Origin of the sequence: Pseudomonas sp. R15(2017) (assembly GCF_002112685.1) — a bacterium.
Classification (GTDB): Bacteria; Pseudomonadota; Gammaproteobacteria; order Pseudomonadales; family Pseudomonadaceae; genus Aquipseudomonas; species Aquipseudomonas glycinae.
Window position 1 is genome coordinate 1 of the sequence record NZ_NEII01000020.1, and the last position, 57,671, is coordinate 57,671.

Below are 57,671 nucleotides of genomic sequence, written 5' to 3' on the forward strand. Positions count from 1 at the left end.
TAAGCTTTGCCGGGTGGCATTCGCCCTCATGAAAAATCAGAGCGAATACCAACCCAATTTAAGGTTGCAGGGTTCCCCTGCAACATAGAATCTCCCACATTTGATCTTCACTCCTCCAGCGGCAACACAGTGACGCGAACTTCCGGGTCGTGATTGCCACCACCCAGAATCACCCCGCGCAACGGCGAGACATCGGAGAAATCCCGGCCCCAGGCCAGGGTGATGTGCTCCAGCGCCGGCTGCACGTTATTCGTCGGATCGAAATCCACCCAGCCCAGCACCGGGCAAAACACCGAAACCCAGGCATGGGACGCATCGGCGCCGATCAACCGTGGCTGCCCCGGTGGCGGTTGGGTCAGCAGGTAACCGCTGATGTAACGCGCCGCCAGCCCGCGTGAGCGCACACAGGCAAGCATCAGATGCGCAAAGTCCTGACAGACCCCGCGCCGTCGCTCCAGCACTTCCACCAATGGCGTCGCGACTTGCGTCGCTTCGGCGTCGAAGGTGAATTCGCTGAAGATCTTCTGCATCAAGGCCTGCACACCCAGCATCAACGGTCTGCCGGCCGGGAAACAGCTCTCCGAGAACTCGACGAAGCTGCGCTTGAGATGCACGTAAGGCGACTGGAATCGATAGCGACAGGCTTCCAGCAAAGAGGCGGACAGCGGTTGACTGCTGTAAGTCAGCGCGTTGCGCGTCAACTCCCAGGCCGGTGACTGCTGGAAATCCACCACGGGTCGCGCCAGCACTTCCACCGTCAGCCGTGCGTTGACCTGCAATTCATCGTGCGGCCGTTCGAAGGCGAGGCGAGTCAGCGGATTGCCGAACACATCCTGCTCGTCACGGCGGGTGGTCGGCTCCGGACTGATCAGCAGTTGTTGCTCGGTGCAACGCTGCCACTCGCATTCGCGCGGCCACAGGTGCGCCAGTTGCTGGGCCAGGGACACCGGGCTGTCGTAGCGATAGCACGTGTCGTGAAGGATCTGGTAATGGGCGCTCATCAGACGGACACCGTGCGCTGGCTGACATCATCGACATGGGCGAAATGGCGCAGGGCCAGACGATCCGACACCTGACTGCTGGCGTCGGCGATCTCCTGCAGCAGATCCGCCAGACCGTCGAGGGCCGCGCGCACGCTGGGTTCGCCGAACAGCGGATTCTCCAGACAGCTCAGATCGAAACGCGCCAGACGCTCGACCAGCGTCGGCAATCCTGCCTCCCTCGGCACTCCGAAGTCATCATTCAAACGCTTGAGGGTGCGAGTCACCAGTTTCAACTGGAACAGCACCGCATGGGGGTTCTGCTCATCCAGCAGCAACAGGTCGAGCACCGGAATCAACTGCGCCACCGCCAGATAACGCGAGCGATAGGTGATGCTGCTGTTGCCCAGCTCCAATAACCACTCAAGCCCGGCCTGATCGAACGCCCCGGCGCCGCGCAGAAAACCCGCAAGGCTGCTGCTGAGAAATTGCAGGCGCTCGATTCGCCGGCCGATCATCAGGAAGCGCCAGCCTTCGTCGCGGGTCATGTCGTCGAGGGCAAACCCGGACAGCGCCGCCAGCGACATCACCAGCCGGTTTAGAAAATCCAGCAGCTCGCCGAAGTCTGGCTCGTCGGTATCCAGTTCCGTCGCCTCGCGCTGCAACTCCACCAACGCCTGCCAGTTCTCCCGCGAGAGCTTGCCGCGCACCTGCGAGGCTGCCCACTGCAAGCGTTGCAGGTTGGAGCGCAGGCTGAACGACCAGTCCTCGCCGAGCAATGCCGCGAGCAAGCGTTCCGGCAGTTCACCTTCGTCCGGCAGCAGCATCAGTCGCTCGCCCAGATCCACAGCGGCCTGCAAGGCTTGTGGGTCATCGCCGTCGACGTAGCGCGCGAGCATGATCCGCAACAGCCGTGCGCTGTCGTCGCAACGCTCGCAGTAACGGCCGAACCAGAACAGGTTTTCCACCACCCGCGACGGCAGATACGGATCGCGTCGCACCAGGTCGGGCACGCCGATATTGCGCTGGGCTTTCCACTGCTCACCGCTCGGCGGCCGATCCCCCAGCACCCAGGTGTCCTTGCTCGCACCACCGCGCTGCATCGACACCACTTCGGCATCGGCTTCGGCCGCGACCCGGGTCAGGCCACCGGGCAACACCCGATAACCGTCGTGACTGGCCACCGCGTACATGCGCATGCCGATCGCCCGGGGTTGCAGTTGCCCGTCCTCGGGCTGCCAGATCGGCGCCTGAGACAGCTGCGCGAGTTCTTGCGCGACATACGCATAAGGCCGTGCCTGCATGCGCGCGGCGAGACTTTCACGCTGTTTTTCGCTCAGATCCCGACCAAATACCGGTGTAAAGCTTTGCGACGGGAACGCCGGTTTGATCAGCAGCTCCGGCAATTTTTCCAGGGCCTGGGCCAGCACCGGCGCTTCGCCGCACCACCACGTGGCGATGGACGGCAGGATCAGCTCTTCGCCGAACAGGTACTGATTGATCTTTGGCAGGAACCCCAGCAGCCCCGGCGACTCCAGTACGCCACTGCCCAGCGCATTGGCCACCAGCACCCGGCCCTGACGCACCGCCTCCAGCAGTCCGGGAACGCCCAGCGCCGAATCCGTACGCAATTCCAGCGGATCGCAGAAGTCATCGTCGAGCCGGCGCATGATCGCGTGCACCCGGCGCAGGCCACTGAGGGTTTTCAGGTAGACCGTGGCATCACGCACCGTCAGGTCACCGCCCTCCACCAGCGGATAACCAAGCTGGCGTGCGAGATAAAGGTGCTCGAAATAGCTCTCGTTGAAACGCCCCGGGGTGAGCAGCACCACCAGCGGCGCGTCATCGTCGCACGGGGCCTGACGGGCCAGAGTTTCCTGCAGGGTGCGGAAGAAGCCGGCCAGATGCTGCACTTTCAGATCCCGATACAACTCGGGGAAGGCGCGGGACACGATGGTGCGATTTTCCAGCGCATACCCGGCACCCGATGGTGCCTGAGTGCGATCCGCCGTCACCCACCAGCGCCCGTCCGGCGTGCGCGCCAGATCCACGGCATACAGATGCAGAAAGGCCCCGTCCGGTGGCGCAATGCCCTGACAGGGCCAGAGAAAATTGTTGTGGCCGAACACCAGCTCCGCCGGCAACAAGCCTTCGCGGATCAACTGCTGCGGGCCATACAGGTCCGCCAGCACCGCATTGAGCAGCCGCGCGCGCTGGGCGATTCCGGCAGACAACTGTTGCCACTCGTCAGCGGCGATCACGTGGGGCAGCAGATCCAGCTCCCACGGACGATCAGCGCCTTTGGGGTCAGCATAGACGTTGTAGGTAACGCCGTTTTCCTGAATCTGCCGGGTCAGCAACGCCTGACGCTGCACCAGTTGCGCCGGGGTGCTGCGCTGCAATTGGTCGACCAGTCGCCGCCAGTGCGGGCGCACCGCCCCGCTGTCGTCGAGCAGTTCGTGATAGGTGCCCGCCGTCAGCGGGTAGCGGTCAAGCAGGTCAGGCATGGAAAGCTCGGCAGCCGGCAAGGAACGGTCAGACTAACGCAGGCACATGACGCCCGGATATACGAAAAATCCGGGCGTCGCGTACGACTTAGAAACGTCGTAAATCGAGTGTCATCGGCAGCTCGTCGGAGATTGTCAGGTTCGGTATCGGAAGCTTCCCCGGCGTATGTCCGATGCGGAAGAAACGCGCCATGCGCCGGCTCTCCGCTTCGTTGGCATTGACCGGCAGCGTTTCGTAATTGCGCCCGCCCGGATGAGCGACGTGGTACTGGCAACCGCCCAGCGAGCGCTGCATCCAGGTATCGAGCAAGTCGAATACCAGTGGCGCATGCACCGGGATCGTCGGTTGCAGGCAATTGGCCGGGTGCCACGCGCGGAAACGCACACCCGCGACAAACTCGCCAACCCGTCCGGTCGGTTGCAGCGGCACCGGGATGCCATTGCAGGTCAGCAGATAGCGCTGCGGCGGCAGCCCCGTGAGTTTGACCTGCAAGCGCTCCAGCGATGAGTCGACGTAGCGCACCGTACCGCCCGCTGCGCCCTCCTCGCCCAGCACATGCCAGGGTTCGAGAGCCTGGCGCAATTCCAGCTCGATGCCGTTGACGGCGTAATCGCCGACTTTGGGAAAGCGGAATTCCAGATGAGCCGCAAACCATTCGGCACGCAGGGGGTAACCGGCACTGTTGAGCTCGACGATGACGTCGGCGAAGTCCTGCTCGATGAAGTGCGGCAGCATGAAGCGGTCGTGCAGCTCCGTACCCCAGCGCGCCAGTTTCGGCGGCGCATAGGGCTCGCGCCAGAACCGCGCCACCAGCGCTCGCAACAACAGCTGCTGCGCCAGGCTCATGCGCGCATGGGGTGGCATCTCGAAACCACGCAACTCCAGCAACCCGAGGCGCCCGGTGGCGCCATCCGGTGAATACAGCTTGTCGATGCAGAACTCGGCGCGATGGGTGTTGCCGGTAACGTCGATCAGCAGATTGCGCAACAGCCGATCCACCAGCCATGGGGCACACTCTTCTCCCGGCGCCGGCATCTGCGCGAAAGCGATTTCCAGCTCATACAGCGCATCGTTGCGCGCTTCATCGACTCGCGGCGCCTGAGAGGTCGGGCCGATGAACAGCCCGGAAAACAGGTAGGACAGCGACGGATGGTTGTGCCAATAACTGATCAGGCTGCGCAGCAGATCCGGACGGCGCAAGAACGGCGAGTCCGCCGGCGTCGCGCCACCGAGCACGAAATGGTTGCCGCCGCCGGTGCCGGTGTGCCGCCCGTCGACCATGAATTTCTCGGTGGACAGTCGGGTCTGGCGCGCTTCTTCGTACAGAAATTCGGTGCGCTCGACCAACTCGTCCCACGTCGCCGACGGCTGCACGTTGACCTCTATGACGCCGGGATCCGGGGTGATGCGAAAGTTGCTCAGGCGCGGATCGCTCGGCGGCTCATAGCCCTCCAGCAATACCGGACAATGCAGCTCCTCGGCGGTGGCTTCGATGGCCGCGACCAGTTCCAGATAGTCCTCGACCCGCTCCAGCGGCGGCATGAACAGGTACAACCGGCCTTCCCGGGCCTCGGCGCAGAAGGCGGTGCGGGTCAGCCAGTCGGCGGACTCGTCGATTTTCGGCACACGATCGTACGCCGGAGCCGGCTCACCGTGTTGGTTGAGCTGCGCTGTTTCGGGCAGCTCGGGGAAATCCTGATTCGGGTCGTTCGGATGAATGAACGGGTACTCCGCCGCCTTCACCCAGGGCTGTGAACCCAACGGCAGGCGATAGCCCAGCGGTGAATCCCCCGGCACCAACCGGCAATGCTCATCGCGCAGGTACCAGCGCCCGCTCTGCCACTGATCGCCCTTGGCGGTGCGCGCCAGCGGCAGCACCTGGCCGATGATCTTGTCCAACCCCTGACTGAACACCTTGCGCAGTCGCGCACGTTCCAGCGGCTCCTCCAGACGCGAGTCTTCGGCGCTGACGTTGCTCGGCAAGGCGCCCTCGCGCCAGAGGTAATAGAAGTTGTCTTCGTAGGCCGGGAACACGAAGCGTGTCGGCAGTTTCAGGCGTTCGGCGACACTCGCCAGAAAGCGTCCGGCCAGTTCACCTGTGGCGCCGTAATCCTGCTGTTCATCGGCAATCAACGCGTTGTTTTGCCAGACCGGCACACCGTCGCGGCGCCAGTAGCAGTTCAGCGACCAGCGCGGCAGTTGCTCGCCGGGATACCATTTGCCCTGACCGAAATGCACCAGCCCTTTGGGCGCGTAATGCTTGCGCAGGCGCTGGAACAGTTCGGCGGAGAGCCGACGCTTGTCCGGGCCCAGCGCGGCGGTGTTCCACTCGGCGCCATCCGGGTCGTCGATGGACACGAAGGTCGGTTCGCCGCCCATGGTCAGGCGCACATCGCCTTCCAGCAGGTCGGCATCGATCTGCCGGCCCAGCGCCTGGATCGCCAGCCATTGCTCATCGGTGTAGGGCTTGGTGACCCGGGGTGCTTCCCAGATCCGCTCCACGGACATTTCGTGGCTGAACTCACACTCGCAAGGTTCCACCAGACCGCTGATCGGCGCCGCCGAGGACGGATCGGGACTGCAGGCCAGCGGGATATGCCCCTCTCCGGCGAACAGTCCGGAGGTCGCATCAAGGCCGATCCAGCCGGCGCCGGGCAGATACACCTCGCACCACGCGTGCAGGTCGGTGAAGTCCACTTCGGTGCCGGACGGGCCGTCGAGGCTTTTCACATCGGCGGTCAGTTGAATCAGATAACCGGAGACGAAACGCGCCGCCAGCCCGAGGTTGCGCAGCAGTTGCACCAGCAGCCACGCCGAATCCCGGCAGGAGCCGGAGGCGTGTTCGAGGGTATGCTCCGGGGTTTGCACACCCGGTTCCATGCGGATCAGGTAATTGATGTCTTCGCTCAGGCGCTGATTGAGCGCCACCAGGAAATCCACGGCCGGCAACGGCGTGCGGTCGATGGCATCCAGATAGGCCTTGAATTTAGGCGTCAGCGGCAGGGTTTCGAGGTACGGCGCCAGCTCCTTGCGTTCATCGGCGGCGTAGGCGAAGGGGATTTTCTCGGCGTAGGGCTCGAGGAAGAAGTCGAACGGGTTGAACACCGCCATTTCGGCCAGCAGATCGACCTCGATCCGCAGTTCGGCGGTTTTCTCGGGGAACACCAGCCGTGCGAGGTAGTTGCCCTGGGGGTCCTGCTGCCAGTTGATGAAGTGCTGCTCGGGCGAGACTTTCAGTGAATAGGACAGAATCCGCGTGCGGCTGTGGGCAGCCGGGCGCAAACGCACGATCTGCGGGCCGAGTTCGACAGCGCGGTCGTAGCGGTAATGCGTGACGTGATGCAATGCGACATGAATCGACACGGCGTGCCTCCTGCGAGCCCAAGCGTATTCGAAAGCGCGCAAGACTTATGCCATGCAGAGGCTTGGGCGCTTTCCCGGAATGCTCAGGGCAGTACAGCACCAAAATCGGGCGATGCGGTGAAATGCTTTGGCACAGTTGCACGCAAATGTTGCGAAAGCGGCCGGATACTTGATCGTTCCCACGCTCCCGCGTGGGAATGCAGCCCGTGACGCTCTGCGTCACTGGACGCGGAGCGTCCCTGGAGGCATTCCCACGCAGAGCGTGGGAACGATCAGCAAAACGCCAACCCGAAGGTTGGCGTTCTGTTTTGGCTCAAGTGCGTTTCAGCGCGGTACGACCGGCTTGCGTGCCGGTTTCGGCCCTTTGCCTTTCGCCGCTTCCTTGCGTTCCTTGGCGGCCTGCTGGTTGCGGGCGAACGCCGCGGCCTTGGCCTGTTCACGCTTGTCCCATGGATTGCCGCCGTCGCTGGCGCGCGGTGGCAGACCGGTGTGCTGGGTGAGGATCTTGGTGGTCTTCTCTTTCGCGACCTTGTGGCTGCCGGCCGGCGTCGAGTTCTTGCGACGGGCACTCTGGTAGCTGTCGGTGGCCGGCTGGTGCAGCGGGATCAACTGATGCTTGCCCGGCCCGATCAGGTCGGCGCGGCCCATGCGGGTCAGCGCTTCACGCAGCATCGGCCAGCCTTTCGGGTCGTGATAACGCAGGAAGGCCTTGTGCAGACGACGCTGCTCCTCGCTCTTGACGATGGTCACGCCGTCGCTCTTGTAGGTGACCTTGCGCAGCGGGTTCTTGCCCGAGTGGTACATCGCGGTGGCGGTGGCCATCGGCGACGGATAGAACGCCTGCACCTGATCGGCACGGAAGCCGTTGCCCTTGAGCCACAGGGCCAGGTTCATCATGTCTTCGTCGGTGGTGCCCGGGTGCGCGGCGATGAAGTACGGAATCAGGTACTGCTCTTTCCCGGCTTCCTTGGTGTACTTCTCGAACATGCGCTTGAAGCGATCGTAGGTGCCGATCCCCGGTTTCATCATCTGGTTGAGCGGACCTTCCTCGGTGTGTTCCGGGGCGATCTTCAGGTAACCGCCGACGTGGTGGGTCACCAGCTCCTTGACGTACTCCGGCGACTCGACCGCAAGGTCGTAACGCAGGCCGGAGGCGATCAGGATCTTCTTCACACCCGGCAACGCACGGGCGCTGCGGTACAGCTGAATCAGCGACGAGTGGTCGGTGTTCAGGTTCGGGCAGATGCCCGGGAACACGCAGGACGGCTTGCGGCACGCGGATTCGATTTCCGGGCTCTTGCAGGCGATGCGGTACATGTTCGCGGTCGGGCCGCCGAGGTCGGAGATGACGCCGGTGAAACCCGGCACCTTGTCGCGGATTTCTTCGATTTCGCGAATGATCGACTCTTCGGAACGGTTCTGGATGATCCGGCCTTCGTGCTCGGTGATCGAGCAGAAGGTGCAGCCACCGAAGCAGCCACGCATGATGTTCACCGAGAAGCGGATCATGTCGTAGGCCGGGATTTTTTCCTTGCCGTACGCAGGGTGCGGAACACGTGCGTAAGGCATGCCGAACACGTAGTCCATTTCTTCGGTGGTCATCGGAATCGGCGGCGGGTTGAACCAGACGTCTACCTCGCCATGCTTCTGCACCAGCGCACGGGCGTTGCCCGGGTTGGTTTCCAGGTGGAGCACGCGGTTGGCGTGGGCGTACAGGACCGGGTCGTTACGCACCTTTTCCATCGACGGCAGGCGGATCACGGTCTTGTCGCGGGTCATTTTCGGGCTGGCCAGGATCTGTACGACCTTGGCTTCTTCCGGATCGTCAACCGGGCCCTTCTCCTGCTCGATCGCGCAGGCCTGAGTGTCCTGGGTGTTGACGTACGGGTTGATGATCTTGTCGATCTTGCCCGGACGGTCGATGCGCGTGGAATCGACTTCGTACCAGCCCGCAGGGGTGTCACGACGGATGAACGCGGTGCCGCGCACATCCGTGATGTCTTCTATCTTGTGACCGTAGGACAGACGCTGGGCGACTTCGACAATCGCCCGCTCGGCGTTGCCGTACAGCAGGATGTCGGCGCTGGCGTCGATCAGGATCGAGTTGCGTACGCGATCCTGCCAGTAGTCATAGTGGGCGATGCGGCGCAGGGAGGCTTCGATGCCGCCGAGCACGATCGGCACGTGCTTGTAGGCTTCCTTGCAGCGCTGGCTGTAAACCAGGCTCGCGCGATCCGGACGTTTGCCGGCCATGCCGCCCGGGGTATAGGCGTCGTCGGAACGGATTTTCTTGTCCGCGGTGTAGCGGTTGATCATCGAGTCCATGTTGCCGGCCGCGACACCGAAGAACAGGTTCGGCTCGCCGAGCTTCATGAAGTCGTCTTTGGACTGCCAGTTAGGCTGCGCGATGATCCCGACGCGGAAGCCTTGCGACTCCAGCAGCCGGCCGATGATCGCCATGCCGAAGGACGGGTGATCGACGTAGGCATCACCCGTGACAATGATGATGTCGCAGGAATCCCAGCCAAGCTGATCCATCTCCTCCCTGCTCATCGGCAGGAACGGCGCTGGCCCGAAACATTCGGCCCAATATTTTGGATAGTCAAATAACGGCTTGGCTGCTTGCATGTCGATAACCGGTGTTGGCTTTCATTGAATTTCGCGGGCGCGGAATATAGCACAAATTTTGACCAATTCCGACGACTGTGGTCGGTTTCTCGTCGCACCGCCCGCCGCCACACTCTCTGTTCAACAAACGGGTTCACTTATTCAAGGATGAATACGCATGCCTGCAAAACCACCCTCCATAGGCGCCACGACCGTCGAAGTGCACAATCCGCCTTCGAGACCTGTGACCGGACATTTTCCGGAGCACTCCACTTCGCCTCCGGTTCCTGCGGACACCCGCCTGTTCACGCCGCGTCCCGCACACGCCAGCCTCCCGGCAATCGACGGCCCGGACACGATCTCTCCCGCACCGTCCGTGACATTCGTCGAAAGCCTCTCAAACCCGACGGCTTCACCGAGAAGACTCAGGCTCGAAACCTATGGCATTCCTTCCGGTGTCCGACTGCCGGAGGCCGACACACAGGGTTTCAGAACCTTCAAGGGGCGACTGTTCGTCGAAGCGTACGATGGCAGCATTGTGCAAGTTGGCCTGGACCCTGACAGCCGCATCTACCGCATCAGACTCAGCAATGAGTTGAACCCCTCGGGCCCTGTTCTCTTGCAGGATCCCCAGAGCAAACGCTGGTTTCCACTGGATGAGTTCCAAGCCGGGGCCCTTGCACTGACTTCCAGTCGACTGGAGGCATTCCGGACAGGCCTGGATTTCTCTGGCATCGCGCCGGACAGCGAGGGGCTGCACAACTTCGAAGGCAAGCGCTACGTGGTCATTGAAAGCCGCGCCTATCAGGTGATGCGCGACGTTGACGCCTCCTCTCCCGCGCACACCGTCTGGCGTATCGTCGCGTCGAAGGATCCGGTCGCCTCCGACAGCGAAAACACCTACCGCGCCAGTCGGGCCGGCTCCACCCTGGCCATCACTCGCACTGCCGAAGGTTTTTGGGTTCCCAGTCTGCATGGGCTCAAGGGAGGCATGCGTCGCAGTGCAATCGCTCAGCACAGCAAAACCTATCTGCTCCAACGGCATGAGCCCATCAGGAATGCCTTCGATGCCCTGACCGCTTCCAACACGCGCTATGGCGAACTCTGGCGCCGTGCCCAACCCTTGCCTGAGGGCAGTGACGCCGAAAAGGCCGCGCTGATCGAGATTGAAGTGCATGTGATCAAGCACACAAGAATGCAGGCCGATTACGTCAAGTCACTCATCGACAACCGGGACTGGCTGATATTGCTCAAGGCAGGCGGGCTCTATAAAGCCGAGCTTCATGCTCAGCAGATCAACAGAGTCGACTACTTCAACAAACTGCTTGCAGTCATGGACCGCAGAGCTCTGCCAACCCTGCATGCAATCACCGTCGAGTCGCTCAAGCGCAACCTCGTCCACCTCGACAAAAAGCTGAAGATCATGGACGAGCGTCAGGCCGTGATGGATCAGATTCAGAAGGCTGACCGCAGCGCCCTGGCGGTTCTGGAGGAGATGAATCGCAAAGTGCCCACGGTGGATCAGATCCAATCCAGCCAATACAACATTTGCCTGCGCCTGATCTCCGACGATCCGCAGAACCCGCAGGATCATGGCATGCGCAGTGCCATGGCCATGCACTTGCTCAAGCAGGATCTGAACGAAGTGTTCGGGTACTCCGAACCTCTTGCATTGCAATTGACGATCGAAAACATCAAAAGCGACAAAGCAGGCCTGGAGGCATTGCTCGCGTCGACAACGCCGGCCAAGGCAGAGTACGTCAGGAAGGCACTGACCCTGCTCGATGCCTTTGAATCGAAAATCGAAACCCGGCTGAACGATATCTTTGACCGGATTGACAACAACCAAGAACTGCCCGGCTACGATCAGGAAATCGATTTCGACTTCCTCCCTGGACAAGTTACCGGAGCCGCCGGAGACGCGGCGCCGCGAAAGTTGTTCCGAACCCGTCAACATGGCACTTACCGTGTGCTGGTCGGCGTGCCGGACACCGCTGCCGACGGCCGCATCACCCTCAGCGTTCCCGACCTGTTCAAACCGAACGATCCCCCTCAACGCTACGAAATGAAAGAAGGTGAGTGGCAGCCCGTACGTTCCGCCCCGGCCCCGACCTCCAGACCTCAGCTGGTCAGCGAAGCGCTGGCGCGCCTTGGTAACGTGGAGGCGTACCTGGCCCAGGCTCGATTGATGGAAAGCCGAAAGGACAACCCGACCACCATTGTCGAATATCTGGGTGCCGAGACGGATCGACTCGCAGGTCTGGCGAAACGCCTCGAGCTCCTCGGGCAAACGGCAGCAGGCGCTGAAACCTCCGACTTGATCAGCCGACTGAAAGCTGCCGCCGACTCAATGGGCGCCAAAGGCCAGGATATTTTGATACGGATGTACAAGAACAAGGATGTGCTGGACGTCCCGCGCCTGAACTTCCTGCTTGAGCATGCTCAACTCAAGGTGGTCAAAACGGTGGAGCGCAAGCAACTGGGCAAGGGTAAAGACAAGTCATTCCTGGACGTTTACTCGATCATCGACCGCTCGGATAACACGCCCTTGTGGGAGGCCCACTTTCACTACGACAGGAAGGACCGCGCTGCGCTGGATTACACCGTCAAGGGCGCACACCTGAAAACCCTTGAACAGCGCAGGCTCGGCAGCTCGTTTCAACAGCGCGAAGAACAGGCTGGTCGGCCCCACCAACGGATATGGCGGGAGTTCATCAGCCCCAGGGTTGCCCAGAAACTGTTTGATCAGCTGGCGTGATCAATTGCGTTACTCGTCGTCGTCGAAGTTGTAACTGCCCGGCGCGAGGTTTTCAAAACGTGTGTATTTGCCGATGAAGGCCAGGCGAATGAAGCCGATCGGACCGTTCCGCTGTTTGCCGATGATGATTTCGGCGATGCCCTTGTGCTCGGTTTCCGGGTGATACACCTCATCCCGGTACACGAACATGATCACGTCGGCGTCCTGCTCGATCGCTCCGGATTCCCGCAAGTCGGAGTTCACCGGGCGCTTGTTGGGACGCTGTTCCAGGGAGCGGTTGAGCTGCGACAGGGCGACTACCGGGCAGTTGAATTCCTTGGCCAGGGCTTTCAGGGATCGGGAGATCTCGGAAATCTCGTTGGTCCGGTTGTCACCGCTGGAACCCGGGATCTGCATCAGTTGCAGGTAGTCGATCATGATCAGGCCGATGTCGCCGTGCTCGCGCACCAGCCGCCGGGTCCGGGCACGCATCTCCGACGGACTGATGCCGGCGGTGTCATCGATGAACAGCTTGCGGTCGTTGAGCAGATTGACCGCCGAGGTCAGACGCGGCCAGTCGTCGTCTTCCAACTGGCCGGAACGTACCTTGGTCTGGTCGATACGGCCGAGGGACGACAGCATACGCATGATCAGCGATTCGCCTGGCATCTCGAGGGAGTACACCAGCACCACCTTGTCGCTGCGCAACACGGCGTTTTCCACCAGGTTCATCGCGAAGGTGGTCTTACCCATCGACGGACGGCCGGCGACGATGATCAGGTCGGCCGGTTGCAGGCCGCTGGTCTTCTCGTCGAGGTCGGTGTAGCCGGTGGACAGGCCGGTGATCGAGTCGGCAGTGTTGAACAGGGTGTCGATGCGGTCGATGGCCTTGGTCAGCAGGTCATTCACACCCACCGGGCCGCCGGTTTTTGGCCGGGCCTCGGCAATCGCGAAGATCTGCCGCTCGGCTTCGTCGAGGATTTCCTCGGCGGTGCGGCCTTCGGGATTGAAGGCGCTGTCGGCAATTTCGGTGCTGATACCGATCAACTGACGCAACGTCGCGCGCTGGCGGACGATCTGCGCATAGGCCTTGATGTTGGCGACGGACGGCGTGTTTTTCGCCAGCTCACCCAGGTAACCGAGGCCGCCGACCTGCGAAGTCTGACCTTCCTTGTCCAGTTGCTCGGCAAGGGTCACGACGTCGATCGGCAGGTTCTGATCGGCCAGTTTGGCGATCGCACGGAAAATCAGACGGTGGTCATGTCGGTAGAAATCGCCGTCGGAGACTTGATCGAGCACGCGTTCCCAGGCGTTGTTGTCCAGCATCAGACCACCGAGCACGGCCTGTTCGGCCTCGATGGAATGCGGCGGCACCTTCAGCGCGGCGGTTTGCAGATCGTATTGCTCGGGAGCGGAGATTTCGTTCATGGCCACTTTTTAATCAGGAAAAGCAGGGAGTGCAGAAAGACAAAGGGCACGACCTGTAAACAGGATCGTGCCCGATGTTAACCGTCTGCCGGACAAGCCGCCAGTCGATCAGGGTGTTGCTTAAGCTGCTACCACGACAACGCGTACGGTGGCTTCAACTTCGGCGTGCAGGTGCACGGCCACGTCGAATTCACCCACGTTGCGGATGGTGCCGTTCGGCAGACGAACTTCGCTTTTCGCCACTTCAACGCCGGAGGCGGTCAGTGCGTCAGCAATGTCGTGAGTACCGATCGAACCGAACAGCTTGCCTTCGTCGCCAGCGGTGGCAGTGATGGTCACTTCCAGCTCGGCCAGTTGGGCAGCACGGCTTTCAGCCGAAGCTTTACGGTCTGCGGCGGCTTTTTCCAGCTCAGCGCGACGCTCTTCGAACGCAGCCAGGTTGGCAGCGGTCGCAGCGGTGGCTTTGCCGAAAGGCAGCAGGTAGTTACGGCCGTAACCGGCCTTAACGTTTACTTTGTCGCCCAGGTTGCCCAGGTTGGCGATTTTTTCCAGAAGGATCAGTTGCATGTGGAAATCCTCTTAACTTTTAACCTTCACCGTTCGCGTTATCGGTGTCTTTCGACACCCGACCGCGAAAATCAATCAGGCTGTCGACAATGGCCAGAACCACGAGCAACGGATAGATCAGCTGCATGAACAGCAACAGCGTTACGTACAACCCCACCAGCCAGAAACCGGCCAGTCGCCTTTGCGCCACCAGCCCGTGAATCAGGGCCAGCCCGGCGAACACCAGCGGTACACTGCACAACGGCGTCAACATGGCCATCTGTGCACCGAGATTCGGGCCCAGAAGCATCAACGCCAGCAGTAACATCGCCGGCCCCAGCGGGATCCGGATGGCGCGAAACTCGCGACCAAAACCACCCGGGTTGTACAACAACGCCTGCCAGTAACGCCCGACAATCAGGCTCAGCACGCTGACGATCTGCAACAAGGCCGCAATCAGGCCGGTGAGGACCGGTGCGATCAGCGACGCAAAACGCGCCTGCTCGTCTACCGACAATTGTTGGTAGGCATCACCGAGAAGCGCGGGCATGACCTTTATCAAGGCCTGCGCCAGCATCTCGATCTGGGGCGCGAACGCCGCCCCGAGCACCACTGAAAACACCAGCCCCATGGCTACGCTGACCAGCAGCGTACGGACCCAGGATTCGCTTGCGCGCAACACCAACGCAAGCCCCGAAGCCCCCAGCAGCACCAGAAGTGCCCGTGGGTCATCGGCATACAACCACCAGATCAATGCCGGCAGCAGTCCCAGTGACACGACGCCCAGGGCGTCGGCCAATCCGCGCCGCAGAAGCACCAGGCTCCCGGCGGCAGCACCCAACCAATACAACAACGGCAATGTTGCACACCCGGCCACTACGAGAGTGGCCTGCATACGGCCGCGCATGATGAACTCAGCTAAGGCACGCATGCATTCAATCCTTTGCTACTTGTCGACTGCCCGGTCTCAGCGGCCGTGGCTGTCGGTGTAGGCCAGCAGGGCCAGGAAGCGGGCGCGCTTGATAGCGGTGGCCAGCTGACGCTGATAACGAGCTTTGGTACCGGTGATGCGGCTTGGAACGATTTTGCCGGTCTCGGATACGTAGGCTTTCAGAGTGTTGAGATCTTTGTAATCGATCTCCTTCACGTCTTCAGCGGTGAAGCGGCAGAATTTACGACGACGGAAGAAACGTGCCATTTGATAGGCTCCTTAAAAGGTCCGTGGATTACTCGTCAGCGTTATCGCTGTTGTCGCTGTCGCTATCGCTGTCATCGCCATCGGCGCTGCCATCGTGCTCAGGACGTTCGCGACGCTCACGGCGCTCACTGCGGTTTTCTTCAGCCTTGAGCATCTCGGACTGGCCGGTAACGGCTTCGTCGCGACGGATGACCAGGTTACGGATCACAGCATCGTTGTAGCGGAAGTTGTCTTCCAGCTCGGCCAGGGCCTTGCCGGTGCACTCAACGTTCAGCATCACGTAGTGAGCCTTGTGAACATTGTTGATTGCGTAGGCCAGTTGACGACGGCCCCAGTCTTCCAGACGGTGGATTTTGCCGCCGTCTTCTTCGATCAGCTTGGTGTAACGCTCAACCATGCCGCCGACTTGCTCGCTCTGGTCAGGGTGGACCAGAAAGATGATTTCGTAATGACGCATGAATGCTCCTTACGGGTTGTAGCCTGCCGCTCAAAAACGGTCAGACAAGGAGTGAATGACACTTATGGACTTGCTGGCGCGGGGCACATGGATGCCTGCCGCCACAGCAAGGGGCGCAATTGTAGAGAAGGGACTGAAGAGGCGCAAGGCAATTGGTGATTATTTGAACAGTCACACTTTCTGCCACACCACAAAGCACTGTGGGAGCGGGCTTGCTCGCGATAGCGGCTTAACATCCAACAATGATGCTGAATGTAACTCCGCTTCGCGAGCAGGCTCGCTCCCACATTTTGGACTGCGTAAGGCTTAAGCCTTCTTGGCAGCCGCCTTGGACTTGGCACCACGCTGGCGCTGGGCCTCGAACAGGCAAACACCCGTTGCAACCGACACGTTGAGACTGCTGACGCTACCGGCCATCGGCAAATGCACCAGGTAATCGCAATGCTCGCGGGTCAGGCGACGCATGCCTTTGCCTTCGGCGCCCATAATCAGAATGGTCGGGCCGGTCAGGTCCTGGTCATAGATGCTGACCTCGGCCTCGCCTGCCGTGCCGACAATCCACAACCCGCGCTGCTGAAGTTTTTCCAGGGTTCGCGCAAGGTTGGTGACGGCCACCAGCGGAATGACTTCCGCCGCGCCGCAAGCCACTTTACGCACCACAGGGGTCAGGGTGGCCGACTTGTCTTTTGGCACGATGACCGCCAGCGCACCGGCAGCATCCGCCGAACGCAGGCAGGCGCCGAGGTTGTGCGGATCGGTCACGCCGTCGAGCACCAACAGCAACGGCGCGCCTTCGGTGCGATCAAGCAGCTCGTCGAGCATCGCTTCGCCCCAGACCTGGCTCGGACTGACGTCCGCCACCACGCCCTGGTGCACGCCTTCGACCCAGGCGTCCATTTCGCGGCGCTCGGCCTGACCGATCTGGACCCGGTTTTCGTTGGCCAGTTCGATTAGCGTCTGCACGCGCGGATCATTGCGGCTTTCGGCCAGCCAGATCTGCTTGACGCGTTTTGGGTGGTGACGCAGCAACGCTTCTACCGCGTGAACGCCGTAGATTTTTTCCAACTGACTCATGACTTCGCCTTCGGTTTACGCGCCCCGCCGCTTTTGGCTGGAGCGGAACCCGCTTTTGGCGGGCCTTTGCGGTGTTTGCTCGGTTTGGCTGGCTTGCCGCCGGAGGCCTTGTCAGGCGCCGACCGTCCGGTCTTTCCCCCGGACGCCGCTTTACCACCGTTTTTGGCGTCGGCCAGCAAGGCCTTCTTCATTTCACGGCTTTTGCGCAGCTCGGCGTTTTTCGCCACGGCATCGCTTGGACGATAGGCCTCGACAGCCTTTTCCTTGGCCGGACGACGGCTGGCGGTTTTTGCCGGAGCCTTTTCTTCCACAACCTTGGCTGCAGGAGCGGTCGTCTCGGTGCCACGCTTCTTGCGGCCGATCGGCGCGCTGATGGTTTTTTCAGCCATCTCGAAGTCGATCTTGCGCTCGTCGAGATCGACGCGCATGACCCGCACTTCAACGGTATCGCCAAGACGGAAGCTGCGACCGGTGCGCTCGCCCGCCAGGCGGTGATGCACAGGGTCAAAGTGGTAGTAATCGCCCGGCAGCGCCGTCACGTGTACCAGACCTTCGACATAGATATCGGTCAGCTCGACGAACAGGCCAAAACCGGTCACGGCAGTGATCACGCCCGGGAACGATTCGCCCACGCGGTCCTTCATGAACTCGCACTTGAGCCAGTTCACTACGTCGCGGGTCGCTTCGTCGGCACGGCGCTCGCTCATCGAGCACTGCTCGCCGAGTTGCTCCAGCGCTGCTTCGTCGTACGGATAGATGCGCGCCTTCGGAATGGTCATCGCACCGGCACGGCGAACGTGCGGGGTGTCCTGTTTCGAATGGATCACGCTGCGGATCGCCCGGTGCGTGAGCAGGTCCGGGTAACGACGGATCGGCGAGGTGAAGTGGGTGTAGGCTTCGTAATTCAGGCCGAAGTGGCCTTCGTTCTGGGCGCTGTACACCGCCTGACTCAGGGAGCGCAGCATCACGGTCTGGATCAGGTGGAAATCCGGACGATCCTTGATGCTGGCCAACAGGGCCTGATAGTCCTTCGGCGACGGACCATCCTTGCCTTTGTGCAGGGATAGTCCGAGCTCACCGAGGAACGCGCGCAGCTTTTCCAGACGCTCCGGTGGCGGACCGTCGTGGACGCGGTACAGCGCAGGGATTTCGTGTTTTTTCAGGAATTCGGCGGTGGCCACGTTGGCCGCCAGCATGCATTCCTCGATCAGCTTGTGCGCGTCGTTACGGGTGGTCGGACGGATCTCGGCAATCTTGCGCTCGGAACCGAAGATGATCCGGGTTTCCTGCGTTTCGAAATCGATCGCGCCACGCACGTGACGAGCGGCCAGCAATACCTTGTACAGCGCATAGAGCTGCTTGAGGTGCGGCAAGACGTCGGTGTATTCACCGCGCAACTTGCGCCCTTCGGTGGCTTTTGGCGTTTCCAGCATCGCGCTGACCTTGTTGTAGGTCAGACGGGCGTGGGAGTGGATCACCGCTTCATAGAAGCAGTAGTCGGTCATTTCGCCGGACTTGGAGATGGTCATCTCGCAAACCATGGCCAGACGATCGACATGTGGATTCAGCGAGCACAGGCCGTTGGACAGCTGCTCCGGCAGCATCGGCACCACACGCTCGGGGAAGTACACCGAGTTGCCGCGCACCTGGGCTTCGTTGTCCAGAGCCGAACCGATCTTCACGTAGCTGGAAACGTCGGCAATCGCCACATACAACTTCCAGCCGCCGGAAAACAGGCGCAGCTTGCCTGGCTTGGCTTCGCAGTAGACCGCGTCGTCGAAGTCGCGGGCATCTTCGCCGTCGATGGTGACGAACGGCAGATGGCGCAGGTCGACGCGCTTCTCTTTGTCTTTCTCTTCGACTTCCGGCTTGAGCTTGCCGGCTTCCTTCAGAACGGCTTCAGGCCAAACGTGCGGAATGTCGTAGGTGCGCAGGGCGACATCGATTTCCATGCCCGGCGCCATGTAGTTGCCGACGACTTCAATCACATCGCCTTGCGGCTGGAAGCGCGGGGTCGGCCAGTGGGTGATTTTCACCTCGACGAACTGACCGATCTGGGCGTTGGCGTTGCGGCCCGGGGTGACCAGCACTTCCTGCTGGATCTTCGGGTTGTCCGCAACAACGAAGCCGATACCGCCTTCTTCGAAATAGCGGCCGACGATGCTTTCGTGGGCACGGGACACCACTTCAACGATCACGCCTTCGCGACGACCGCGACGGTCCAGGCCGGAAACACGGGCCAGAGCACGGTCGCCGTCAAACACCAGACGCATTTGCGCCGGGCTCATGAACAGGTCATCGGAGCCGTCATCCGGCACCAGGAAACCGAAGCCGTCGCGGTGACCGCTGATGCGACCGAGGATCAGGTCGAGTTTGTCCACCGGCGCATAGGTGCCACGGCGGGTATAGATCAGTTGAGCATCGCGCTCCATGGCGCGCAGGCGGCGGCGCAGGGCTTCGATCTGGTCTTCTGTGGTCAGACCAAACTCTTCGACCAGTTGCTCGCGGGCAGCAGGCGAACCCCGATCAGCAAGGTGCTGAAGGATCAGTTCGCGGCTGGGAATAGGGTTTTCGTATTTTTCCGCTTCACGAGCGGCCTCGGGATCGAGGGACTGCCAATCGGCCATTAGAGAGTTTTCACCTTGTCTATATGCGGGTTAGTTTGGCATAGGCGCCATCAAACGGGAAATTTCCGACTATATAAGGCACGTCTGGGGCCTTGTATCGTCGCCTGAAGGGCGTTTTGAACACCGCCGGTAAAAAAAATCATTTTTTTTGCTGACAGGGGTTTACAGTTAAAAAGGCGCTCCGTATAGTGCGCGCCATCGACGACGTACACACGTTGACGAGATGCCCAGGTGGTGAAATTGGTAGACACGCCAGCTTCAGGTGCTGGTGACCTTACGGTCGTGGAAGTTCGAGTCTTCTCCTGGGCACCAATTTCGAGTTTGAGACTAGATCAGTTTCAAGACTCCCACAAAAACCCGCGAAAGCGGGTTTTTTGCATTCTGCTTTCCAGCTTTTTCTGAGAATGATTTATTAAAATCAAATCAGGGGTTTACAGATCAAAAGGCGCTCCGTATAGTGCGCCACATCAACAGCGGCAACGCTGAAGATGAAGCCCAGATGGTGAAATTGGTAGACACGCCAGCTTCAGGTGCTGGTGACCTTACGGTCGTGGAAGTTCGAGTCTTCTTCTGGGCACCAATTCAAATTCAAGGTCACGATCTTGAATTTCACAAAAACCCGCGAAAGCGGGTTTTTGCGTTTCCGGGGTTTGGAAAAGCTTGAGAGCCGACACCTGGCAAACACTACCTCTCCTCGCAAAGCGCACTTGAGAAACAATATCGTTTATCATTGTTGCAAGTTTTTGCAATGCGACAGTGAGGAACCCTGCGAATGATGTTTCGAAATACCCTGCGCCGCGGCTTGACCTTCACCCTGCTCGGCCTGGCACTCGCCACTCCCCTCACCCAGGCTGCCGACGCGGTTTCCCTGACTCTCTACAACGGTCAACACAAGGAAGTCGGCGACGCGATCGCCAAAGCCTTCGAGGCCAAGACCGGCATTCACGTCAATGTACGCAAGGGCAGCAGCAATCAGCTGGCCAGCCAGATCATCGAAGAAGGCGACCGCTCCCCCGCCGACGTCATCTACACCGAAGAATCCCCACCGCTGAACAACCTCGGCGAACAAGGTCTGCTGGCCAAGGCTGACGACGCGACCCTGGCCGTTCTGCCGAAAGAATACGTCGCCGGCAACGGCACCTGGATCGGAGTGACCGCCCGGGTTCGCGTGGTGGCCTTCAACCCGAAACTGATCGACGAAAAAGATTTGCCGAAATCGGTGCTGGATTTCGCCGATCCGCAGTGGCAAGGCAAGGTCGGCTTCGTCCCGACCAGCGGCGCATTCCAGGAACAGGCCGTGGCGATCATCAAAAAGCACGGCCGCGAAGCCGCCGAAGAATGGCTGACCGGCCTGCGCGCATTCGGCAAGACCTACAGCAACAATATGGTCGCCCTCAAGGCTGTGGAAAACGGCGAAGTCGCCACGGTGCTGGTAAACAACTATTACTGGTTCGCCCTGCAGCGAGAGAAAGGCAAGCTTGATTCTAAACTGCATTACTTCACCGGCGGCGATGTCGGCGGCCTGATCACCGTGTCCAGCGCAGCCGTGCTGAAGTCCAGCAAACATCCAAAAGAAGCCCAGCAATTCCTCGCCTACATGGCCAGCGAAGAAGGTCAGCGTGTGATCACCCAGACCACCGCCGAGTACCCGCTGCACAAAGGCATGGAATCGGATCGCGGTCTCAAGCCGTTCAGCGAACTGGAAGCACCGGACGTCACGCCGGCCGACCTGGGCAACGCCGAAGAAGCGCTGGAGCTGGAACGCGAAGTTGGCTTGAACTGATGACGGCATCGTTATCCGCCCCCGCTACACGCGGGGGTTATACGCCACGACGCAAGCGGCCGTCGATCTGGCTGGTGCTGCCGGTGTTGCTGTTGGTGGTCATGAGCCTGTTGCCGCTGGCCTACGTCGGGCTCAAAGCCTGGCAGGCGGGCTGGACCGAAGCGCTACATTTGCTGTGGCGCCCGTATGTGTTTGGCCTGCTGCGCAACACACTGGCACTGATGGTTGGCGTGACCGTGACCTGCGGTGTGATCGGCCTGTCGCTGGCCTGGCTGTTGGAGCGCAGCAATCTGCCGGGCCGACAGCTGTGGGGCGTGATTCTTTGCCTGCCGTTCGCAGTGCCGGCATTTGTCAGCAGCTTCACTTGGGTTTCGCTCAGTGCCCAGTTCGAAGGACTCGGCGGGGCGATCCTGGTGATGAGCCTGTCCAAGTACCCGCTGATCTTTCTGCCGGTAGCCGCCACACTGCGCAATCTTGATCCTTCTCTTGAAGAATCGGCGCGCACACTCGGACAGAATCGCTGGGGCGTGTTTTTCCGCGTCACCCTGCCGCTGCTCTGGCCTTCGCTGCTGGCCGGTTCGCTGCTGATTGCGCTGCACATGCTGGTGGAATTCGGCGCACTGTCGATCATTGGCCTGCAAACTTTCACCACAGCGATCTATCAGCAATTCGAACTGGAATTCAGCAATGCCAACGCGGCGATGCTGTCGGCGGTATTGCTGGCGCTGTGCTTGATGCTGTTGTGGCTGGAGCTGCGGGTGCGCGGCAAGGGCCGGCACGTACGCACCGGTCAGGGTGCGGCGCGTCGAGCTGAACAAGTGCGACTGGGCCCTTGGGCGATCGTCGGTCAGCTGTATTGCCTGATGCTGGCGATTGTCGGCAGCGGAGTTCCGCTGGGCATGCTGGCCTACTGGCTCGCCGTGGGGTCGTCAGCGGCCTTCCCGGTGGCGGCAATCACCGAAGCATTGCTGTCGTCGCTGGCGCTATCGCTGGGTGGCGCGGGATTGTGTCTGGTGCTGGCAGTGCCGGTCGGGTTGCTGGTGGTGCGCTACAAAGGCCAACTGGCGATCTGGGCCGAGCGCCTGCCCTATCTGCTGCACGCCCTGCCGGGATTGGTGATCGCCCTGACGCTGGTGTATTTCGCCCTGCATTACGTGCCGGCGCTTTACCAGACCTCCGCGCTATTGCTGATCGCTTATGCACTGCTGTTTCTGCCACTGGCTCAGGCACCGATCCGTACGGCGCTGAACAAGGCGGCGCCGCAACTCGAAGAAGCCGCCCGCACGCTGGGCGCCTCTTCGTTCACGGCTTTCTGCCGGGTGACTCTACCGATCATCTTCCCGGCCCTGGGCGCAGCGTTTGCGCTGGTATTTCTGGATGCCATGAAGGAACTGACGGCGACGTTGCTGCTAAGCCCCACAGGGCTCAACACATTGGCGACGGAAGTCTGGGCGCACACCGCGAATGTCGAGTTCGCAGCCGCAGCGCCTTATGCGGCGCTGCTTATTGTGGTGTCAGGGTTGCCGGTGTACCTGCTGACGACCCGGATGTATTTGAGCCGATAAAAAAATCGCAGCCGAGGCTGCGATTTTTTTTGCCCGGACTATCAGGCCCGGAACTGCCCCAGACTGGCCTTGAGCTGCGCCGCCAGACCATCCAGCACCTTGCCGCTGGCCGTGGTCTCGACCACGGCCTGAGCGGCTTTCTCGGCCTGGGCATGAATCGTCTCGACGCGCCCACGCACAGCTTGCGCGCCTTGCGCCTGATGCGCCGCGGCCTGAGTCGCCAGGCCAATCGCCGCATGCACCTGCTCGACCGACGCCTGCACCGACTGCTGCAAACGCGCGCTGTCACGCAGCACCAGCAAGCCTTCGCTGGCCTGACGCCCGGCCTGACCGATCGCCTCGACCGCTTCACGGGCGCCCTGCTGCAGGGCCACAATGTGCGCCTGGATGTCACCGGTGGAGCTTTGGGTCTTGCTCGCCAGCGCCCGGACCTCATCCGCCACCACCGCAAACCCGCGCCCGGTTTCACCGGCCCTTGCGGCCTCGATCGCAGCGTTGAGCGCCAGCAGGTTGGTCTGCTCGGCGATGCCGTGAATCACGGTCAGCACCACTTCGATCTGCTCGCTCTGCTGCGCCAGCCGCTCGATGACTTTCGCCCCGGTATCGACCTGCCCCGCCAGTGCCTCAATCAGGCTGCCGACCTTGGCCGAGGTGCGAGTGTTCTCGTCGGTGGCCTGGCGAATATCCACCACCTGCTTCAATGCGGCCTGCATCGCATGGCTTTCCGATTGCGCTTCATCGGCCATTTGCGACAGCGCCCGCAGACTCTCGGCCACTTCATCGCGCTGCATCCCGGCCGCCGCATCGGCACCGGCGTTGCGCAGGGTCATGGCGCCGATTTCCACACCGGTACGCTGAGCCACATCCCCGGCCTCGCGCACGATCGGCTGCAACTTGTCCACAAAGCGGTTGACCGCCGAAGCCATGTCGCCGATCTCATCCTTGCTGTTGATCTGCACGCGCTTGGTCAGATCGCCCTCGCCCGCCGCCAGATCATCCATGGCGGCGTTGAGCATTTTCAGACGATTGACGACCCGATGACCGAGCACCACTGCCAGCAGCAACAGCACCCCAGCCCCGACCAGCGCCAGGCCCATGCCGATGCGCCAGCGCAGCGTTGCAGCAGCATCCTGCACGGTACTGGTGGTGTTGGCTTTCATCTCGGCAGCCGTGGACTGCGCCGATTGCAGGCGAGCCTGCATGGCGGTGGCACTGTCGGCAGCAGCACCTTTGAGACTGTCGCCCACCAGTTGATCGCTGCTGGCAATCAACGCCGAGAAGCGCTGGTCGAGCGCCGCCAGATCGGTTTCAACCGAAGCGGTGGAGACGCCCATCAACACCTTGCCGATCTCCACGCCATTGGGGTTGATCGAGGCTTCCAGGTAGTAGACCGACGGATCGTTCTTCGCCGCATCCAGCACCTTGTCCAGCGCCCGCTCGCCCTGGCCTTTTTCCAAAAGGGCCTTGTTGATCGGGTTTTCGCGGTTGAGGTAGCGAGTCAGATGCTGGCCGGTGGCGTCGTCATACACCACGAACAGCACGTTGGGATTGCGCTGAGCCCGACGGGCGAATTCGGACAGGGTCGGCACGTCGCTGTCCCACATGGCACGGGGCGCCACCGAGGCCAGCAACTGGGCCATGTCATTGGCCGAATCCTTCAGGTCTTTTTCCAGAGTCGCACGCAGTTGCGCCTGCTCTTCCTTCAGACGCGAGGAAAGACCGGCGGTAAGACGCTGACGGGTACTTGAGGAAAGGTTGTCGAGACTCGACGTGACTTCACGCCCGGCCTGCTCCAGCTCACCGGACAACTTCTGGCTGTCGGCGCCCAAGCGAGTGCCGAGATCGGCTTCCAGCGCGGTGACGGTGCTCCGCGTCAGGGCGACGGCCACCAGCACTTGCACCAAAAGGGCGATACCGAGGGTAACGAACACGGGCCGCAACAGACGGCTTTGTAACAGTGAGAGAACGGCTGACACTTTGAATCCCTCTACTTCTGACGCCATTAATTTGATGGCACTCTTGTAGACAGAATCACAGCAAAGGTCATGCCGTCCAACAGGCATAAACGACAAAGGCCCCGATGAAGGGGCCTTTGTGTTTTTACATCAACGACTTATCAAGCGAACGGATGACGCAGCACGATGGTTTCGTTGCGGTCCGGGCCCGTCGAAATAATGTCGATCGGCGCGCCGATCAACTCTTCAACGCGTTTGATGTAGGCACGCGCGTTGGCCGGCAGCTCTTCCAGAGTCTTGGCGCCCACGGTCGATTCGCTCCAGCCCGGCACTTCTTCGTACACAGGCTGCAGGCCCACGTAGCTGTCAGCGTCAGTCGGGGCAACCGCGTTGCCTTGCGCATCTTTGTAGCCGGTGCAGATGTTGATGGTTTCCAGGCCGTCGAGTACGTCCAGCTTGGTCAGGCAGATGCCCGAGATGCTGTTTACATCGATAGCGCGACGCAGGATAACGGCGTCGAACCAGCCGCAACGACGGGCACGGCCGGTGGTAGCGCCGAACTCGTGACCTTGCTTGGCCAGGTGCGCACCGACTTCGTCGAACAGCTCGGTCGGGAATGGACCCGAACCCACGCGAGTGGTGTAAGCCTTGGTGATGCCCAGGATGTAGTCCAGGAACATCGGGCCAACGCCCGAGCCGGTAGCAACGCCACCCGCGGTGGTGTTGGAACTGGTCACGTACGGGTAGGTGCCGTGGTCGATGTCGAGCAACGAACCCTGGGCGCCTTCGAACATGATGTCTTTGCCGGCGCGACGCAGGTCGTGCAGCTCGGCAGTCACGTCCAGCATCAGCGGCTTGAGCAGCTCGGCGTATTCCTTGCACTCGGCCAGCGTCTTTTCGTACTCGATGGCAGGCTCTTTGTAGTAACCGACCAGCATGAAGTTGTGGTAGTCCACCAGTTCACGCAGCTTGTCTTCAAAGCGCGGCATGTTGAGCAGGTCGCCAACACGCAGACCACGACGTGCAACCTTGTCTTCGTAAGCCGGGCCGATGCCGCGACCGGTCGTACCGATCTTCAGCTCGCCGCGGGCCTTTTCACGGGCCTGGTCCAGCGCCACGTGGAAGGACAGGATCAGCGGGCAGGAAGGGCTGATGCGCAGGCGCTCGCGCACCGGTACGCCTTTCTCTTCCAGCTTGGTGATCTCGCGCAGCAGGGCGTCAGGTGCAACCACCACGCCGTTGCCGATCAGGCACTGCACGCCTTCGCGCAGCACGCCCGACGGGATCAGGTGCAAGACGGTTTTTTCACCGTCGATCACCAGAGTGTGACCGGCGTTGTGGCCACCCTGGTAGCGCACTACGGCGGCAGCATGTTCGGTCAGCAGATCAACGATCTTGCCTTTGCCCTCATCACCCCATTGGGTGCCCAGGACTACGACATTCTTACCCATAACACTTGTCCTCATTCGCGCAAACTTGGTGCCGGCATCAGCCGGCAGGAAAACTCAAGAAGCCAGTGGCGATACTTGCCAAAGCCCGTTCTGCTGGATCAATTGCCGGTCGCAGTCCGCATCACGGGCGGCGGCCAAAGGTTGTCCAGGCAACGCCTGAACGACACGCTGACCCTCACTGCGCAACTGGCAAACCTGCTGCCAGAGTGCCGCATCCGTACTGTCAGGCATCCAGATACCGCCAGACGGTAGCTCGATCTCAGCACGCCCCAGGGTCACCAGGGTTTTCAAATCGGTGGAGAAGCCGGTGGCCGGACGGGCGCGACCGAAGTCGGCGCCGATGTCGTCGTAGCGACCGCCCTGGGCGATGGACTGGCCAACACCCGGCACGAACACCGCGAACACCACACCGGTGTGGTAGTGATAGCCGCGCAGCTCGCCGAGGTCGAAGTACAGCGGCAGCTCCGGGAAGCGCACCGACAGACGCTCGGCGATCGCCAGCAAATCTTCCAGCGCCGCCAGTACCGGCGCCGGCGCATTGGCCAGACGCTCGCGGGCAGCGCTCAGTACTTCACGGCCGCCGCACAGGTCGACCAGCGCGCGCAACATGCCGGACAGATCGGCCGGCAGGCCTTCGGTCAAGGTAATGACCTCGTCGATGGCCTTGCGTTGCAACGCATCGAACAACTGCTGCTCGACTTCACCCGACAGACCGGCCGCCTGGGCCAGACCGCGGTAGATGCCGACATGCCCGAGGTCCATGTGCACGTCCGGCACGTCGGCCAGTTGCAGCATGGCCAGCATCAGGCTGATGACTTCGACGTCGCTGCTCGGGCTGGCATCGCCGTACAACTCGGCGCCCAACTGGATCGGGCTGCGCGAGGACGACAAGGCACGCGGCTGGGCATGCAGGACGCTGCCGGCGTAGCACAGACGGCTCGGGCCTTCGCGACGCAGGGTGTGCGCATCGATGCGCGCCACTTGCGGCGTGATGTCGGCACGGAAACCCATCTGCCGGCCCGATTGCGGGTCGATGACCTTGAAGGTACGCAGATCCAGGTCCTGGCCCGCGCCGGTCAGCAGGGATTCCAGGTACTCGATATGGGGAGTCACGACAAACTCGTAACCCCAGCTCTGGAACAGATCCAACACCTGACGACGCGCGACTTCAATGCGCGCCGCTTCCGGTGGCAGTACTTCTTCGATGCCATCTGGCAGCAGCCAGCGGTCTACCGTTGCCATTACGCCATTCCCCTTAGATCCGGGCGGCCAGCCCGAGGGCGAGCCTTGAGTGAAGCAGAAAATGACCGACCCGTTCAAAACGCACGCGCATGAACGACGCGGCGAAAGGCCTGTTACCGGCTTCGCCCATCACTTTCCTCGAAAAACTGTCGGGCCATTCAACCCGTTCTTCTGCAACAAAAACAGCAATCAAACGTGCAGACGCAAAAAAGCCGGGAATTTCCCGGCTGCCGCATCATACACACGTTTTCCCAAAGGATCACCCCGCCCGAGGTATTAGCCGCCGGGCGGAATGATTCGGGTCAACGTCGTATCAAGGCTTGGCCTTCTCCAGATACTTGAAGAAGTCGCTGCTTGGGTCGAGGACCATGACGTCGGATTTGTTCGCGAAGCTTTCACGGTAGGCACGCAGGCTACGGTAAAACGCGTAGAAGTCCTGATCCTGACCGTAGGCCTTGGAGTAGATCGCAGCGGCCTGAGCGTCGCCATCACCACGAATCTCTTCGGATTCACGATAGGCTTCAGCCAGCAGCACACGGCGTTGACGATCGGCGTCGGCACGGATGCCTTCGGCCAGCTCGTTACCCTTGGCGCGGTGCTCGCGAGCTTCACGCTCACGCTCGGTGCTCATACGTTCGAACACGCTGCGGTTCACTTCTTTCGGCAGATCGATGGCCTTGACCCGGACATCGACGACTTCGATACCCAGCTCCTTTTCCGCCATCTTGTTCAGCGATGCGGTGATGTCAGCCATCAGTGCATCGCGCTCACCCGACACCACTTCGTGCAGGGTGCGCTTACCGAACTGGTCACGCAGACCCGATTCCAGACGACGGGACAGACGCTCGTCGGCGATCTGCTTGAGGCCGGACGTTGCGGTGTAGAAGCGCTCGGCATCTTTCACGCGCCACTTGGCGTAGGCATCGACCATCACGGCTTTCTTTTCCAGTGTCAGGAAACGCTGTGTCGGCGCATCCAGCGTCATCAGGCGGGCGTCGAACTTGCGCACCTGGTTGACGTAAGGAACCTTCACATGCAGACCCGGCTGAACGTCAGCCTGAACCACGCGACCGAATTGCAGCAACACCGCGCGCTCGGTCTGAGCGACGATGTAGAAGCAGTTCCAGGCAGCGATCGCCACGACAACGCCGACAATAAGGGCGATCAGCGATTTATTGCTCATCAGCGACTCTCCCTGGTACGCGCCTGCTGTTGCTGCAGATCGGCTGCGGCACGTGCATTGGCTTCATTGCTGGTGGCTGCCGCACTGTTCACCGGAGCGCTGATGTTGCGACCACTTTCGACCATCTTGTCCAGCGGCAGGTACAGCAGGTTGCTCTGGCCGTTCTTGTTGCCGGTCACGAGTACCTTGCTGGTATTGCTGAAGACTTCCTGCATGGTGTCCAGGTACAGACGCTCACGGGTGACTTCCGGCGCCTTGCGATACTCGGCGACCAGCTTGGTGAAACGATCTGCCTCACCCTTGGCGCGCGAGACCGTTTCGTCACGATAGCCGTTGGCATCTTCAAGGATCCGCTGGGCCTGACCACGGGCTTCCGGCACCACGCCATTGGCGTAGGTTTCAGCCTGGTTGCGCGAACGCTGCTCGTCCTCTCGGGCGCGGATCACGTCATCGAAGGCTTCCTGCACTTCACGCGGTGCCGCTGCGCTCTGTACGTTGACCTGGGTGACGGTGATACCGGTGCGATAGGTATCGAGGAAGCGTTGCAGACGCTCCTTGATTTCGCTGGCCATCAGCTCACGACCTTCGGTCAGCACCTGGTCCATCGCGGTTGAACCCACCACATGGCGCAGTGCACTGTCGGTCGCATGTTGCAGGCTGATTTCCGGCTGGTCGACGTTCAGCACGAAGTCCTGCAGGTTGCTGATCTTGTACTGCACGGTCAGCGGCACTTCGACGATGTTCTCGTCTTCGGTCAGCATCTGGCCCTGCTTGGTGTAGGCACGCTCACGCGTGACGTTCTCCATGTACTTCTTGTCGATCGGCGGGAAGTAGATGTTCAGGCCGGGACCGACAGTCTCGTAGTACTTGCCGAAGCGCAGCACCACGGCTTGCTCCTGCTCGTCCACGACGTACATCGCGCTGTACAGCCAGACGGCCGCCAGCACGACCAGGCCGATGCCGAGGAGGCCGCCAAAGCCACCACTCTTGCCCGAGCCACCACCGTCATCACCGCGTTTTTTTCCACCACCGAACAACCCGTTCAGGCTTTCCTGCAGCTTTCGGAAGGCCTCGTCGAGATCCGGCGGTCCCTTGCGGTCGCCGTTGTTGCGACGCTTGCCACCCCAAGGATCCTGATTGTTCGAGTTGCCACCCGGCTCATTCCAAGCCATAGCGCTCTCCATCTGATAAAGCAAAGACGCACCCACGGCGCGCCGACCAATGCTACAGAATGCCTGCCGTTGCGGCACAACCGCTTTGTCAGGCTTTTATTGCAAAGTGTGTTGCTCGATGAACTCCGTCGGCACAACGCCCTCACGACTGACCAGCCGATTGAGCTCCGAGCGTGGCAATCGAATGGCCAGCAAGCTGACCCCTTCTTCGTCGTATTCTTCTTTCTGTACCGCGCCCAGCTCGAAGAACTGTGCACGCAGACGCGCAAACCGCTGGGGCAAACGCAAGGTTCCGACAAACAAATCACTGCCCAGCAATTCGGCAATGGCTTGCTCAAGCAATTCCAGACCGGTGCCATCACGGGCTGACAACCAGACCCGTTGGGGCTTGCCGTTTTCATCGCGCTGGATTTGTGGCTCAACGCCTTCAAGCAAATCGAGTTTGTTATAGACCTCGAGGATCGGCAAGTCCTGGGCACCGATCTCGCCCAGCACCACCATCACCTGCTCGATCTGCAACATGCGATCCGGTTCCGCCGCATCAATCACGTGCAACAGCAGGTCGGAGTTGCTCGACTCTTCGAGCGTAGACCGAAATGCCTCGACCAGTTTGTGCGGCAAGTGGCGAATGAAACCCACGGTGTCGGCCAGGACAATCGGCCCCAGGTCGTCCAGTTCCAGACGGCGCAAGGTCGGGTCCAGCGTGGCGAACAACTGGTCAGCCGCGTACACCTCGGACTTCGTCACATTATTGAACAGCGTGGATTTACCGGCGTTGGTGTATCCCACCAGAGAAACGGTAGGGATATCCGCACGCGAGCGGCCGCGACGCGACTGTTCGCGCTGGCTGCGCACTTTTTCCAGCCGCCCCTTGATCTGGCGCAGGCGAACCCGCAGCAGTCGCCGGTCGGTTTCGAGCTGGGTTTCACCCGGGCCGCGCATGCCGATACCGCCACCCTGACGCTCAAGGTGAGTCCAGCCGCGAACCAGCCGGGTGCTCATGTGGTCAAGCTGAGCCAGTTCTACCTGGAGCTTGCCCTCATGGGTACGGGCGCGTTGGGCGAAAATATCGAGAATCAGACCGGTACGGTCGATCACGCGACACTCGAAAACACGTTCGAGGTTACGTTCCTGACTGGGCGTAAGGGTGTGATTGAAGATCACCAGATCGGCTTCTTCGGCGTGGACCAGGTCGCGCAGTTCCTCGACCTTGCCGCTGCCAATCAGGTATTTGGCGGTTGGCCGATGACGCGGCACGTTAAAAAACGCAACGGTCTCGGCGCCTGCCGAATTTGCCAGTTCCTGAAACTCCTGCGGATCTTCGCGCGCCTCAGGGTCCTGTCCATCCAAGTGAACGAGAATGACCCGTTCACCACCACCGTGGCGCTCAAAGAACAAAGGAGACTCCTATCAGGCGTTACCTGGCTCAGCGTCACCTGCTTCGGATTCGGTTGCGCTTGGCAGACGAATTGGACGAACCGGCACGACTGTAGAGATAGCGTGTTTGTAAACCATCTGGCTGACGGTGTTCTTCAGCAGGATAACGAACTGGTCGAACGACTCGATCGTGCCTTGCAATTTGATCCCGTTCACCAGGTAGATGGAAACCCCCACTTTCTCTTTACGTAAAGTATTCAAGTAAGGGTCTTGTAGCGAATGCCCTTTTGACATGTGCCGCACTCCTTTAAGGATTCAATATAAAAAATAGGTAAACAGATGGCTTTTGCCGCCACACCCCCAAGGATAGACGGCAATTGCAAGGACTCAGCTCAATATGGAGATCGTCCCAAGGTATTTCAAGGCGCGTGGCAGATTGTCGCAATCCAGACTGTCGAGCCAGTGTAAATCTTTCCAGCTGCGCAGCCAGGTGAACTGGCGTTTGGCCAATTGGCGCGTGGCGATGATGCCCCGCTCCTGCATCTCGGCCGACGTCAGCTTGCCATCCAGGTAGTCCCAGACCTGGCGGTAGCCTACCGCACGTATAGACGGCAACCCGGCATGCAGGTCACTTCTATTACGCAGGGCTACGACCTCGTCGATGAATCCCTGTTCCAGCATATTTGTGAATCTTTGTTTAATGCGCTCGTGCAGTACCTGCCGATTAGTTGGAGCAATCGCCAGGTTCGCGACAGTATAGGGCAATTGTTGCAGTCCCGATGCGGCCGCTTCGGTACTTTGTACAGATTGTTTCAGCCGCAGTTCAGTCATGCTCTGACCGCTGACCCGGTAAACTTCCAGCGCACGACTCAGTCGTTGCGGATCGTTCGGATGGATGCGCGCCGCCGACTCCGGATCGATGACCGCCAGTTGATCGTGCAGGGCTTGCCAGCCAAGGCGTGCAGCCTCTTCTTCGATCTGCGCGCGAACGTCGGGATCGGCCGCCGGCATGTCCGCCAGACCGTCGATCAAAGCCTTGTAGTAGAGCATCGTGCCGCCCACCAGCAGCGGAATTTTTCCGCGTGCGGTGATATCGGTCATGGCCTCCAGCGCATCGCGGCGGAAATCCGCTGCCGAATAGGCTTCGGCCGGGTCGAGAATGTCGATCAAGCGGTGGGGAAATTCGGCCAGCAGCTCCTTGGACGGCTTGGCGGTACCGATGTCCATGCCGCGATAGACCAGCGCCGAATCGACGCTGATCAGCTCGCACGGCAGCACCTTGGTCAGCTCGATGGCCAGGTCGGTCTTGCCCGCAGCGGTCGGGCCCATCAGGAAAATCGCTGGAGGAAGCTGGCTCATCAACGACCGCGCAGGAACAGTTTGTCCAGATCGTCCAGGCCCAACTGGGTCCAGGTCGGTCGGCCATGGTTGCATTGACCGCTGCGCTCGGTGTTTTCCATGTCGCGCAGCAGGCCGTTCATTTCCGGCAGGGCCAGGCGCCGGTTGGCGCGGATCGCGCCGTGGCAGGCCATGGTGCCGAGCAGTTCGTTCAGATGCGCCTGGATCCGGTCGCTAGTGCCGTATTCCATCAAGTCCGACAGAACATCGCCCACCAGACGGTTAGCTTCGGCCTGTTTGAGCAGGGCCGGGATCTGCCGGATGGCCAGGGTTTCCGGTCCAAGGCGCTGCAATTCGAAACCAAGGCGCTGGAACCATGCCGCATGCTCTTCAGCGCAATCGGCCTCGCGTTGACTGACCGCCAGCGATTCCGGCACCAGCAGCGGCTGGCCACTCAGGCCTTCGCTGGCCATGGCAATTTTCAGGCGCTCATACATGATCCGCTCGTGAGCGGCGTGCATGTCCACCAAAACCAGGCCCTGGGCGTTCTCGGACAGAATATAGATGCCCTTGAGCTGCGCCAGCGCATAGCCAAGCGGCGGAATGTCTTCCTGACCGGCCGGCAGCGCATTGGCATTCGCTTCAGGCAGCGGCGCGAAAAACTCGCGGTACGCAGCCTGAGCCTCGGCAACCGGCACGGTCGATTGCGGGCGCGGCGTGTATTGATACTGATAAGCGCCGCCAGCGCTGGCACCCGACGAGGTATTGAACGCCGGTTGCGCCTGCGGTTGCTCCAGCAACGCGTTGGCAGCCAGACGCATTTCGCCCTGCGGCCCGAACTCACCGGCTTCAAGGCCGGTTGGCCGGACAATCGCGGTGGTGACCGAACCGGCAAGCTGATCTTCCGGTCGCACATCGCCGAGGGCACGGTGCAAGGTGCCATAAAGGAAATCATGCACCATGCGCCCGTCACGGAAGCGCACTTCGTGCTTGGTCGGGTGCACGTTGACGTCGACCGCTGCCGGATCGACCTCGAAAAACAGCGCAAACGTGGGGTGCCGGCCGTTGAACAGCACATCGCGATAAGCCTGACGCACCGCGTGGGCCACCAGTTTGTCGCGCACCGCACGGCCGTTGACGAAGAAATATTGCAAGTCAGCCTGACTGCGGTTGAAGGTCGGCAGACCGACCCAGCCCCACAAATGCAGGCCATTGCGCTCGATTTCGATCGGCAACGCCTGCTCAAGAAAGCCCGAACCGCAGATCGCCGCCACACGCCGGGCGCGGGCCGCGTCATCGTGGGCTTCGTGCAGGCTGAGGATGGTCTTGCCGTTGTGGCGCAGATGGAAGGCCACGTCAAAACGCGCCAGCGCCAGACGCTTGATCACTTCTTGCAGGTGATCGAATTCGGTTTTTTCAGTCTTGAGGAATTTGCGTCGCGCCGGGGTGTTGAAGAACAGGTCACGGACTTCCACCGACGTGCCCACAGGGTGCGCCGCTGGCTGCACGCGGGGCGCCATGTCGCGGCCTTCGGTTTCGACCTGCCAGGCCTGATCGGCATCGCGGGTGCGCGAGGTCAGGGTCAGGCGCGCCACGGAGCTGATCGACGCCAGGGCCTCGCCGCGGAAGCCCAGGCTCATCACCTGTTCAAGGTCTTCCAGGTTACGGATCTTGCTGGTGGCGTGACGGGCCAGGGCCAGCGGCAAGTCATCGGCGGAGATGCCGCTGCCGTCGTCGCGCACCCGCAGCAGTTTGACGCCGCCCTGCTCGACATCGACATCGATACGCCTGGCGCCGGAGTCGAGGCTGTTTTCCAGCAACTCCTTGATCACCGAGGCCGGGCGTTCGACCACCTCACCGGCGGCGATCTGGTTCGCCAGCCGCGGGCTGAGCAGTTCGATGCGGGCAGCGTTCAACACCTGGTTCATTCTTTGGACGCCAGTTCGGTGCCGGGAATGGTCAGGTGCTGACCGACTTTCAGATCATCGCTTTTCAGATTGTTGGCACTGCGCAGCGTGGCCGGCGAAATCTGGTAACGCACGGCAATCATTGCCACGGTCTCACCCGGACCTACCCGGTGATCGCGCGGACCTTGAGCGATCTTGCCCGAATCACGCAGCCAGGCGATGTAGGTACCCGGTGGCGGATTCTGCTGGAAGAACTGGCGCACGCCGCTGCTGATCGAGCGCGCCAGCGCCTGCTGGTGGCTGGCTGCCGAGAGTTTCGACGCTTCGTTGGCATTGGAGATGAAGCCGGTTTCCACCAGGATCGACGGGATGTCCGGCGACTTCAGCACCATAAACCCGGCCTGCTCCACACGTTGCTTGTGCAGCGGCGTGACCCGGCCGATGTTGGTCAGGACTTTCTGGCCGACGTTGAGACTGGAGGTCAGCGAGGCGGTCATCGACAGGTCGAGCAGAACGCCGGCCAGCATCCGGTCCTTGTCATCGAGGCTGACGTTGCCGGCACCGCCGATCAGGTCGGAACGGTTTTCACTGTCGGCCAGCCAACGGGCGGTTTCAGAAGTGGCGCCACGGTCGGACAGGGCAAACACCGACGCACCGAACGCAGCGGCCGACGGCGCGGCGTCGGCGTGGATCGAGACGAACAGGTCGGCGCCCTTCTTGCGAGCAATCTCGGTACGGCCGCGCAGCGGGATGAAATAGTCACCGGTACGGGTCAGCTCGGCGCGGAAGCCTTTCATGCCGTTGACCTGACGCTGCAATTCGCGGGCGATCTGCAGTACCACGTCTTTCTCACGCTGACCGCGAGAACCGGACGCACCCGGGTCTTCACCACCATGACCGGCATCGATGACCACAATGATGTCGCGCTTGCCGGCCGGGGCCGGTGGCAGCTTGATCGCAGGTTCGGCCGGCGTGACCGGAACCGCGGGAACGGTGGCAACTGATGGTGTCGGCGCAGGCGGCGGTGCGGCATCGGCCGGGTTGTCGAACAGGTCGACCACCAGACGGTTGCCGTACTGCGCATTCGGCGCCAGCGAGAAGCTTTTCGGGGTGACCGCCTTTTTCAGGTCGATGACCACCCGCAGGTCAGTCGGCGTGCGCTGGGCCGAGCGCATGGCGGTAATCGGCGTGTTGGCGGTCTGCACATTCAGCGGCGCGCCGAGGGTGGCGCCGTTGATGTCGATGACCAGACGATCCGGCGCGGTCAGCGTAAAGACGCTGTGCTGCACCGGGCCTGTCAGGTCGAACACCAGTCGCGTGTTGTCCGGCGCCCGCCACAGGCGCACGCTGTTGACCTTCGTGTCGGCCACAGCGTTGACGGTTACTGCCATCAACATCAGTCCAGCGGCAGCCATCAACGCGCGAAAGCGCATACCTAACCCCATCATTCAATTGGTTTCCAATGCCAAAGCGGCACACCAGGCCTCGCCGCGCGAGCCCTGGGATAAAATGGTCAGCGAACGTCCGCTGTCTTGCGGGCTAATGGTAATGGTCAGGTCAGGCTTTGGCAAAAAGCCTGCACCTTTATCGGGCCACTCGATCAGACACAGAGCATCGTCGTCGAAATAGTCGCGAATCCCGAGAAACTCCAGCTCCTCCGGATCGACCAGGCGATACAGGTCGAAGTGAAACGCGCGGACGTCACCGATCTCGTAGGGCTCGACCAGGGTGAAGGTCGGACTTTTCACCGCCCCCACATGCCCCAGACCGCGAATGATGCCCCGCGACAGCGTGGTTTTGCCCATCCCGAGGTTGCCTTCGAGAAAGATCAGGCCATGGCCCTGCGTGATGCGGGCGATGCGTGCGCCAAAGTCGCTCATGGCCTGTTCATCAGCCAGGTACAGGGTTACTTCAGACACGGTGCATGCTCCTCCAACAACTGACGAATGGCTGGAATCAGATCACTGGCCGCCAGCCCACGGCCGAATTTACCTTGTTGCAGACCGGCGTTGGCGTGCAGCCAGACAGCCAGGCATGCGGCATCGAAACCGTCCATGCCCTGGGCCAGCAGCGCGCCGATCAGGCCCGCCAGCACATCGCCGAGCCCGGCAGTGGCCATGGCCGGATGGCCTTGATGACACAACGCCAGACGGCCATCGGGATGAGCGATCAGACTGCCCGCGCCCTTGAGCACCACCACCGCTGTATATTTTTTGCTCAACGCCAGCGCCGCCGCCGGACGATCAGCCTGCACTTCGGCGGTACTGATCCCCAATAAACGCGCGGCTTCCCCCGGATGCGGCGTGATCACGCAATCCTTGGGCAAACTGACAAAACCGCGGGCCAGCAGGTTCAGCGCATCCGCGTCCCATACCTGCGGCAGCGCTGCATTGGCAGCGGCTGATAACAGCGCTCGCCCCCAACTGGCCTGCCCAAGCCCCGGCCCGACCACCAGCACCGACACCTTGTCCAGCAGCCCCATCAACTGATTGGCTGAAGAAGCGCCCAGTGCCATGGCCTCCGGTACCCGACTCAAAGCCGCCGGCACATGTTCCGGGCGGGTCGCGACCGAGACCATCCCTGCCCCGCTGCGCAAGGCGCTTTCGGTGCTGAGCAGGATTGCCCCGCCAAAACCGTGATCGCCACCGATCAGCAGCACATGGCCGAATCGCCCCTTGTGGGCAGCCGGCGCACGGGCAGCCGGACGCGGCAGGTTAATCGCGTTGAGCCGTTGAGCGGCGGCAGGAATGTCACTGAAGCTTTCGGCAGACGCCTGCAGATCGTTAAACAGCAGTTCGCCGATATGATCCACCGCCTCGCCCGTGAACAGCCCGAGTTTCAGGCCGATGAACGTCACGGTGAGGTCGGCGTGCACTGCCCCACCCAGCGCATGACCGGTATCGGCGCACAACCCGGATGGGATATCGACTGCCACCACCGGCAGCCCGCTGGCATTGATCGCCGCAATCGCAGCGGCATAGGGCTCACGCACCTCACCACTCAGGCCGGTGCCGAGCAAGGCGTCAACGACAATACCGCGCAACTCGCAGGACGGATCCCAGGCACAGATCGAGACGCCATCCGCCACGGCTTCGGCGTGCGCCACGGCGGCATCACCCTTCAAACGCTGCGGTGCACCGACAGCCAATACCCGCACCGACCAACCCGCCCGGTGAGCGAGCGCTGCCACCAGATAACCATCGCCGGCGTTGTTGCCGTGCCCGGCCAACACCGTCAATTCATTCCCGGACGGCCATTGGCGCACCAGTGCGCGCCATGTAGCGTGGGCGGCGCGTTGCATCAATTCGAAGCCCGGCGTGCCGGCAGCGATCAGCCGTTCATCGAGTTCGCGCACTTGCGCGGCACGGTACAGCGCGTCGGGTAATTGATCTTTAGTGTGCGGCATGCGTCTTCGGGCTCCGATGTCTGGCAGAATTATACGCACCTCAGCTCCGGTTTCTCTCGCCTCATGTCCGCCATCACCACAGATCTGCCTGCCCTCGCCCAATCCATCAAGGACTGGGGGCGTGAGCTGGGCTTCCAGCAAGTCGGCATCAGCGGTCTGGACCTGGCCGAGCATGAACAGCACCTGCAACGCTGGCTCGAGGCCGGCTACCACGGCGAAATGGATTACATGGGCGCCCACGGCAGTAAACGCTCGCACCCCGAAGAGCTGGTGCCGGGCACCCTGCGTGTGGTGTCGCTGCGCATGGACTACCTGCCGGGTGACACGCAAATGGCGCAATTGTTGGCCAATCCGGAAAAAGCCTACATTTCGCGATATGCCTTGGGCCGCGATTATCACAAGTTGATCCGTAAACGCGTTCAACAACTGGCGGACAAAATTCAATCCGCAATCGGCCCGTTCGGCTTCCGCGCCTTCGTCGACAGCGCCCCGGTGCTGGAAAAAGCCATCGCCGAACAGGCCGGACTGGGCTGGATCGGCAAAAACACCCTGGTACTGAACCGCAAGGCCGGCAGTTACTTCTTTCTCAGCGAACTGTTCGTCGACCTCCCGCTTCCAGTGGACGCCCCACACAGCACCGAACACTGCGGACGCTGCACCGCCTGCCTGGACATCTGCCCGACCAACGCCTTCGTCGGCCCGTATGTGCTGGATGCGCGACGCTGCATTTCCTACCTCACCATCGAGCTGAAAAGCGCCATTCCCGAAGACTTGCGGCCACTGATCGGCAACCGCGTGTTCGGTTGTGACGACTGCCAGATCTGCTGTCCGTGGAACCGCTTCGCCCGTCCGTCCGGTGAAAGCGACTTCAAGCCACGGCACAACCTGGACAATGCCGAACTGGCCGAGCTGTTTTTGTGGGATGAAGACAAGTTCCTGAGCAGCACTGAAGGCTCGCCACTGCGCCGGGCGGGTTACGAACGCTGGCTGCGCAATCTGGCAGTGGGGCTGGGCAATGCGCCTTCAACGATTCCGGTGCTGGAAGCGTTGAAGGCGCGACGGGATTATCCGTCCGAGCTGGTGAGAGAGCATGTGGAGTGGGCACTGGAACAGCACGCCGGATCTGCGCAGGCAGAACCGGCAGACAATGTGCTCAAATCGTAGTTGAGTGCTGTTGGCACATGCCGGTACTGCCCGGTCTGATCATTGATGCCTATTTTTTTTCGTTATAGTGGCCACCCATCTGCTTGATGATGACGATCCGGTCTTTGGTGTTCTCCGTCAGATAAATACGGTCTCCCTTCGACAAGTAAAGATGCATTGGTTTTGATGTCGTGCTGGACGGACCATACATTGGCGTATATTCGGCATGGATGAGTCTGGCGGCGGAGGTCGGGGAGTTACCCGCTTCAACATGTTTCATGAACTCTTCTGCCCTGTCCTCCGAGGCCTTGCGCGCCTCTATCCTGAGAAAGTTCAACTTGTCTTTGGGCCTGACCAGCGTCCATTGCTTTTCGACCTGCTCCTCAACCGGCGCATTGGCTTTCCTGGCCGCGGCCTTCGCGCCTTTGCCCTTGGCAAGCACCTTGCCCATTTTCATCGTCCCCTTTGAACTGAGTCCCTGCTCAAAGGCCGAAGCCAGTTTTCTGCCGGCATTGACACCCGCTTTGGCGCCAGCCGCCAGACCGGCACCGAGCGAAGCCAGTCCAAGGCCGACACTGATCCAGCCCAATACCTCTCCCAATTGAGAGTCCGGTGCATAATTATCGAGCACTTCACTGGCGATACCCGTCAAACCTGAAGCGACAGTCAGTCCCAGCGCCGCCAGCGCCCACGGCGTGGCAGCGCCCATCGTCAGCACGCTGGCAACAATCCCGAGCACCCCCATTCCGATGCCCAGAATCGATTGCCAGGATATATGCCCTGTCGGGTCGACACGATTGACGGGATCGCCCAGGCAATAAGCGTAGGCATTCAATCCCCCCCCGCCAAACGGACTCATGCTGTCGGGGCCGAGAAAACGCATCAGCGTCGGGCTGTAGGCTCTGTAACCATTGCCCAGCAGGTAAAGACCGGTTGCCCGATCAAGCTGCTCACCATTGAACCCCGCCAGACTGAACACCCCGCTTTCGGCAGGAAGGTGCCCGTACGGGCTGTAAACACGGTCAGTCAGATTTTTTTCACCCAGCTCTGCCAGCACACTGTGCTGCTGATCGGTGCCGAACAGTTGTGTGCTGCTGCCCGGTCCGAGTTGCTGCTGCCCCACCAGTAGTCCACCGTGACGCACGATACTGGATGAACTTTTACCACTGACTTCATGGATGACACGCCCTTCGTGGTAATAACGCTGGGTAGGTGCATTTTCCGGTTGCGACAGTTCAACCAGATGGTCAAAACCGTCGTAATGGTAATTGCGAATGACCGAGCCTCCTGCACCGGTCAATTGCTCAAGACGCCCGAATGCGTCATAGGCCAGGACTCGCGCCTGGTCATCTTTGATCATCCTGCCGTTGGCGTCATATTCCAGGGTGACTGCCGGTGGATAGTCGACGTGTGAATGCCTGACTGCACTGAGTTGTACAGGGTCCGGATTGTCGTAACTGAAGGTGGTCAGATTCACACCCAGCGGAAACCGCGTCTGCACGCTCAGAAGGTTATCCAGCGCATCGAACGTGAATGTCTGCTGAACAATCTCCTTGCCATAAGGATCCCGGGGTTTTTGGGTACCCGCACAGTCGTACTGGATCAGCCGGCCACGCACATCGTAGGCAAATCGTTCATCGCGCAGTATTTGCGTACCGCGCATGGACACTTTCTGCGCCAGTTTGCCGGCAAGCGTATAAGCCGACACCAGCGTCTGGTCGGGCTGGCCCTTGATCTCGAAAGTACGGCAAGTCTCACGACCGATATCATCATAGGCAAACCGAGTGATCATTCTTCGCTTGATCGAAGTGTCTTCGGTCTTCGTCCACTCCAGCATCCCGGTCAGTGTGCTGTAGTGGAATTCGGTTTTCAGGGTCCCTTGCACAGTTGCCAACAAGCGGCCGTGCTCATCGTATTCGCAAATATGCTCGCCGCCGAGAACATCCACATAAGTGAGCGGTCGCCCCTCGAGGGAATAAGTAAAGGAGGTTGCTTTGCTGATATCACCGAAGGTCGTCGTTTCGGACTTGATGCGCCCGGAAGGATAATAGGCAAAACGATGTTCTCGGTCGTTTTCGGTGCAGGTCAACGGCTGACCACTGACGGGGTCGTACGTCATGGTCGTGAGCAGAGCCCCCGCCTTGCGCTCGGTCAGTAAACCGCCCAGGTCTCGCAAATAAGTGAATTCGGTCTTCTTGCCCTCAGCGCTCCTGTACCACTGAGGCTGACTGAAACCCGCTTCGTAACCAGTCTGCGACTGGCGCCCACCCACCGTACTTTCCGTCAGGCGATTCAAACCGTCATAGATCTGCCGACCCAATACCTTGCCATCGACCTGGATCCCGACCGGCAGCGCTTCGTCAGTGTGATCCGCGTATTCGGTGACTACCTCACTGGCGTCGGGCATGACACTGCGGATCATGCGATCAAAGACGTCGTATTCATATCGAGTGGTATTGCCAACCGGATCGGTCTGGCTGGCCGTGCGCCCGAACCCGTCATAGGTATAAGTGGTTTTACCCAGACTCTCGCGCCTCAGATTGAAGCTCTCGACGCTCAGCGGTTTACCAAAATCGTTGACGAAAGTGACGGTCTTGCCCATCCCCTGAAGCCAATTCGTTTGCCGGCGAGCGACCGGATCGACCTCGTTGTATTCGATACGCCCATCGGCATGGAGGGTCTTGCTGAGCTGGCCCCAGTGATCGAATTCGTAGGCGGTCGCAACGGGATAAGGCTTGCCATCACGCCAATCGGTCAGCGTGACTTTCACTTTGTGACCCGCCGAATCATGAATCGCGGAATAAAGAGTGCGACTGTGAATGAGTCCGTCCTTGTCCGGATGGTCACAGTCCTTTTCCTCAACGGTGATAACCCTTTCCAGGCCGTCATACGTCGCGCGCTGCTCACCACCGGCTGGATCGGTGGTCACTATCGTAGCGGGCTGCTGCTTACTGGCGGGCAAATAGGCCCATCGGGTCAAGGCGGCGTAGGGGGTACCCCGGGCAAGCGTTTTGGACACCGCCCGGCCGATCGCGTCGTATTCATATTCGATGCGTTCACCATCGACACCGATGCTCGCGACCTGTAATCCACTCAACGTCGAGAGCACCTTCTCACTGGTCTGCAGCGCGCCATCAAATCCGTGAGTACTGGACTTTACCTCCAGCCTGGTGCCCTTGAGCCCATAGGAGAACTCGGTACGGTTTTTTTTATCTGCCAGAGTGATGCTTTGCTCTTTCATGGCCCCGTGCTTGAGCGGATCCTCTGGCGTATTCAGGTAACGCTTTTCGGTCTTCGATCGCAGGATTTCGACCCCTTCCACAAGCTCGAAAAAACGTTCCTCAACCGGCAGGACGAAGGCCAGCTCCGCACCGCTCAGCGCGGGATGCAGAACATAGTCGTAGTACGTAACCGTCGAGTTTGCGCCCCCCGCTGCAGGAATGACTGTCCTTTTTTTCTGAAACCTGGCGAAACCCAGCGGATCCTCCGGACAGTTGTCCCCACCACTTGCCGGATAAAACTCCGACACAGTGGTCACTCCATTCGGCTCGACAATCTTCAGCAAGTTGCCTTCACCATCGAACTCGGTGACGGTGATTTCCTCACGCTTGTGCTGGGTGCGCCGGTCGAGATAAGTCACCTTCTGAACTTTTGGCATGCGGAACTGGGCAGGCTGCTCATTGAATGGCTTGGTGACGCAACAGTGATACTCGATAGTCGTTGAGGTCTGGGCATCGCCACTTGTCGTGACCTCCGTGATCAACAAATGGAATTTGTTGTAAGTGCGGCGGATGCGAGTGTGCACCTTACCGTTGACCACCATTAGCTCGTCCGAGGAATAGACATAGTTGGCGGGTGCCAGGTAGAGAGGGTCTCCATCATTGCTTCTGGTCGGGACGAGACCCTGCCCGAGAAAGTTATGGTCTGAATACGAGTAGGCCTTGCATATCCGGGGTTGATCGCGCCCGGGATAAATCTCGTGAGCGATGACAAATGGCAGTGTCTGTTCGACGCCACTCACGAAACGGTGACCTTGTCGTTTGTAGCGAATGATTTCTACACCGCGCAACGGGTTGACGACGCGCCGCAAATAGATGGCCTGATCAATGACTTCATATTCCAGCTCCCAGCCTTTGCCGACCGGTAGCTCGATTGCCGTAACCTGACTATTTTTCAGGATCAATGCGTAATCGGAACGGGCCAAACTATCGGGATGCCGGGTCAGTGTGACCTGACCTGCATTGCGTGTGATTTTCAGCAGGCATCGCTTGGCGTCGCTGACTTCAGCCAACATGGGAAACTGATTGAACAACACATGCTTCAGCGTGATGCTCACACCATTATGGGCAATGATTTTTTCCACTACCGCGACTTGAGTGCCAGCCTGAACCTTTAGCAGCTCACGCCGACCATCCTTGTAGCGAATTTCGTAGCGCCCCGTCCCGATCTCCAGCACCTTGGCGGTTTGCAGCTTCATTTCCTTGAACTTCAAGCCGCTGGAGGTCTCCACAGCCTGATAGCGTTCACCGTTGGCCAGCGTCATGACTTTGCTGCGCAAGTCGTAATGCGTCATGGTCAAAGACCAGCCTACGCCGAAACCGGTATCCATCTGATTGAGCGGATTGAAGCCCAAAGAAAGTGCAAGCTCAGGGCCATTGAGGTCCGCTGAGTGCAACTTGCCCAAGGAAAGCGCACACGTATACATGCCGGTGCGAGGATCAACACCTCCGGAAACAAACTCACTAAAGTTGAAAGCGTTTGAATGTGCTTTGGAAGAAAAATTACTTTCCATGGAAAAAACGTCCTTTATTTTCAGGTTCAGCGATTGGCGATATCAAGTGACCAGCAACAACTTGCTGGTCACCAAGCGAAATCAGGCAAGCTGTTTCATTGATCGCCGCGACTCATCCAAAATAAAATTTCGTTGTTCCTTGTTACCGTCGAGAGAGAGCCTGTGTTCCGTGCCAAACTCATCGATTACTGCAAATTCGAATGCACTTTCGCTCTCCCGAGCCACTTGCAGGTCAGCTGAAACATACTGAACAAGTGTCAACTGCCCGGGCACTTTGTTGATCGGTACCGTTACGTAGCCGAGAGGGCCGCGAAACGTGGCTTTTTCTCCATAGATCGGTGCCATATAACCGTAAAAGTTTCTACGACCATCCTGTGTTCCGGAAATGTTGCCGGACACGTAGACCTGTACCGCTTCTTCGGAATCATAAGGGTCAAGTTTTACCTCACTGCTGTACCAGTCGAGGAGATGAACCTGCCGTCCTTCCGCTTGCAGACCAATGTGATAAAGCTGAATCCAGTCGTAACCAGCCCTCTGCTGCGCGTCGTCGTATTTCCTCAACGAAAAACTGCTCAGTGGGTACACCTTCGGAGGAACAGCTTCGAGCGTCACACTGCTATCAAAACCGATCCCGTTAGTTCGCAATGTCACGTTGTTCATGACGATTTCGGCAGCCACTTCCATAATTCCAGGCCTGGAAGCGGAAACCCAGAATTCAAAAACCTGCACAGGGTCGGAATCATCACTGATTCGGTTGTTCTTTACGCGAGGAACTTCGGTCATGCGCGGTGCCCCACCCGACATTTCGTGTGCATAGCGATTTTCCTGGGTGGACACGCTCCAATCGCCCTCAAGAGGCCGGGCGCCGTTATAGGCAATCAGGCGCAGGGACTGCAAGGCGGGATGTCCATACAGCGACGCATCGTCTCCACTGTTATCGACACCGTGTAAAAGTACCAACACGCGTACTTGCATGCGACCGTTGGCGTAAAGCGTTTTATGTTGGCCAGACCTGCCGGCGTCAAACTTCACCTCGATACGGGAAATACTGAGTTGCTCATCAAACATCAAATAATACCTTGGCAATGAATAAGTTTCGTCCTTGTCAGGACTTGCCGAAGCATTGACGCACGATCAAAACGACAATAAAACCTTCAACACTCTACAAACTATTAACAGCTCCAGGCGAGGAAATGCCTGAATATCAAATCAAAACTCACACACACTTTTCAAACCTTCAACAAGACACACCACCGGCTCACAAACCTCAAGACCGCCCGTCCCAAAGCCTTAATTCTGAGGGCCTGATGCTCCTCTTCCGGTCCTGCCTCAGGTGGAGCCAAAAACGGAAGAGGGCAAAAAATTTGTTTATATTTATCAAAACATGTTGGACAACCTGAATGTTTGTTACTTCCTCCAACACTCAGTTACTGTCTGAGTCCGTCCCGAATCCGCTCTCTGCGGATTCACTGTCGGACTCCACCTCTGAAAGTGGCTCATCCATCTGAATTTCTATTTTTCGATCCATGCTGGCATCTTCCAGATAATGACCAATTCGTTGCCTCGATACGTTATTCAACGGGTTGTTCACCAGCCCGACAAACAAATGTTGTGTATCCGGAACATCGAATAACTCATCACCAACATCTGAAATATTATTATTCTGCAACGCCAACACTCCGAGTTCTTTCGGCGTGCTTATTCCTGAAGGAATACTGGAAAGGTTGGCATCATGCAGCATCAACTCTTTCAATTCCGACATGAAGCCCACATGCGGGGTGACTGTCAGAGGATTGTGTGCCAGATTCAGCAATGTGAGTGTTTCTATTCGAGACAGCCCCTCAGCCGTCACCTCCGTAAGTCCAAGCGAGCAATTTTTCAATGTAAGCTCGCGCAATTCACGCATTTGAAAGATTCCTGACGGAAACTCTTCCGCTCTTACGCCAGTGATCATCAAGTATTGGACATTGGGAAAACTGTCGAGGAACGCGCCTATTCGCGCACTGGTTACCTGCGCGGTTAATATTAATTCTGTTACATATTCGAACCGCGCGGATAACCTTGGCAACTCACCAGAAAAATCGATGTTCGACGAAAAATGATCGTCACCGTATCCCCATCGCGATACCGACTTGCGTTGCCAGATATCTTGCAGCACTGCGCTGAATTGCTCACGAGCCTGGCGTTCTCCGGCAAGCGTCAGCGCACGGCCCTGCGCTGACGATTGCGAATGTGAATGTGAATGTGAGTGAGGCGAGGCCTCGCCGGCACTCCATATCGCCAGTTCGTCACGCAACATCGCGAACTCTTTTTCGAGCCGCGTCATTACGCCGAATGGATCACTCCTCAAGCGCTGGTTGATAAACGTCGCCACTTCCTCGTCCGGGATCTGCGGATAAAGATCACGTACGCGCTCGGCAACGGACATCCGATTGCGTACCGGGTCGAGACTTTCAAGTCGATCAAGCGAATCAATGCTGTCTACCGCATCCCAGAATCTGCCTTCGCCATTCGGCTTCAACAGCGGACCGGAGGGTTCGAGTTCTCTGGCTTTAGTGGCACGAAACAAGCCACTCTCCACATCAGGAACCACTTGCACGAAACGGTCGTCGGCGACTTGCACAAACTGCCGCCCCTTGTACATCCGGATGCCTTGCGCATCGGCTTCGCCGAGGTGTGCTGATTTGGGTATCCAATAGTCTGCCAGCGAGGGGAGCGCCGAAAGTATCGCGAGCTCATTGGTTACCAAAGAGATCGGGGCCGCACTCACGCTGGTTTCCTGCGTCAGTGCGCCCATATCTTGCCGGGAGAAAATGTGCGACGGCTCCAGTCGATTCGGCATGGATATCTGCGGCGCTGCAGAAGCAGGAAGCGGTAGCCGATGTGAAACATCGATACTGAAATCGGGTGAGTTGCTTGGGGTAGCAACAGGTTTGACCTTTGGCATTTTGTCAGCCATGAGCGCTCATCCTTGAGGTGTCGTTGCGCTGGCCCCGCAAACCAAAGGGCCAACGCGAGTCATAAGTACTGCACGTTCCATGCGAGTACCTGATAGTTGAACATCACACTCTATCGATACTTGCAGTATAAATGCGCATATATACCTACCACTCCTGCCCGATCAGCATCAGCGATGTATCGACTCAACCTCGTTCCAGTGTGAAATTGCGCGTATGAAAATCCAGCCTGAATGCCAGCTTGTGCTCGGTGCCGTGTTGATCAATAGCACGGAAGTGAAGAACTTCGCCGTACCTGGAGCTTGGTGCAAGTTCAGAATATTCGGACAGCGCCTGAACAACCGTCAGTTCTCCGTCGTGATCATTGACCCTGACAGAGTACTTTTTGGACTCTCGTGTAACAGCCTCGGAAAAAAGGAACGCAATGGGATCCCCATTAAATGGCAGTTGTACGTCCAGCGTGTTTCGTTCCGGGCGGACAAAAGTGGCCAGCATAAAATTGGTACTCGACTCCTCTAACTTGTTACCCCCGGCAAAAGCATAGTTCTCGCCGGCTTCAGCTCCGTCTGCAATCCAATCAACCAGCTTGATCTGCTGCCCCTGTGGGTAAAGTCCCAGGTAGTAGTTGAAGATACGATTACCGGGCTGCTCATTACCGCGCCGGGCTTGATACCAGCGGAATTGCTCGATGGCATAAGCCGCAGGCGTTTGGGACTCAATCGTTACGCTGCTGTCATGAACACTGGACAGCGTGGTCCCGTTACTGAGAATCCTCAGCCCGTTCAGTGACAAGCGTGCAGCAATCCTGGTCGTTCCCGCGACCGATGAGGATACCCAGAAAGTGCGAACCTGCGGATGGACGCTGTCGCTTTCAGCATCGTCGTCGTGGTCGACACCGGCGGCAGCCGAAGTTTGCGCCTCAAGGGTGTAACGTCCCTGCTCGGTGCTCGCGGCCCAGCCATCACGCAATGTTCTGCCAGTGCTGTAATGGATAAGCTCTATGCTATTTATTACATCTTCCGGCACATGCATGGCATCGCCGTTGGCGTCCACCCCGGAAACCAGAACTTGCACCTTCACCTGCATGCGGCCATTACCGTACAGCGATTTAATACTGGTGCTATCACCGGCATCAAACTTCACCTTGAAACTGGCAAGTCCTTCGAGAACAGGCGGAGCAGTTTGCTGATGCGACGTTGTACTCTCGATTTCACTCATGATTCATTTCCTTTGAAGAGTTCTATTCAAGGGTTGCCTTTGACAACCCATCAACAAAAGAAATAACACGGCTTCAAAACAGCCAACAAAGCGAAAAATGTAAGAAACATGCTCTTGCAAGCATTCCGAAACTTGCAATCAGGAAAAATCAATCAGCTGCAACAGATATCAATGTTCGTCGTTATAGACAAACTTCGGCATTTCCCAATGAAAACGAATCGCCAACAATCGCAACAGAAAACCACCAAACAGGGTAATCAGAATTGCCTGCTCACTCGGCACATTGAGATACAGGCACAGCATGTAACACCAGGCAGCTGCAAAAGAGACGCTGGCATACAGCTCACGGCGGAAGATCAACGGAATATCGTTGCAGAAGATATCGCGCAGGATGCCGCCGAATACACCGGTGATCACGCCGCTGACCGAGGCCACCAGCATCCCGTGGCCCATTTCCAGGGCGGTCATGCAACCGATCAGGGTAAACGCCACCAGACCGACCGCGTCGAGCACCAGAAACAGCGAGCGCAGATGGCGCATCCAGCGAGCCGTGAACACGGTGATCATCGCCGCGACTGTGGTCAGTACCAGATATTCCGGGTGTTTGACCCAGGTCAGCGGGTAGTGCCCGAGCAGCACGTCACGCACCGAACCGCCGCCCAATGCGGTGACGCAGGCAATCAGCACCACGCCAAACCAGTCCATGCCGCGACGGCCCGCAGACAGGGCGCCGGTCATGGCTTCGGCAGTAATAGCGACGAGGTAGAGCATCAGCAACATGGTGGCGATCCTGGCAGGAAGGCGCGCAGTCTACTCACTTCGCCGAGGCACCAAAAGAGGGCGCCCCGGCGTGGGTGCCGATCTCAGAACTTGATGAAATGCTTGCGGTAGTGCTGCAGCTCGGCGATGGATTCGCGGATGTCATCCAGTGCGAGGTGAGTGCTGCCCTTCTTGAAGCTGTCACGCACGTCCGGTGCCCAGCGCGCGGCCAGTTCCTTGAGCGTGGAGACGTCGAGGTTGCGGTAGTGGAAGTAGCTTTCCAGCGCCTTCATGTGGGTATAAAGGAAGCGGCGATCCTGGCAGATGCTGTTGCCACAGATCGGCGACTTGCCCTTCGGCACCCACTGCTCGAGGAAGGCGATGGTTTCGGCTTCAGCCTCGGCCATGCTGACACGGCTTTCACGCACGCGCTGGGTCAGACCCGAGTTGCCGTGGGTGCGGGTGTTCCACTCGTCCATGCGGGCGAGGACTTCGTCGCTGTGGTGGATGGCGATCACCGGGCCTTCGGCCAGGGTGTTCAGGTCACTGTCGGTGACGATGGTGGCCATTTCGATGATCACGTCGTTTTCCGGATCCAGACCGGTCATTTCCAGGTCGATCCAGATCAGATTCTGCGGGTTTTGCATATTTCGGCTCCTGAGCAATGCTGCGCAGTTTAGCCTAGGCAGCCTGCCGGGCGTGCTAAACTCGCGGCCGTTTTACCTAATCGCTGCATTCTTCAGACGGAACACCCATGGCCAAACGCCAACTCAATCGTCGTCAAAACTGGCGCATCGAAAAGATTCAGGGCGAGCGCGCCGCCCGCGCCGCCAAACGCGAGTCCTCGGCTGTCGAGGCGCTCGAAGGCGGCGACCTGGGCCCGGAACAGCACGGCCTGGTGATTGCCCACTTCGGTGTGCAGGTCGAGGTCGAGGCCGTTGACGGCGAACTGGCCGGCCAGGTCTTCCGCTGCCACCTGCGCGCCAATCTGCCTGCATTGGTGACCGGCGACCAGGTGGTCTGGCGCGCCGGCAACCAAGGCATCGGCGTAATCGTCGCGCAACTGCCGCGCACCACCGAGCTGTGCCGTCCGGACAGCCGTGGCCAGCTCAAGCCGGTGGCCGCCAACGTCGACATGATCGTCATCGTCTTCGCCCCGCTGCCCGAGCCCCACGCCAACCTGATCGACCGATATCTGGTCGCCGCCGAACACGCCGGCATCCGTCCGTTGCTGCTGCTGAACAAGTTCGACCTGATCGACGAGCAGAACGCCCCGGCGCTGAACGCCCTGCTGGCGGTCTACCGCACACTCGGCTATCCGGTGCTGGAAGTCTCGGCGCACCACGGCAACGGCATGGAGCAATTGCAGAAACAGCTCGACGGGCGCATCAGCGTGTTCGTTGGTCAGTCCGGTGTCGGCAAGTCGTCCTTGGTCAACAGCCTGCTGCCGGAAGTCGAAACCCGCGTCGGCCCGCTGTCCGAGCTGTCCGGTCAGGGCACGCACACCACGACCACTGCGCGCCTGTTCCACTTCCCTGGCGGTGGCGAGTTGATCGACTCCCCGGGCATCCGTGAATTCGGCCTCGGCCACGTCAGCCGCGCCGACGTCGAAGCCGGCTTCATCGAGTTCAACGATCTGCTCGGCACCTGCCGCTTCCGCGATTGCAAACACGATCGCGAACCCGGTTGCGCACTGCTCAAGGCCCTGGAAGATGGCCGCGTGCAGCAGCAGCGAATGAACAGCTACCGCTCGATCATCGCCAGCTTGCCGGAAAACGGTTACTAAACAGCCCTGTCGGCGGCCCTTCCCCAAGGGCTGCCGGTTGTCGGAACCTGCCGGCGTTTCCACCCTCACCTTAAACACAAGCCCTTTCTGTAAGCCTGATTACTTCAGTTTGCAGGACATTTCTCTTTTCCCGCCCAGACCTTGTAGCGCCCTTCCAGAGGCCTAAATTGGGTTCTTCCTTCGCACCTATGCGATCTCCGAGGAACCCCATGCAGACCTATCATTTGTTCATCAGTCACTCGTGGAATCATCCGCACGCCCACGACAATCTGGTGCGCCTGCTCGGCGCTCAACCCGACTTCTGCTTCAAGAACTTTTCCGTGCCACCGCACAATCCGATCATGGGTGCACGCACCGACAAGCAGCTTGAGGAGGCGATCGAAAACAAGATCCGGCCGTGCTCGGCGGTGTTGATCATGGCCGGCATGTATTCGACCTACAGCAAGTGGATCAACAAGGAAATCGAGATCGCCAGACGCATGGGCAAGGTGATCATCGCGATCAAACCGTTCGGTGCCGAACGGATTTCCACCGTTGTACGCAATGCCGCACATGCCGAGTGTGCGTGGAACACCCAGAGCATCATCAAGGCCATCCGCCTGCACACGGCGGTGTAACCATGCGCAAGGGACTGTTTATCGGCATCAACCACTACCACCATGTCGCCCCTCTGAGCGGCTGTAACAACGATGCCATGGCCATGGCATCGGTACTGGAGCGCCACGCCAACGGGCGGCCGAACTTCAGCAGCAAGGTACTGACTTCAGCCGAGGAGAACCTGACACTCGACACGATGAAGCAACAGATCCGGGAGCTGTTTTCCGGCGACTGCGATGTGGCGCTGTTGTACTTCGCAGGCCATGGCCAGTTCGACACCAGCATCGACGAAGGACTGCTGATTCCACAGGACTTCCGGCACGGCGGCGAAGGCATTCGCATCAGCGACATTCTGACGTGGGCCGATCAGGCACCGCACATCAAGAACAAGATCATCATCCTGGATTGCTGCCAGGCCGGCGCAGCAGGTGCCATGCGCAGTCTGCGCGGTGGCAGCAGCGTGATCGGCGAAGGCATGACCATCCTGACGGCCTGCAAGAAAGAACAATCGGCGCTGGAAAGCCGTGGCCACGGGGTGTTCACCGATCTGCTGTTGCAAGCCCTGCACGGCGGCGCAGCCAATGTATTGGGCAAGGTCACGCCGGGCAGTGTGTATTCGTTTGTCGACAATGCGCTGGGGGCATGGGAACAGCGGCCGGTGTTCAAGACCAACGTGTCGCAATTCGTACCGCTGCGCGAAGTCGCGCCGCTGATTGCCGAAGAAACACTGCGCAAGCTCAAGGACTGGTTTCCCGAGCCGAGCTTCGTCTTCCGGCTCGATCCCAGCTACGAACCCACCGAAGCGGCATTCGATCCCGATCACGGCGATGTCTTCAAACAGTTGCAGATGTGCAACCGCCACAGCCTGATCGAACCGGTCGACGCCGAGCACATGTACTACGCCGCCCTCCACTCCACCGGCTGCCGCCTCACTGCACTCGGCGCCTATTATCGAGAGCTAGCGCTCAAAGGACATTTCTGATGCCCGTATTCATCAGCTACCGCCACGGCGATCGCGCTCAGGCGATTGCCATCAACAGCCGCCTGGTTCAGGCCAATATCAAGACCTACCTTGATGTGCTGGATCCTGAATCCCAGACCACCGACGACATCACGGGTGTCATCACCCGTAACATCACCGAGTGCAGCCACCTGCTGGCCGTGGTGTCGGAAAAGACCGCACTGTCGTGGTGGGTGCCGTTCGAAATCGGCGAGGCGACCATCAGCCACCGACGAATCTGCTCGTTCAGAACCGGGCCGGCGGAGCTTCCGCACTATCTGGACAAATGGCCGAAGCTGAGCACCGATCGGGATCTGGACTTCTTCATCGATGCTTACCGCACCGAAGGAAGCGTCAAGCGCTCCATGACCCTGGATTCGGTCACGGCAAATCAGTCGACCCGAACCGCCAATCGACAAAACGCCGAAGTGTTTCATGACGCGCTGAAAAACCGTATTCGACGCGGGTTTTAGTCAGCCCGAGCGCCGCAGGGAATGCGTCTGTGACCAGCCTTCCCGCCGGACACAAAAAAAAGCCGACATCGCTGTCGGCTTTTTTGTGGGTCACTGCTTCGGTGCAGTGGCCGGTGCAGCAGGCACGGGGGCTGGTGCCGCTGCGCCCGGCTCGGTCGGTTTCGGCAGCGTGTCGTCGAACAGGTTCAGCCGTTCGCGCAACTCGTGTGCAGGCACCGGCTGCTGATCTGCCGGCAAGGCGTTCGGGTCGACCGGGGTGGCCGGCGCCGCGCCGTTCTGGCCTTGATCTGCGGGTTGCGACGGGTCGGCACCTTGCGAGCCTTCGATGGCCGCCTGGGCCTTCTTGGTCAGCACCACGATGTCGATACGGCGGTTGACCGGGTTGAACGGGTTCTCCTTGTCGAACAGTGCCGACGAAGCGTAACCAACAACCCGCGCCACTTGAGCGTCCGGATAACTGCCCGCCACCAGCGCACGCCGGGCGGCGTTGGCGCGGTTGGCCGAAAGCTCCCAGTTGCCGAAGTCGCCATTGCCTACATAAGGCTTGGCATCGGTGTGACCGCTGATGCTGATCTTGTTCGGCACCGCTTTGATGGTGTCGGCCATGGCCAGCAGGATGTCTTCGAAGTACGGCTTCAGGCGTGCAGAGCCGGAATCGAACATCGGCCGGTTCTCGGCGTCCATGATCTGGATGCGCAAGCCGTTCGGCGTGATTTCGAACAGAATCTGATCCTTGAACTTCTGCAGCTGCGGGTTCTCGTCGACCTTGTTCTGCAGTTCTTGCAGCAACAGTTCCAGACGTTCCTTCTCGACCTGCTCGGCCATGCCTTCAACCTGTTCGGTGTCGACCGTGACCTTGTCCGGCTGCGGTTGCGACTTCACTTCAGGGTTGAGGGTGTTTTCCGGCGCCAGGGTCGGCGTGCCGCCCAGATCAATGATGTACGGCGTGCCGCTTTCGGAGAAACCGACCGGGTCCTTGAAGTAACCGGCGATGGCGATCTTCTGTTCCGGGGTCGCGGTGGACAGCAGCCACAACACCAGGAAGAACGCCATCATCGCCGTCGCGAAGTCGGCGAAGGCGATCTTCCACGCCCCGCCGTGATGCCCGCCGGCGATGCGCTTGACGCGCTTGATGATTATCGGCTGGTTATTTTCCATGACTTAACGACCGCGAACGGCTTGTTCCAGCTCGGCGAAGCTTGGACGGTGAGCCGGGTACAGAACCTTGCGACCGAACTCGACAGCCAGCGACGGCGGCATGCCGGAAGCCGAAGCCACCAGCGAGGCCTTGATGGCTTCGTAGACGTTCAGCTCTTCCTTGGCATCGTGGGCCAGGGAGTGCGCCAACGGGCCAAAGAAACCGTACGCCGCGAGAATACCGAAGAAGGTACCCACGAGTGCCGCACCCACGTGCAGACCGATGGACTTCTGATCGCCCTCACCCAGGGAGGCCATGGTCACCACGATACCCAGTACCGCCGCGACGATACCGAAACCCGGCATGGCGTCCGCGATGCCGTTCACCGCGTGGGACGGATGTTCGAGGTCTTCCTTCAGGCTGTACAGTTCCATGTCGAACAGGCCTTCCAGCTCGTGGGGAGCCATGTTGCCGGACGACATGATGCGCAGGTAGTCGCAGATGAACGCGGTCATGCGTTCGTCTTTCAGTACCGCCGGGTACTTGGCGAAGATCGGGCTCGCGGCGGCGTCTTCGATGTCGCCCTCGATGGCCATCATGCCTTCGCGGCGACTCTTGTTGAGGATCTCGTAGATCAGGCCCAGCACTTCCAGATAGAACGTGTGGCTGAAACGCGAACTGAACATGCTCAGGGATTTCTTGAGCACGTGCATCGTCATGTAGCCGGGGTTGGCCTGGAGGAAGGCTCCGAGTGCCGCACCGCCGATGATCATCACCTCGAAGGGCTGGATCAGGGCGGCAATCTTGCCGTGGGAGAGCACGTATCCGCCGAGCACGCTCGCGAATACGACGATGATGCCGATAATTTTAGCCATAGGTAGAAAGGTACTTGTTTAAGTCGGGTTCAAGGTCATATTCGGAAGTTAAAAAATCTCTTCTTCTACTTATCGGCAAAACTGCGCCAGACTATAGCCAGTTCAGGCGAAAAGCCAATTTAGCCCATGCCGGGCGCGTCTACAGTCAGTGAAGATCTCGTCCAGACATGGCTAATGAAACGAACGTCCCACACGTAAAACCGACCACACTCGATGGCTGGGTGAAGCTGCTCGACAGCGTTCGTCTGCCAGTGCCGCAAGACGCCCATGACCGGGTCTGCCGGGCGATTCGCGATGACCGCAGCTCGCTGCGCGACATCGCCGACCTGATGCAGGACAGCCCGGCGCTGGCCCTGAGCATCATCCGCGAAGCCAACCGCCACACCCACGGCAACATGACTGCACCTGCGGAAAACCTCGAAGTGGCGATCAATCGCCTCGGCCTTGGTCGCACCGAAGAGTTGCTGGCGCGCCTGCCCGCCGAACCTGCCGCACAGATCCCCCAGCCCCTGCGCCAGTTGCAGATGATCAGCCAGCACGCCACGCAACAGGCCAACGGTTTTTTCGCCAGCCGACTGGCGCGACTATGGCAGGACATCCATTGGGGCAGTCTTTTGTTTCTGTCGCCGCTGTGGCCGTTGGCGCTGACCTTTCCCAAATTGCTTGAAGAGTGGGAAGTGCGGGTTATCCATAAGGGTGAATCGGCGCGAGTCGTGGAAAAGCAGCTGTTCGGCGTGCGCCTGCTGAAGATCGGCGAGGCGCTGGTGCAAGTCTGGCGTCTGCCGGTCTGGGTGCAGCAAGGTTATCGGCTGCTGCTGACCGAACAGCGCGAACTGGTCAAGGTCCTGCGCATTGCCCGCGACGTCGATCATCCGTTGCGCCAGCAGAATCGCCTTGATGACGACCCGACCCTGCGCCGCTGGCTCAACCAGCCGGCCAACACCGTGTTGCTGGCCAACGGACTGGCACTGTCGGCGCAACAGGCCTGGGACAGTCCGCACAGTGAGCGCTGGCAATTCCTGACCAGCCTCTACCTGCAAATCTCGATGGACGAGGTGCAACAACAATTGCACCAACAGGCCGCCGTCAGCGCTCGCCATCATTTCATGCCGGACCTTTGGCATCCGGCGCTTTCGCTGCTGTGGCCGTGGGGCACCCGTCGCCTTCCAGCCGGAATGCTGTCGGCTGCGGCGCCGTCCGCTGAAGACCTGAGCCAATGGCGCCGGCAATGCGCGGAGCTGCTGGCCGTGCCAAGCCGCTTCACCAACGCCATGAGCCTGACCGTCGCCGCCCGCGATGCACTGGTCGCCAGCGGCATGCGCCGGGTGATGATCCTGATGGCCGACCGCGGCCACGCCAATCTGCGCGTCCATCAAACCTCGGGGTTGCCGAAGGACGCCGCTGCGCTGAATTTCGTCGTCAGCCAGAGTTCAGTGTTGCAACGCTTGCTCGCGCAGCAGGCGCAAGTGCGGATCACCCCGGACAACAACGCCCAGTTTTCCGCCCTGCTGCCGCCCTCGCTGCGCGCCCTTTTCCGTGGTGAACACCTGTTCCTGCGTTCACTAGTGAACAACGGCCGGGTGATCATGATCGTGGTCGCCGACCAGGGTGGCGGGCCGTTCGCCGACATCACCGTGCAAGCCTTCGGCAAAACCGCGCAGTGCATCGAGAAAGCCCTGCACAGTTTTAGCCAGCGCGGCCAATGACAGCTACAATCCTTCCCCTTTGTGCTCTGGAGACCTCACATGTCTGATTTCTCTGGCCTGGCCCTGGTGATCGAGCCGAGCGACCTGCTGCCGCGCCTCGAATCCCGCGATCTGATTCTGGTGGATCTGACCAGTGCCGCCCGCTACGCCGAGGGACATATTCCCGGCGCACGCTTCGTCGATCCGAAACGCACCCAGCTGGGTCAGGCGCCGGCTCCGGGGCTGTTGCCGAGCAAGGAAAAACTCGAAGAACTGTTCGGTGAGCTGGGTCATCGCAAAGATGCGGTCTACGTGGTCTATGACGACGAAGGCGGCGGCTGGGCCGGGCGCTTCATCTGGCTGCTCGACGTGATCGGTCATGACAAATACCACTACCTCGACGGCGGTCTGCCAGCGTGGCTGGCGGAAGGTTCGCCGATGTCGATCCAGATTCCTCCGGCGGCGGGCGGCCCGGTTGCCCTGACCCTGCACGAGGAACCGACCGCCACCCGCGAGTACCTGCAAAGCCGTCTCGGTGCCGCAGACCTGGCGATCTGGGACGCTCGCGGGCCGCTGGAGTATTCCGGTGAGAAGGTCCTGGCGGCCAAGGGCGGGCACATCCCCGGCGCCGTCAATTTCGAATGGACGGCGGGCATGGATCAGGCGCGTCAATTGCGCATCCGTACCGACATGCCGCAGATCCTGGAAAACCTCGGGATCACCAAGGACAAAGAAATCATTACCCACTGCCAGACCCATCACCGGTCCGGTTTCACTTATCTGGTGGCCAAGGCCCTCGGTTATCCGCGGGTCAAGGGCTACGCCGGTTCCTGGGGCGAATGGGGCAACCACCCCGACACCCCCGTCGAGCTTTAAGGATTTTTAAGGACAGTCATGAAAGAGCGTTTGTTTATCATCAGCCAATACCTGTTGCCGCATCACTTGCTGTCGCGCCTGGCCGGCTGCGTCGCCGAGTGCCGCGTGCGCTGGTTCAAGAATGCCTTCACCACCTGGTTCGCCAAGCGTTATCAAGTGGACATGTCGCAGGCACTGGTTGAAGACGTGACCGCTTACGAGCATTTCAACGCCTTCTTCACCCGCGCCCTGAAAGACGGCGCACGTCCGCTGGACCAGACCCCGGGCGCGATCCTCAGCCCGGCCGACGGCGCGATCAGCCAGCTCGGCCCGATCGAGCACGGCCGCATCTTCCAGGCCAAGGGCCACAGCTTCAGCGTGCTGGAACTGCTGGGCGGCGACGCGGCCAATGCGGCGCCGTTCATGGGCGGTGAATTCGCCACTGTTTACCTGTCACCGAAGGACTACCACCGCGTGCACATGCCGCTG

The 57,671-nt window shown here is 60.0% G+C and carries 42 protein-coding genes and 2 tRNA genes (1 of these 44 running past the window's edge); 13 read left to right on the forward strand and 31 right to left on the reverse strand.

All coding sequences use genetic code 11. The features are described from left to right. Window positions 1-107: 107 nt before the first annotated feature. The 4 genes from CAF77_RS27750 to CAF77_RS27765 all read right to left on the reverse strand — a co-directional run bounded on the left by CAF77_RS27750 (window position 108) and on the right by CAF77_RS27765 (window position 9,479). Window positions 108-1,001, reverse strand: a complete 894-nt coding sequence (locus CAF77_RS27750; protein WP_064379112.1) for a transglutaminase family protein — start codon at window positions 999-1,001, stop codon at window positions 108-110. Continuing rightward, window positions 1,001-3,487 (reverse strand): circularly permuted type 2 ATP-grasp protein, encoded by a 2,487-nt coding sequence (locus CAF77_RS27755; RefSeq protein WP_064379111.1) that lies wholly within the window; start codon window positions 3,485-3,487, stop codon window positions 1,001-1,003. The genes CAF77_RS27750 and CAF77_RS27755 overlap by 1 nt, the downstream gene beginning before the upstream one ends. An 88-nt stretch (window positions 3,488-3,575) precedes the next feature. Beyond that, a complete protein-coding gene (locus tag CAF77_RS27760; protein ID WP_064379110.1) occupies window positions 3,576-6,851 on the reverse strand; it encodes a DUF2126 domain-containing protein in 3,276 nt (1,091 codons plus the stop codon). 324 nt (window positions 6,852-7,175) lie between these two features. Continuing rightward, window positions 7,176-9,479 carry a YgiQ family radical SAM protein gene (locus CAF77_RS27765; protein WP_064379109.1) on the reverse strand — a complete coding sequence of 768 codons (2,304 nt, stop codon included), beginning with the start codon at window positions 9,477-9,479 and terminating at the stop codon, window positions 7,176-7,178. Between the two features lie 157 nt (window positions 9,480-9,636). On the opposite strand from CAF77_RS27765, the gene CAF77_RS27770 reads away from it, so the two are divergent. Continuing rightward, complete coding sequence (locus tag CAF77_RS27770) at window positions 9,637-12,216, forward strand: hypothetical protein (protein ID WP_139831648.1); 2,580 nt, start codon at window positions 9,637-9,639, stop codon at window positions 12,214-12,216. A 9-nt stretch (window positions 12,217-12,225) separates the two neighbouring features. Here the strand turns inward: CAF77_RS27770 and dnaB are convergent, their stop codons facing one another. The 7 genes from dnaB to rnr all read right to left on the reverse strand — a co-directional run bounded on the left by dnaB (window position 12,226) and on the right by rnr (window position 19,525). Continuing rightward, window positions 12,226-13,623: a replicative DNA helicase gene (gene dnaB, locus CAF77_RS27775; RefSeq protein ID WP_011332193.1), complete on the reverse strand. Its 1,398-nt coding sequence runs from the start codon at window positions 13,621-13,623 to the stop codon at window positions 12,226-12,228. Window positions 13,624-13,743: 120 nt separating this feature from the next. Then, window positions 13,744-14,190, reverse strand: coding sequence for a 50S ribosomal protein L9 (rplI, locus tag CAF77_RS27780; protein ID WP_003186385.1), 447 nt, complete (start codon window positions 14,188-14,190; stop codon window positions 13,744-13,746). 19 nt (window positions 14,191-14,209) lie between these two features. Next, window positions 14,210-15,100 (reverse strand): hypothetical protein, encoded by an 891-nt coding sequence (locus CAF77_RS27785; RefSeq protein WP_064379107.1) that lies wholly within the window; start codon window positions 15,098-15,100, stop codon window positions 14,210-14,212. Between the two features lie 36 nt (window positions 15,101-15,136). Beyond that, complete coding sequence (rpsR, locus tag CAF77_RS27790) at window positions 15,137-15,367, reverse strand: 30S ribosomal protein S18 (protein ID WP_002551829.1); 231 nt, start codon at window positions 15,365-15,367, stop codon at window positions 15,137-15,139. A gap of 28 nt (window positions 15,368-15,395) precedes the next feature. Further along, window positions 15,396-15,824, reverse strand: coding sequence for a 30S ribosomal protein S6 (gene rpsF, locus CAF77_RS27795; protein WP_007950702.1), 429 nt, complete (start codon window positions 15,822-15,824; stop codon window positions 15,396-15,398). Between the two features lie 306 nt (window positions 15,825-16,130). Continuing rightward, window positions 16,131-16,898: a 23S rRNA (guanosine(2251)-2'-O)-methyltransferase RlmB gene (gene rlmB, locus CAF77_RS27800; protein WP_064379106.1), complete on the reverse strand. Its 768-nt coding sequence runs from the start codon at window positions 16,896-16,898 to the stop codon at window positions 16,131-16,133. Continuing rightward, complete coding sequence (rnr, locus tag CAF77_RS27805) at window positions 16,895-19,525, reverse strand: ribonuclease R (RefSeq protein ID WP_064379105.1); 2,631 nt, start codon at window positions 19,523-19,525, stop codon at window positions 16,895-16,897. Before rnr ends, rlmB begins: the two co-directional genes overlap by 4 nt. A 225-nt stretch (window positions 19,526-19,750) precedes the next feature. Between rnr and CAF77_RS27810 the strand changes: the two genes are divergently transcribed. The 4 genes from CAF77_RS27810 (at window position 19,751) to CAF77_RS27825 (ending at window position 22,873) form a co-directional block, all read left to right on the forward strand. Further along, window positions 19,751-19,837: transfer RNA gene (locus CAF77_RS27810), tRNA-Leu, on the forward strand. A 181-nt stretch (window positions 19,838-20,018) separates the two neighbouring features. Further along, window positions 20,019-20,105, forward strand: a tRNA-Leu gene (locus tag CAF77_RS27815). Window positions 20,106-20,297: 192 nt separating this feature from the next. Continuing rightward, window positions 20,298-21,308, forward strand: coding sequence for an extracellular solute-binding protein (locus tag CAF77_RS27820; protein WP_064379104.1), 1,011 nt, complete (start codon window positions 20,298-20,300; stop codon window positions 21,306-21,308). Next, entirely contained in the window at window positions 21,308-22,873 is a 1,566-nt protein-coding gene (locus tag CAF77_RS27825; protein ID WP_064379103.1) for an iron ABC transporter permease, read from the forward strand. The genes CAF77_RS27820 and CAF77_RS27825 overlap by 1 nt, the downstream gene beginning before the upstream one ends. Before the next feature lie 41 nt (window positions 22,874-22,914). On the opposite strand, the gene CAF77_RS27830 is transcribed toward CAF77_RS27825, so the two are convergent. From CAF77_RS27830 to CAF77_RS27885, 12 genes are all read right to left on the reverse strand, one after another. Then, window positions 22,915-24,849, reverse strand: coding sequence for a methyl-accepting chemotaxis protein (locus CAF77_RS27830; protein ID WP_041475493.1), 1,935 nt, complete (start codon window positions 24,847-24,849; stop codon window positions 22,915-22,917). Between the two features lie 140 nt (window positions 24,850-24,989). Continuing rightward, window positions 24,990-26,279 (reverse strand): adenylosuccinate synthase, encoded by a 1,290-nt coding sequence (locus CAF77_RS27835; protein ID WP_064379102.1) that lies wholly within the window; start codon window positions 26,277-26,279, stop codon window positions 24,990-24,992. 54 nt (window positions 26,280-26,333) lie between these two features. Continuing rightward, window positions 26,334-27,521 (reverse strand): ATP phosphoribosyltransferase regulatory subunit, encoded by a 1,188-nt coding sequence (locus CAF77_RS27840; RefSeq protein WP_011332186.1) that lies wholly within the window; start codon window positions 27,519-27,521, stop codon window positions 26,334-26,336. 313 nt (window positions 27,522-27,834) lie between these two features. Further along, the gene (gene hflC / locus CAF77_RS27845) at window positions 27,835-28,704 is read right to left on the reverse strand and encodes a protease modulator HflC (RefSeq protein ID WP_085655749.1); all 870 of its coding nucleotides are present in this window, start codon (window positions 28,702-28,704) and stop codon (window positions 27,835-27,837) included. Then, window positions 28,704-29,876, reverse strand: coding sequence for an FtsH protease activity modulator HflK (gene hflK / locus CAF77_RS27850; protein WP_085655750.1), 1,173 nt, complete (start codon window positions 29,874-29,876; stop codon window positions 28,704-28,706). The genes hflC and hflK overlap by 1 nt, the downstream gene beginning before the upstream one ends. A gap of 96 nt (window positions 29,877-29,972) precedes the next feature. Further along, on the reverse strand, window positions 29,973-31,274 hold the full coding sequence (gene hflX, locus CAF77_RS27855) for a ribosome rescue GTPase HflX (protein ID WP_064379099.1): 1,302 nt from the start codon (window positions 31,272-31,274) through the stop codon (window positions 29,973-29,975). Window positions 31,275-31,286: 12 nt separating this feature from the next. Continuing rightward, window positions 31,287-31,547 (reverse strand): RNA chaperone Hfq, encoded by a 261-nt coding sequence (hfq, locus tag CAF77_RS27860; protein WP_007902656.1) that lies wholly within the window; start codon window positions 31,545-31,547, stop codon window positions 31,287-31,289. Between the two features lie 93 nt (window positions 31,548-31,640). Next, window positions 31,641-32,612: a tRNA (adenosine(37)-N6)-dimethylallyltransferase MiaA gene (gene miaA, locus CAF77_RS27865; RefSeq protein ID WP_064379098.1), complete on the reverse strand. Its 972-nt coding sequence runs from the start codon at window positions 32,610-32,612 to the stop codon at window positions 31,641-31,643. After that, on the reverse strand, window positions 32,612-34,510 hold the full coding sequence (gene mutL, locus CAF77_RS27870) for a DNA mismatch repair endonuclease MutL (RefSeq protein WP_170929010.1): 1,899 nt from the start codon (window positions 34,508-34,510) through the stop codon (window positions 32,612-32,614). The genes miaA and mutL overlap by 1 nt, the downstream gene beginning before the upstream one ends. Window positions 34,511-34,515: 5 nt before the next feature. Then, window positions 34,516-35,895, reverse strand: a complete 1,380-nt coding sequence (locus tag CAF77_RS27875) for an N-acetylmuramoyl-L-alanine amidase (protein WP_371915557.1) — start codon at window positions 35,893-35,895, stop codon at window positions 34,516-34,518. A gap of 51 nt (window positions 35,896-35,946) precedes the next feature. Next, window positions 35,947-36,417 carry a tRNA (adenosine(37)-N6)-threonylcarbamoyltransferase complex ATPase subunit type 1 TsaE gene (tsaE, locus tag CAF77_RS27880; RefSeq protein ID WP_064379095.1) on the reverse strand — a complete coding sequence of 157 codons (471 nt, stop codon included), beginning with the start codon at window positions 36,415-36,417 and terminating at the stop codon, window positions 35,947-35,949. Further along, window positions 36,405-37,904, reverse strand: a complete 1,500-nt coding sequence (locus CAF77_RS27885) for a bifunctional ADP-dependent NAD(P)H-hydrate dehydratase/NAD(P)H-hydrate epimerase (RefSeq protein ID WP_064379094.1) — start codon at window positions 37,902-37,904, stop codon at window positions 36,405-36,407. The genes tsaE and CAF77_RS27885 overlap by 13 nt, the downstream gene beginning before the upstream one ends. A 63-nt stretch (window positions 37,905-37,967) precedes the next feature. Here CAF77_RS27885 and queG point away from each other — a divergent pair, with 63 nt between their 5' ends. Continuing rightward, window positions 37,968-39,068 (forward strand): tRNA epoxyqueuosine(34) reductase QueG, encoded by a 1,101-nt coding sequence (gene queG / locus CAF77_RS27890; RefSeq protein ID WP_064379093.1) that lies wholly within the window; start codon window positions 37,968-37,970, stop codon window positions 39,066-39,068. A 49-nt stretch (window positions 39,069-39,117) separates the two neighbouring features. Here the strand turns inward: queG and CAF77_RS27895 are convergent, their stop codons facing one another. The 6 genes from CAF77_RS27895 to orn form a co-directional block, all read right to left on the reverse strand. Beyond that, window positions 39,118-43,839 carry an RHS repeat domain-containing protein gene (locus CAF77_RS27895; RefSeq protein WP_085655752.1) on the reverse strand — a complete coding sequence of 1,574 codons (4,722 nt, stop codon included), beginning with the start codon at window positions 43,837-43,839 and terminating at the stop codon, window positions 39,118-39,120. Window positions 43,840-43,920: 81 nt separating this feature from the next. Next, on the reverse strand, window positions 43,921-44,907 hold the full coding sequence (locus CAF77_RS27900) for a hypothetical protein (protein ID WP_064379091.1): 987 nt from the start codon (window positions 44,905-44,907) through the stop codon (window positions 43,921-43,923). A 355-nt stretch (window positions 44,908-45,262) separates the two neighbouring features. Then, window positions 45,263-46,798 (reverse strand): leucine-rich repeat domain-containing protein, encoded by a 1,536-nt coding sequence (locus CAF77_RS27905; RefSeq protein ID WP_139831649.1) that lies wholly within the window; start codon window positions 46,796-46,798, stop codon window positions 45,263-45,265. Window positions 46,799-46,982: 184 nt separating this feature from the next. Beyond that, window positions 46,983-48,014: a hypothetical protein gene (locus CAF77_RS27910; RefSeq protein ID WP_064379089.1), complete on the reverse strand. Its 1,032-nt coding sequence runs from the start codon at window positions 48,012-48,014 to the stop codon at window positions 46,983-46,985. Between the two features lie 168 nt (window positions 48,015-48,182). Beyond that, on the reverse strand, window positions 48,183-48,794 hold the full coding sequence (locus tag CAF77_RS27915; protein ID WP_064379088.1) for a trimeric intracellular cation channel family protein: 612 nt from the start codon (window positions 48,792-48,794) through the stop codon (window positions 48,183-48,185). A gap of 83 nt (window positions 48,795-48,877) precedes the next feature. After that, window positions 48,878-49,420: an oligoribonuclease gene (gene orn, locus CAF77_RS27920; protein ID WP_011332176.1), complete on the reverse strand. Its 543-nt coding sequence runs from the start codon at window positions 49,418-49,420 to the stop codon at window positions 48,878-48,880. 107 nt (window positions 49,421-49,527) lie between these two features. On the opposite strand from orn, the gene rsgA reads away from it, so the two are divergent. From rsgA to CAF77_RS27940, 4 genes are all read left to right on the forward strand, one after another. Then, a complete protein-coding gene (gene rsgA / locus CAF77_RS27925; RefSeq protein ID WP_007950741.1) occupies window positions 49,528-50,559 on the forward strand; it encodes a small ribosomal subunit biogenesis GTPase RsgA in 1,032 nt (343 codons plus the stop codon). Window positions 50,560-50,768: 209 nt separating this feature from the next. Next, the gene (locus CAF77_RS27930) at window positions 50,769-51,176 is read left to right on the forward strand and encodes a TIR domain-containing protein (protein WP_064379087.1); all 408 of its coding nucleotides are present in this window, start codon (window positions 50,769-50,771) and stop codon (window positions 51,174-51,176) included. Window positions 51,177-51,178: 2 nt separating this feature from the next. Then, window positions 51,179-52,138, forward strand: a complete 960-nt coding sequence (locus CAF77_RS27935) for a caspase family protein (protein ID WP_064379086.1) — start codon at window positions 51,179-51,181, stop codon at window positions 52,136-52,138. Continuing rightward, window positions 52,138-52,629, forward strand: a complete 492-nt coding sequence (locus CAF77_RS27940; protein ID WP_064379085.1) for a toll/interleukin-1 receptor domain-containing protein — start codon at window positions 52,138-52,140, stop codon at window positions 52,627-52,629. The genes CAF77_RS27935 and CAF77_RS27940 overlap by 1 nt, the downstream gene beginning before the upstream one ends. A 90-nt stretch (window positions 52,630-52,719) precedes the next feature. On the opposite strand, the gene motB is transcribed toward CAF77_RS27940, so the two are convergent. Together motB and motA are read right to left on the reverse strand one after the other, a co-directional pair. Further along, entirely contained in the window at window positions 52,720-53,787 is a 1,068-nt protein-coding gene (motB, locus tag CAF77_RS27945) for a flagellar motor protein MotB (protein WP_064379084.1), read from the reverse strand. A 3-nt stretch (window positions 53,788-53,790) separates the two neighbouring features. Further along, complete coding sequence (gene motA / locus CAF77_RS27950; protein WP_007952169.1) at window positions 53,791-54,642, reverse strand: flagellar motor stator protein MotA; 852 nt, start codon at window positions 54,640-54,642, stop codon at window positions 53,791-53,793. Between the two features lie 167 nt (window positions 54,643-54,809). On the opposite strand from motA, the gene CAF77_RS27955 reads away from it, so the two are divergent. The 3 genes in view from CAF77_RS27955 to asd are tightly spaced (at most 39 nt apart) and all read left to right on the forward strand, a layout consistent with a single transcriptional unit that may run on beyond the window. Further along, window positions 54,810-56,348 carry an HDOD domain-containing protein gene (locus CAF77_RS27955; RefSeq protein ID WP_064379083.1) on the forward strand — a complete coding sequence of 513 codons (1,539 nt, stop codon included), beginning with the start codon at window positions 54,810-54,812 and terminating at the stop codon, window positions 56,346-56,348. Window positions 56,349-56,387: 39 nt separating this feature from the next. After that, window positions 56,388-57,203 (forward strand): rhodanese-like domain-containing protein, encoded by an 816-nt coding sequence (locus CAF77_RS27960; RefSeq protein WP_064379082.1) that lies wholly within the window; start codon window positions 56,388-56,390, stop codon window positions 57,201-57,203. 18 nt (window positions 57,204-57,221) lie between these two features. Next, window positions 57,222-57,671 carry the 5' portion of an archaetidylserine decarboxylase gene (gene asd / locus CAF77_RS27965; protein WP_064379081.1) on the forward strand. 411 nt of this gene lie beyond the right edge of the window, so 450 of the gene's 861 nt are visible here — the first part of the coding sequence; its start codon is at window positions 57,222-57,224; its stop codon lies off the right edge, out of view.

Bases quoted from the DNA above. Each gene is read 5' to 3' on its own strand.
- CAF77_RS27940 (WP_064379085.1), top strand. From the start codon at position 52,138: ATGCCCGTATTCATCAGCTACCGCCACGGCGATCGCGCTCAGGCGATT.
- CAF77_RS27820 (WP_064379104.1), top strand. From the start codon at position 20,298: ATGATGTTTCGAAATACCCTGCGCCGCGGCTTGACCTTCACCCTGCTC.
- miaA (WP_064379098.1), bottom strand. From the start codon at position 32,612: ATGAGCCAGCTTCCTCCAGCGATTTTCCTGATGGGCCCGACCGCTGCG.
- rpsF (WP_007950702.1), bottom strand. From the start codon at position 15,824: ATGCGTCATTACGAAATCATCTTTCTGGTCCACCCTGACCAGAGCGAG.
- CAF77_RS27885 (WP_064379094.1), bottom strand. From the start codon at position 37,904: ATGCCGCACACTAAAGATCAATTACCCGACGCGCTGTACCGTGCCGCG.
- dnaB (WP_011332193.1), bottom strand. From the start codon at position 13,623: ATGAACGAAATCTCCGCTCCCGAGCAATACGATCTGCAAACCGCCGCG.
- rsgA (WP_007950741.1), top strand. From the start codon at position 49,528: ATGGCCAAACGCCAACTCAATCGTCGTCAAAACTGGCGCATCGAAAAG.
- CAF77_RS27935 (WP_064379086.1), top strand. From the start codon at position 51,179: ATGCGCAAGGGACTGTTTATCGGCATCAACCACTACCACCATGTCGCC.
- hflC (WP_085655749.1), bottom strand. From the start codon at position 28,704: ATGAGCAATAAATCGCTGATCGCCCTTATTGTCGGCGTTGTCGTGGCG.
- CAF77_RS27910 (WP_064379089.1), bottom strand. From the start codon at position 48,014: ATGAGTGAAATCGAGAGTACAACGTCGCATCAGCAAACTGCTCCGCCT.
- hfq (WP_007902656.1), bottom strand. From the start codon at position 31,547: ATGTCAAAAGGGCATTCGCTACAAGACCCTTACTTGAATACTTTACGT.
- CAF77_RS27905 (WP_139831649.1), bottom strand. From the start codon at position 46,798: ATGGCTGACAAAATGCCAAAGGTCAAACCTGTTGCTACCCCAAGCAAC.
- CAF77_RS27770 (WP_139831648.1), top strand. From the start codon at position 9,637: ATGCCTGCAAAACCACCCTCCATAGGCGCCACGACCGTCGAAGTGCAC.
- motA (WP_007952169.1), bottom strand. From the start codon at position 54,642: ATGGCTAAAATTATCGGCATCATCGTCGTATTCGCGAGCGTGCTCGGC.
- CAF77_RS27895 (WP_085655752.1), bottom strand. From the start codon at position 43,839: ATGGAAAGTAATTTTTCTTCCAAAGCACATTCAAACGCTTTCAACTTT.
- CAF77_RS27750 (WP_064379112.1), bottom strand. From the start codon at position 1,001: ATGAGCGCCCATTACCAGATCCTTCACGACACGTGCTATCGCTACGAC.
- CAF77_RS27825 (WP_064379103.1), top strand. From the start codon at position 21,308: ATGACGGCATCGTTATCCGCCCCCGCTACACGCGGGGGTTATACGCCA.
- CAF77_RS27900 (WP_064379091.1), bottom strand. From the start codon at position 44,907: ATGTTTGATGAGCAACTCAGTATTTCCCGTATCGAGGTGAAGTTTGAC.
- rnr (WP_064379105.1), bottom strand. From the start codon at position 19,525: ATGGCCGATTGGCAGTCCCTCGATCCCGAGGCCGCTCGTGAAGCGGAA.
- rpsR (WP_002551829.1), bottom strand. From the start codon at position 15,367: ATGGCACGTTTCTTCCGTCGTCGTAAATTCTGCCGCTTCACCGCTGAA.
- queG (WP_064379093.1), top strand. From the start codon at position 37,968: ATGTCCGCCATCACCACAGATCTGCCTGCCCTCGCCCAATCCATCAAG.
- CAF77_RS27955 (WP_064379083.1), top strand. From the start codon at position 54,810: ATGGCTAATGAAACGAACGTCCCACACGTAAAACCGACCACACTCGAT.
- orn (WP_011332176.1), bottom strand. From the start codon at position 49,420: ATGCAAAACCCGCAGAATCTGATCTGGATCGACCTGGAAATGACCGGT.
- CAF77_RS27835 (WP_064379102.1), bottom strand. From the start codon at position 26,279: ATGGGTAAGAATGTCGTAGTCCTGGGCACCCAATGGGGTGATGAGGGC.
- motB (WP_064379084.1), bottom strand. From the start codon at position 53,787: ATGGAAAATAACCAGCCGATAATCATCAAGCGCGTCAAGCGCATCGCC.
- CAF77_RS27915 (WP_064379088.1), bottom strand. From the start codon at position 48,794: ATGTTGCTGATGCTCTACCTCGTCGCTATTACTGCCGAAGCCATGACC.
- CAF77_RS27840 (WP_011332186.1), bottom strand. From the start codon at position 27,521: ATGGCAACGGTAGACCGCTGGCTGCTGCCAGATGGCATCGAAGAAGTA.
- rplI (WP_003186385.1), bottom strand. From the start codon at position 14,190: ATGCAACTGATCCTTCTGGAAAAAATCGCCAACCTGGGCAACCTGGGC.
- CAF77_RS27875 (WP_371915557.1), bottom strand. From the start codon at position 35,895: ATGTTGATGGCAGTAACCGTCAACGCTGTGGCCGACACGAAGGTCAAC.
- CAF77_RS27960 (WP_064379082.1), top strand. From the start codon at position 56,388: ATGTCTGATTTCTCTGGCCTGGCCCTGGTGATCGAGCCGAGCGACCTG.
- CAF77_RS27755 (WP_064379111.1), bottom strand. From the start codon at position 3,487: ATGCCTGACCTGCTTGACCGCTACCCGCTGACGGCGGGCACCTATCAC.
- rlmB (WP_064379106.1), bottom strand. From the start codon at position 16,898: ATGAGTCAGTTGGAAAAAATCTACGGCGTTCACGCGGTAGAAGCGTTG.
- CAF77_RS27785 (WP_064379107.1), bottom strand. From the start codon at position 15,100: ATGCGTGCCTTAGCTGAGTTCATCATGCGCGGCCGTATGCAGGCCACT.
- hflK (WP_085655750.1), bottom strand. From the start codon at position 29,876: ATGGCTTGGAATGAGCCGGGTGGCAACTCGAACAATCAGGATCCTTGG.
- CAF77_RS27765 (WP_064379109.1), bottom strand. From the start codon at position 9,479: ATGCAAGCAGCCAAGCCGTTATTTGACTATCCAAAATATTGGGCCGAA.
- CAF77_RS27930 (WP_064379087.1), top strand. From the start codon at position 50,769: ATGCAGACCTATCATTTGTTCATCAGTCACTCGTGGAATCATCCGCAC.